General features: G+C 34.1%; 60 protein-coding genes, 2 tRNA genes and 1 pseudogene (2 of these 63 only partly in view). 38 read left to right on the forward strand and 25 right to left on the reverse strand.

Going from position 1 to position 57,671, the window contains the following annotated elements:
• On the forward strand, nucleotides 1–189 hold the final stretch of the coding sequence (locus tag ACQY22_RS04285; protein WP_428325296.1) for a hypothetical protein. The gene continues 477 nt to the left of window position 1, outside the view; only the last 189 of its 666 coding nucleotides appear in the window; the start codon falls outside the window, past its left edge; its stop codon occupies nucleotides 187–189.
• Between the two features lies 1 nt (nucleotide 190).
• Here ACQY22_RS04285 and ACQY22_RS04290 read toward each other — a convergent pair whose 3' ends face one another.
• Both ACQY22_RS04290 and ACQY22_RS04295 read right to left on the reverse strand, forming a co-directional pair.
• Nucleotides 191–874, reverse strand: a complete 684-nt coding sequence (locus ACQY22_RS04290; RefSeq protein WP_428325297.1) for a hypothetical protein — start codon at nucleotides 872–874, stop codon at nucleotides 191–193.
• Nucleotides 871–1,254 carry a hypothetical protein gene (locus ACQY22_RS04295; RefSeq protein WP_428325298.1) on the reverse strand — a complete coding sequence of 128 codons (384 nt, stop codon included), beginning with the start codon at nucleotides 1,252–1,254 and terminating at the stop codon, nucleotides 871–873. The genes ACQY22_RS04290 and ACQY22_RS04295 overlap by 4 nt, the downstream gene beginning before the upstream one ends.
• Before the next feature lie 1,463 nt (nucleotides 1,255–2,717).
• On the opposite strand from ACQY22_RS04295, the gene ACQY22_RS04300 reads away from it, so the two are divergent.
• The gene (locus ACQY22_RS04300) at nucleotides 2,718–2,864 is read left to right on the forward strand and encodes a DUF5679 domain-containing protein (protein WP_428325520.1); all 147 of its coding nucleotides are present in this window, start codon (nucleotides 2,718–2,720) and stop codon (nucleotides 2,862–2,864) included.
• An 11-nt stretch (nucleotides 2,865–2,875) separates the two neighbouring features.
• On the opposite strand, the gene ACQY22_RS04305 is transcribed toward ACQY22_RS04300, so the two are convergent.
• Both ACQY22_RS04305 and ACQY22_RS04310 read right to left on the reverse strand, forming a co-directional pair.
• A complete protein-coding gene (locus tag ACQY22_RS04305) occupies nucleotides 2,876–3,370 on the reverse strand; it encodes a hypothetical protein (protein ID WP_428325299.1) in 495 nt (164 codons plus the stop codon).
• A 70-nt stretch (nucleotides 3,371–3,440) separates the two neighbouring features.
• On the reverse strand, nucleotides 3,441–3,599 hold the full coding sequence (locus ACQY22_RS04310) for a hypothetical protein (protein WP_428325300.1): 159 nt from the start codon (nucleotides 3,597–3,599) through the stop codon (nucleotides 3,441–3,443).
• A gap of 90 nt (nucleotides 3,600–3,689) precedes the next feature.
• Between ACQY22_RS04310 and ACQY22_RS04315 the strand changes: the two genes are divergently transcribed.
• Nucleotides 3,690–3,899, forward strand: a complete 210-nt coding sequence (locus ACQY22_RS04315; RefSeq protein ID WP_428325301.1) for a hypothetical protein — start codon at nucleotides 3,690–3,692, stop codon at nucleotides 3,897–3,899.
• Here ACQY22_RS04315 and cyoE read toward each other — a convergent pair.
• The 4 genes and pseudogenes from cyoE to asd form a co-directional block, all read right to left on the reverse strand.
• Nucleotides 3,894–4,823, reverse strand: coding sequence for a heme o synthase (gene cyoE, locus ACQY22_RS04320; protein WP_428325302.1), 930 nt, complete (start codon nucleotides 4,821–4,823; stop codon nucleotides 3,894–3,896). The two genes, ACQY22_RS04315 and cyoE, sit on opposite strands and share 6 nt — an antisense overlap.
• A gap of 2 nt (nucleotides 4,824–4,825) precedes the next feature.
• Nucleotides 4,826–5,164, reverse strand: coding sequence for an Lrp/AsnC family transcriptional regulator (locus tag ACQY22_RS04325; RefSeq protein ID WP_428325303.1), 339 nt, complete (start codon nucleotides 5,162–5,164; stop codon nucleotides 4,826–4,828).
• Between the two features lie 36 nt (nucleotides 5,165–5,200).
• Nucleotides 5,201–5,269, reverse strand: a pseudogene (locus ACQY22_RS04330) (Lrp/AsnC family transcriptional regulator); the annotation flags it as partial.
• Nucleotides 5,270–5,363: 94 nt separating this feature from the next.
• The gene (gene asd / locus ACQY22_RS04335; RefSeq protein WP_428325304.1) at nucleotides 5,364–6,440 is read right to left on the reverse strand and encodes an aspartate-semialdehyde dehydrogenase; all 1,077 of its coding nucleotides are present in this window, start codon (nucleotides 6,438–6,440) and stop codon (nucleotides 5,364–5,366) included.
• Between the two features lie 83 nt (nucleotides 6,441–6,523).
• Here asd and cobD point away from each other — a divergent pair, with 83 nt between their 5' ends.
• From cobD to ACQY22_RS04360, 5 genes are read left to right on the forward strand one after another with little or no spacing between them, the layout of a single operon-like run.
• Complete coding sequence (gene cobD / locus ACQY22_RS04340) at nucleotides 6,524–7,603, forward strand: threonine-phosphate decarboxylase CobD (protein ID WP_428325305.1); 1,080 nt, start codon at nucleotides 6,524–6,526, stop codon at nucleotides 7,601–7,603.
• Nucleotides 7,600–8,439, forward strand: a complete 840-nt coding sequence (locus ACQY22_RS04345; RefSeq protein WP_428325306.1) for a cobyric acid synthase — start codon at nucleotides 7,600–7,602, stop codon at nucleotides 8,437–8,439. The genes cobD and ACQY22_RS04345 overlap by 4 nt, the downstream gene beginning before the upstream one ends.
• A complete protein-coding gene (locus ACQY22_RS04350; RefSeq protein ID WP_428325307.1) occupies nucleotides 8,436–9,407 on the forward strand; it encodes a cobalamin biosynthesis protein in 972 nt (323 codons plus the stop codon). The genes ACQY22_RS04345 and ACQY22_RS04350 overlap by 4 nt, the downstream gene beginning before the upstream one ends.
• The gene (gene cobS, locus ACQY22_RS04355) at nucleotides 9,400–10,125 is read left to right on the forward strand and encodes an adenosylcobinamide-GDP ribazoletransferase (protein WP_428325308.1); all 726 of its coding nucleotides are present in this window, start codon (nucleotides 9,400–9,402) and stop codon (nucleotides 10,123–10,125) included. Before ACQY22_RS04350 ends, cobS begins: the two co-directional genes overlap by 8 nt.
• Entirely contained in the window at nucleotides 10,122–10,706 is a 585-nt protein-coding gene (locus ACQY22_RS04360) for an NTP transferase domain-containing protein (protein WP_428325309.1), read from the forward strand. Before cobS ends, ACQY22_RS04360 begins: the two co-directional genes overlap by 4 nt.
• Here ACQY22_RS04360 and ACQY22_RS04365 read toward each other — a convergent pair.
• Nucleotides 10,689–10,886 carry a 30S ribosomal protein S27e gene (locus tag ACQY22_RS04365; RefSeq protein ID WP_012215963.1) on the reverse strand — a complete coding sequence of 66 codons (198 nt, stop codon included), beginning with the start codon at nucleotides 10,884–10,886 and terminating at the stop codon, nucleotides 10,689–10,691. The two genes, ACQY22_RS04360 and ACQY22_RS04365, sit on opposite strands and share 18 nt — an antisense overlap.
• On the reverse strand, nucleotides 10,883–11,164 hold the full coding sequence (locus ACQY22_RS04370) for a 50S ribosomal protein L44e (RefSeq protein WP_012215962.1): 282 nt from the start codon (nucleotides 11,162–11,164) through the stop codon (nucleotides 10,883–10,885). The genes ACQY22_RS04365 and ACQY22_RS04370 overlap by 4 nt, the downstream gene beginning before the upstream one ends.
• A gap of 118 nt (nucleotides 11,165–11,282) precedes the next feature.
• Between ACQY22_RS04370 and ACQY22_RS04375 the strand changes: the two genes are divergently transcribed.
• The 3 genes from ACQY22_RS04375 to ACQY22_RS04385 are packed head-to-tail and all read left to right on the forward strand — an operon-like array spanning nucleotide 11,283 to nucleotide 15,572.
• Nucleotides 11,283–12,998: an adenine deaminase gene (locus tag ACQY22_RS04375; protein ID WP_428325521.1), complete on the forward strand. Its 1,716-nt coding sequence runs from the start codon at nucleotides 11,283–11,285 to the stop codon at nucleotides 12,996–12,998.
• A 44-nt stretch (nucleotides 12,999–13,042) separates the two neighbouring features.
• Entirely contained in the window at nucleotides 13,043–14,665 is a 1,623-nt protein-coding gene (gene thsB / locus ACQY22_RS04380; protein ID WP_428325310.1) for a thermosome subunit beta, read from the forward strand.
• A 37-nt stretch (nucleotides 14,666–14,702) separates the two neighbouring features.
• On the forward strand, nucleotides 14,703–15,572 hold the full coding sequence (locus tag ACQY22_RS04385) for an ROK family protein (RefSeq protein WP_428325311.1): 870 nt from the start codon (nucleotides 14,703–14,705) through the stop codon (nucleotides 15,570–15,572).
• Here ACQY22_RS04385 and ACQY22_RS04390 read toward each other — a convergent pair whose 3' ends face one another.
• Genes ACQY22_RS04390 through ACQY22_RS04410 form a run of 5 tightly spaced genes read right to left on the reverse strand, consistent with a single transcriptional unit; the run spans nucleotide 15,573 to nucleotide 19,082 of the window.
• A complete protein-coding gene (locus tag ACQY22_RS04390) occupies nucleotides 15,573–15,833 on the reverse strand; it encodes a DUF2024 family protein (RefSeq protein ID WP_428325312.1) in 261 nt (86 codons plus the stop codon).
• A 12-nt stretch (nucleotides 15,834–15,845) separates the two neighbouring features.
• Nucleotides 15,846–16,202 (reverse strand): hypothetical protein, encoded by a 357-nt coding sequence (locus ACQY22_RS04395; RefSeq protein ID WP_428325313.1) that lies wholly within the window; start codon nucleotides 16,200–16,202, stop codon nucleotides 15,846–15,848.
• Between the two features lie 9 nt (nucleotides 16,203–16,211).
• Nucleotides 16,212–17,735, reverse strand: coding sequence for a glutamine-hydrolyzing GMP synthase (guaA, locus tag ACQY22_RS04400; RefSeq protein WP_428325314.1), 1,524 nt, complete (start codon nucleotides 17,733–17,735; stop codon nucleotides 16,212–16,214).
• 4 nt (nucleotides 17,736–17,739) lie between these two features.
• Nucleotides 17,740–18,312, reverse strand: coding sequence for a hypothetical protein (locus ACQY22_RS04405; RefSeq protein WP_428325315.1), 573 nt, complete (start codon nucleotides 18,310–18,312; stop codon nucleotides 17,740–17,742).
• A gap of 35 nt (nucleotides 18,313–18,347) precedes the next feature.
• Nucleotides 18,348–19,082 carry a 6-hydroxymethylpterin diphosphokinase MptE-like protein gene (locus ACQY22_RS04410; protein ID WP_428325316.1) on the reverse strand — a complete coding sequence of 245 codons (735 nt, stop codon included), beginning with the start codon at nucleotides 19,080–19,082 and terminating at the stop codon, nucleotides 18,348–18,350.
• Nucleotides 19,083–19,167: 85 nt separating this feature from the next.
• Here ACQY22_RS04410 and folP point away from each other — a divergent pair, with 85 nt between their 5' ends.
• From folP to ACQY22_RS04425, 3 genes are read left to right on the forward strand one after another with little or no spacing between them, the layout of a single operon-like run.
• Complete coding sequence (gene folP, locus ACQY22_RS04415) at nucleotides 19,168–19,965, forward strand: dihydropteroate synthase (protein WP_428325522.1); 798 nt, start codon at nucleotides 19,168–19,170, stop codon at nucleotides 19,963–19,965.
• A 45-nt stretch (nucleotides 19,966–20,010) separates the two neighbouring features.
• A complete protein-coding gene (gene guaB / locus ACQY22_RS04420; RefSeq protein WP_428325317.1) occupies nucleotides 20,011–21,441 on the forward strand; it encodes an IMP dehydrogenase in 1,431 nt (476 codons plus the stop codon).
• A gap of 35 nt (nucleotides 21,442–21,476) precedes the next feature.
• On the forward strand, nucleotides 21,477–21,944 hold the full coding sequence (locus tag ACQY22_RS04425) for a hypothetical protein (RefSeq protein ID WP_428325318.1): 468 nt from the start codon (nucleotides 21,477–21,479) through the stop codon (nucleotides 21,942–21,944).
• On the opposite strand, the gene pheA is transcribed toward ACQY22_RS04425, so the two are convergent.
• Both pheA and ACQY22_RS04435 read right to left on the reverse strand, forming a co-directional pair.
• Complete coding sequence (gene pheA, locus ACQY22_RS04430; RefSeq protein ID WP_428325319.1) at nucleotides 21,941–22,756, reverse strand: prephenate dehydratase; 816 nt, start codon at nucleotides 22,754–22,756, stop codon at nucleotides 21,941–21,943. The genes ACQY22_RS04425 and pheA overlap by 4 nt on opposite strands.
• 2 nt (nucleotides 22,757–22,758) lie before the next feature.
• Nucleotides 22,759–23,310 carry an exosome complex RNA-binding protein Csl4 gene (locus tag ACQY22_RS04435; protein ID WP_428325320.1) on the reverse strand — a complete coding sequence of 184 codons (552 nt, stop codon included), beginning with the start codon at nucleotides 23,308–23,310 and terminating at the stop codon, nucleotides 22,759–22,761.
• A gap of 87 nt (nucleotides 23,311–23,397) precedes the next feature.
• On the opposite strand from ACQY22_RS04435, the gene ACQY22_RS04440 reads away from it, so the two are divergent.
• The gene (locus tag ACQY22_RS04440; RefSeq protein WP_428325321.1) at nucleotides 23,398–24,471 is read left to right on the forward strand and encodes a zinc-binding dehydrogenase; all 1,074 of its coding nucleotides are present in this window, start codon (nucleotides 23,398–23,400) and stop codon (nucleotides 24,469–24,471) included.
• A 6-nt stretch (nucleotides 24,472–24,477) separates the two neighbouring features.
• Nucleotides 24,478–25,077 carry a tetratricopeptide repeat protein gene (locus ACQY22_RS04445; protein ID WP_428325322.1) on the forward strand — a complete coding sequence of 200 codons (600 nt, stop codon included), beginning with the start codon at nucleotides 24,478–24,480 and terminating at the stop codon, nucleotides 25,075–25,077.
• Here the strand turns inward: ACQY22_RS04445 and dph2 are convergent.
• A complete protein-coding gene (gene dph2, locus ACQY22_RS04450) occupies nucleotides 25,072–26,067 on the reverse strand; it encodes a diphthamide biosynthesis enzyme Dph2 (RefSeq protein ID WP_428325323.1) in 996 nt (331 codons plus the stop codon). The genes ACQY22_RS04445 and dph2 overlap by 6 nt on opposite strands.
• A gap of 58 nt (nucleotides 26,068–26,125) precedes the next feature.
• Here dph2 and ACQY22_RS04455 point away from each other — a divergent pair, with 58 nt between their 5' ends.
• Nucleotides 26,126–27,478, forward strand: coding sequence for a TiaS agmantine-binding domain-containing protein (locus tag ACQY22_RS04455; protein ID WP_428325523.1), 1,353 nt, complete (start codon nucleotides 26,126–26,128; stop codon nucleotides 27,476–27,478).
• A 1-nt stretch (nucleotide 27,479) separates the two neighbouring features.
• On the opposite strand, the gene ACQY22_RS04460 is transcribed toward ACQY22_RS04455, so the two are convergent.
• Nucleotides 27,480–27,554: transfer RNA gene (locus ACQY22_RS04460), tRNA-Met, on the reverse strand.
• Nucleotides 27,555–27,637: 83 nt separating this feature from the next.
• On the opposite strand from ACQY22_RS04460, the gene ACQY22_RS04465 reads away from it, so the two are divergent.
• The 11 genes from ACQY22_RS04465 to hisI are packed head-to-tail and all read left to right on the forward strand — an operon-like array spanning nucleotide 27,638 to nucleotide 37,320.
• Complete coding sequence (locus ACQY22_RS04465) at nucleotides 27,638–28,729, forward strand: PQQ-dependent sugar dehydrogenase (RefSeq protein ID WP_428325324.1); 1,092 nt, start codon at nucleotides 27,638–27,640, stop codon at nucleotides 28,727–28,729.
• 1 nt (nucleotide 28,730) lies between these two features.
• Complete coding sequence (locus tag ACQY22_RS04470) at nucleotides 28,731–29,987, forward strand: hydroxymethylglutaryl-CoA reductase, degradative (RefSeq protein ID WP_428325325.1); 1,257 nt, start codon at nucleotides 28,731–28,733, stop codon at nucleotides 29,985–29,987.
• 36 nt (nucleotides 29,988–30,023) lie between these two features.
• On the forward strand, nucleotides 30,024–31,001 hold the full coding sequence (hisG, locus tag ACQY22_RS04475) for an ATP phosphoribosyltransferase (RefSeq protein WP_428325326.1): 978 nt from the start codon (nucleotides 30,024–30,026) through the stop codon (nucleotides 30,999–31,001).
• On the forward strand, nucleotides 31,001–32,263 hold the full coding sequence (gene hisD, locus ACQY22_RS04480; RefSeq protein ID WP_428325327.1) for a histidinol dehydrogenase: 1,263 nt from the start codon (nucleotides 31,001–31,003) through the stop codon (nucleotides 32,261–32,263). The genes hisG and hisD overlap by 1 nt, the downstream gene beginning before the upstream one ends.
• Nucleotides 32,260–33,330, forward strand: a complete 1,071-nt coding sequence (hisC, locus tag ACQY22_RS04485; protein ID WP_428325328.1) for a histidinol-phosphate transaminase — start codon at nucleotides 32,260–32,262, stop codon at nucleotides 33,328–33,330. The genes hisD and hisC overlap by 4 nt, the downstream gene beginning before the upstream one ends.
• A gap of 5 nt (nucleotides 33,331–33,335) precedes the next feature.
• Nucleotides 33,336–34,256: an HAD family hydrolase gene (locus ACQY22_RS04490; protein WP_428325329.1), complete on the forward strand. Its 921-nt coding sequence runs from the start codon at nucleotides 33,336–33,338 to the stop codon at nucleotides 34,254–34,256.
• Nucleotides 34,257–34,284: 28 nt separating this feature from the next.
• A complete protein-coding gene (locus ACQY22_RS04495) occupies nucleotides 34,285–34,872 on the forward strand; it encodes an imidazoleglycerol-phosphate dehydratase (protein ID WP_428325330.1) in 588 nt (195 codons plus the stop codon).
• Nucleotides 34,872–35,474 carry an imidazole glycerol phosphate synthase subunit HisH gene (gene hisH / locus ACQY22_RS04500; protein ID WP_428325331.1) on the forward strand — a complete coding sequence of 201 codons (603 nt, stop codon included), beginning with the start codon at nucleotides 34,872–34,874 and terminating at the stop codon, nucleotides 35,472–35,474. Before ACQY22_RS04495 ends, hisH begins: the two co-directional genes overlap by 1 nt.
• Nucleotides 35,471–36,181, forward strand: a complete 711-nt coding sequence (gene hisA / locus ACQY22_RS04505; protein WP_428325332.1) for a 1-(5-phosphoribosyl)-5-[(5-phosphoribosylamino)methylideneamino]imidazole-4-carboxamide isomerase — start codon at nucleotides 35,471–35,473, stop codon at nucleotides 36,179–36,181. The genes hisH and hisA overlap by 4 nt, the downstream gene beginning before the upstream one ends.
• Nucleotides 36,171–36,971 carry an imidazole glycerol phosphate synthase subunit HisF gene (gene hisF / locus ACQY22_RS04510; protein ID WP_428325333.1) on the forward strand — a complete coding sequence of 267 codons (801 nt, stop codon included), beginning with the start codon at nucleotides 36,171–36,173 and terminating at the stop codon, nucleotides 36,969–36,971. Before hisA ends, hisF begins: the two co-directional genes overlap by 11 nt.
• 22 nt (nucleotides 36,972–36,993) lie before the next feature.
• The gene (hisI, locus tag ACQY22_RS04515; protein WP_428325334.1) at nucleotides 36,994–37,320 is read left to right on the forward strand and encodes a phosphoribosyl-AMP cyclohydrolase; all 327 of its coding nucleotides are present in this window, start codon (nucleotides 36,994–36,996) and stop codon (nucleotides 37,318–37,320) included.
• Here the strand turns inward: hisI and ACQY22_RS04520 are convergent.
• Nucleotides 37,317–37,910, reverse strand: a complete 594-nt coding sequence (locus tag ACQY22_RS04520) for a hypothetical protein (protein ID WP_428325335.1) — start codon at nucleotides 37,908–37,910, stop codon at nucleotides 37,317–37,319. The two genes, hisI and ACQY22_RS04520, sit on opposite strands and share 4 nt — an antisense overlap.
• Before the next feature lie 216 nt (nucleotides 37,911–38,126).
• On the opposite strand from ACQY22_RS04520, the gene ACQY22_RS04525 reads away from it, so the two are divergent.
• The 8 genes from ACQY22_RS04525 (at nucleotide 38,127) to ACQY22_RS04560 (ending at nucleotide 53,863) form a co-directional block, all read left to right on the forward strand.
• Nucleotides 38,127–39,341, forward strand: a complete 1,215-nt coding sequence (locus ACQY22_RS04525; protein WP_428325336.1) for a threonine synthase — start codon at nucleotides 38,127–38,129, stop codon at nucleotides 39,339–39,341.
• Complete coding sequence (locus ACQY22_RS04530; RefSeq protein ID WP_428325337.1) at nucleotides 39,341–40,672, forward strand: ThiF family adenylyltransferase; 1,332 nt, start codon at nucleotides 39,341–39,343, stop codon at nucleotides 40,670–40,672. Before ACQY22_RS04525 ends, ACQY22_RS04530 begins: the two co-directional genes overlap by 1 nt.
• A gap of 216 nt (nucleotides 40,673–40,888) precedes the next feature.
• Nucleotides 40,889–46,156 (forward strand): hypothetical protein, encoded by a 5,268-nt coding sequence (locus tag ACQY22_RS04535; protein WP_428325338.1) that lies wholly within the window; start codon nucleotides 40,889–40,891, stop codon nucleotides 46,154–46,156.
• A gap of 107 nt (nucleotides 46,157–46,263) precedes the next feature.
• Nucleotides 46,264–47,268: a methyl-accepting chemotaxis protein gene (locus ACQY22_RS04540; RefSeq protein ID WP_428325339.1), complete on the forward strand. Its 1,005-nt coding sequence runs from the start codon at nucleotides 46,264–46,266 to the stop codon at nucleotides 47,266–47,268.
• A gap of 31 nt (nucleotides 47,269–47,299) precedes the next feature.
• On the forward strand, nucleotides 47,300–51,109 hold the full coding sequence (locus ACQY22_RS04545; RefSeq protein WP_428325340.1) for a S8 family serine peptidase: 3,810 nt from the start codon (nucleotides 47,300–47,302) through the stop codon (nucleotides 51,107–51,109).
• Nucleotides 51,110–51,152: 43 nt separating this feature from the next.
• Nucleotides 51,153–51,758, forward strand: coding sequence for a ubiquinol-cytochrome c reductase iron-sulfur subunit (locus tag ACQY22_RS04550; protein ID WP_428325341.1), 606 nt, complete (start codon nucleotides 51,153–51,155; stop codon nucleotides 51,756–51,758).
• Nucleotides 51,742–53,346, forward strand: coding sequence for a cytochrome b (locus ACQY22_RS04555; RefSeq protein ID WP_428325342.1), 1,605 nt, complete (start codon nucleotides 51,742–51,744; stop codon nucleotides 53,344–53,346). Before ACQY22_RS04550 ends, ACQY22_RS04555 begins: the two co-directional genes overlap by 17 nt.
• A gap of 52 nt (nucleotides 53,347–53,398) precedes the next feature.
• Nucleotides 53,399–53,863 carry a cupredoxin domain-containing protein gene (locus ACQY22_RS04560; protein ID WP_428325343.1) on the forward strand — a complete coding sequence of 155 codons (465 nt, stop codon included), beginning with the start codon at nucleotides 53,399–53,401 and terminating at the stop codon, nucleotides 53,861–53,863.
• Here ACQY22_RS04560 and ACQY22_RS04565 read toward each other — a convergent pair.
• From ACQY22_RS04565 to ACQY22_RS04580, 4 genes are all read right to left on the reverse strand, one after another.
• Entirely contained in the window at nucleotides 53,860–54,210 is a 351-nt protein-coding gene (locus ACQY22_RS04565; protein ID WP_428325344.1) for a hypothetical protein, read from the reverse strand. The genes ACQY22_RS04560 and ACQY22_RS04565 overlap by 4 nt on opposite strands.
• A gap of 41 nt (nucleotides 54,211–54,251) precedes the next feature.
• Nucleotides 54,252–54,326: transfer RNA gene (locus ACQY22_RS04570), tRNA-Arg, on the reverse strand.
• A gap of 33 nt (nucleotides 54,327–54,359) precedes the next feature.
• Nucleotides 54,360–55,202: a DNA-3-methyladenine glycosylase family protein gene (locus tag ACQY22_RS04575; RefSeq protein WP_428325345.1), complete on the reverse strand. Its 843-nt coding sequence runs from the start codon at nucleotides 55,200–55,202 to the stop codon at nucleotides 54,360–54,362.
• A 2-nt stretch (nucleotides 55,203–55,204) separates the two neighbouring features.
• The gene (locus tag ACQY22_RS04580) at nucleotides 55,205–56,470 is read right to left on the reverse strand and encodes an MBL fold metallo-hydrolase (RefSeq protein WP_428325346.1); all 1,266 of its coding nucleotides are present in this window, start codon (nucleotides 56,468–56,470) and stop codon (nucleotides 55,205–55,207) included.
• 113 nt (nucleotides 56,471–56,583) lie between these two features.
• On the opposite strand from ACQY22_RS04580, the gene ACQY22_RS04585 reads away from it, so the two are divergent.
• Nucleotides 56,584–56,796, forward strand: coding sequence for a hypothetical protein (locus ACQY22_RS04585; RefSeq protein ID WP_012215921.1), 213 nt, complete (start codon nucleotides 56,584–56,586; stop codon nucleotides 56,794–56,796).
• Between the two features lie 139 nt (nucleotides 56,797–56,935).
• Complete coding sequence (locus tag ACQY22_RS04590; RefSeq protein ID WP_014963910.1) at nucleotides 56,936–57,238, forward strand: ATP-binding protein; 303 nt, start codon at nucleotides 56,936–56,938, stop codon at nucleotides 57,236–57,238.
• 40 nt (nucleotides 57,239–57,278) lie between these two features.
• Here ACQY22_RS04590 and tgtA read toward each other — a convergent pair whose 3' ends face one another.
• Nucleotides 57,279–57,671 carry the 3' portion of a tRNA guanosine(15) transglycosylase TgtA gene (gene tgtA / locus ACQY22_RS04595; protein WP_428325347.1) on the reverse strand. 1,119 nt of this gene lie beyond the right edge of the window, so only the last 393 of its 1,512 coding nucleotides appear in the window; its start codon lies beyond the right edge, outside the window; it ends in the stop codon at nucleotides 57,279–57,281.

Genomic DNA, 57,671 nt, shown 5'->3' on the forward strand with positions numbered 1-57,671 from the left:
GAAATGGATGATGTGTATTACAATTTCAATTATGTTGAGTTAGATTCTGAACCAACAAAAAATTTCTTAAAATATCAGGGTAATCACGGGAAAAATCCAGAATTCTCTGATACTATCGATCATGGCTTCTCATATTTTCCAATAATTAAAATTAAAAATGAGCACCCTTTGTTTGGATTTTCAGATTAGCTTAATCCCAAGATGTTAATTCTTTAATTTTTTTCCTTGATTCTTCAACTAATCTTATCAAAACAGGAATGTAAATTTCTGCAGCATATGCAACTTCAATTTCAGAAATATCTTCAATATCAATAAACGCTGATGTTGTTATCTGATTTTCATTCACACTAGGTTCATTATTTTTTGTTCTTTTGTAGTTGATTATTTCTAAAAATACTGGTAACTGTCTATTAATCTCAATTTGTAACTCTTCTTTTGAGCGTAATTTTTCATCACTTAAGCCAACCATGATTTGTTGATTAATGTCGTTTTCATATCTGTCTTGAGCTCTGATCATAATTTTTATTTCAGGTAATGTGTCTTCTTTGTTTTTTAATTCACATATTTTTTTAATTACTTTTGGGAATCTGCTTTTGTGTTCCTGATTAATTTTATCTATGTACCATTCTGAAAATTTAATCGCTTTCTCATCATTCTTTTCTTTTGCTTTTTTAAGAAATTTTTCATATGATATTTTCTCTGTTATGAATAATCCAAAATCTCTGTTTGCTTCATCAATAATATCTTCCATTACCATATTTACAGAATCTATGAATTTAGAAAAAAAATGATTTACGTAGAAAGGATCAGGATCGTATTGTTTTATCTGTTTTAGATAAATTCTACAATCATCAATAATTTTTTCAATATTCATTGATCATTGCCAGATTCAGAGTTTGTAAATTTTGATTGTGATTTCAAACTAATTGCTAATTCCTTGAAAATTTCATTTACACTCACATCTACTAGATTTATTGTAGCATTTTCCTTGACTATTTGTTTTTCAAATTTTTCTTTTATTGCAAATGATACTGATGACCAGTGCAAAATTCCTTTCAATTGTTCTTCAACAGTAGCATTAGTTGTTGGGAAATTTGCTGGTGAGAAAACAATACCATTTGTCCATTGCATTGTAGGAATTGCTCCTCCTGAAGATCTAGTACTAAATGCTATTTGCTTTACCCAATCATCAAATTTGTACTCGATTACTTCGTGAATTACTAGTTTTTTCCATGGTTCTACAGAAATTTCCATTTGAATAGTATTTTCTAAAAACCAATTATAATCTTATTTTTTAAGCGTAATACTTAGATCCTTAGATTTAGACTCGCTTATTTACTAGAAACTAAGCACTATTTTTTATAATGGATAAATGGGCTGACTATTTGATTTCTGAAGTCAGTTATGATTCCAAGCATTTGATTTCTATTGCTATTAGACATCAGGATACCGACAAGGGAATTACTAAAGGAATCCCTGTTGACCGCCTAACTATTTCGTCTGACATTAAGAACGGAATTTCTTATATCACAATTTACAGTGGAAAAAACTCCTGGAAAAAAGGACATAGAATCCGTACTTTTTCAATTGGAGGTGAACCATTTTTACGAATTGATGGAAATAAAGTGGAATTAGATTCTCTGGGAGATTTACCTGTTGTAACAAGCGTTGATCTAGATGAACTTGATTTAGCTCCAGAACCTGTTACAGAAGAACCATCTCCAGAACCAGCTCCTCCAAGTCCTAGAGGTTCACTACCAAAAGAATCTGCAGAAGAACTTCCACAAGAACTTGATTTATCTCCAGAACCTGTTACAGAAGAACCAGCTCCAGAACCAGCTCCTCCAAGTCCTAGAGGTTCACTACCAAAAGAATCTGCAGAAGAACTTCCACAAGAACTTGATTTAGCTCCAGAACCTGTTACAGAAGAACCAGCTCCAGAACCAGAAGAAGCTACTCCTGAACAATTAGCAAGATTAGAACAATTAGAGAAACAAATCCAAGAGTTAGAATCTAAACCAGAACCAGCTCCTCCAAGTCCTAGAGGTTCACTACCAAAAGAATCTGCAGAAGAACTTCCACAAGAACTTGATTTATCTCCAGAACCTGTTACAGAAGAACCAGCTCCAGAACCAGAAGAAGCTACTCCTGAACAATTAGCAAGATTAGAACAATTAGAGAAACAAATCCAAGAGTTAGAATCTAAACCAGAACCAGCTCCTCCAAGTCCTAGAGGTTCACTACCAAAAGAATCTGCAGAAGAACTTCCACAAGAACTTGATTTATCTCCAGAACCTGTTACAGAAGAACCAGCTCCAGAACCAGAAGAAGCTACTCCTGAACAATTTGAACAATTAGATGAACTTCAAAAACAAATTGATGAATTAGAAACTAAATTATCTGAAAAACCTGTTCCCGAAATAAAATCTGAGCCTGAAGTTGAGTCTGTAGTTGAGGAAAATACTGAATTTAATGATTTAGAAGAACAAATTGATGAATTAGAAGATGAGTTAACTTCAAAATTGAATCCTTCTGATGAAGCCACAGAAGAACAAATTTCAAGAGTAAAAGAACTAGAAAAAGAAATTGAAAAATTAGAAGCTGCTGATATTGAACATGAAATTATTCAAACATTACAAAAACAAAATAAAAAATTAGATGAGATCGAGAAAAAACTTGAGCAATCTTCTGAGACTTCTCCAAAACCATCTTCTTCTATAGAAGCTTACTGTGTTAAATGTAAAACAAAAAGAAAAATCAAAAATCCTGAAGAAACAATTATGAAAAATGGACGTCCTGCAGTAAAGGGTACATGTTCAATATGTAATTGTAAAGTCTTTCGTATAGGAAAAATGAAAAAATAGCTATTTTAAAACTACATTTGACCTGATTGCCACGCTTGATTGAATCTCTTTATGGCTTCTTGATATGCCATGATTGAATCATCCCCTGATGTTTTGAGGAATTTCTCCCACTGTTCGTTGAATTTCTTAATTGATTCAATGTTGGTTTCTTTGAAAATATTTTCAATCATCTTTGTTTGTTGTTTGATGTATTCAGGACCGATTTCTTCCCAAGTACTTTCCCAACTTGAACTGACTTTTTTTAATAATTCTGCATCTGATTCTACGGCTTTTTGACATGCATCATGATATGTCATTAAAGTTTCATTTGTAGCCTTTTGCCACTGTGCCAAAGATTCCTTCCATCCGTTTAATGCAGAATTGTAGTCTCTCCAAGCTTTCTCAAATTCTGGTTTTTTTGTAGATGATTTTGTGCTTGATTTTGGCTTTGTTGCTTTAGATTTTGGTTTTGAAGTTGTTTTTTTGACTGGTTTCTTCTTTGCTGTGGTTTTTTTCTTTGCAACCATATGGTAGTTTGAAAATAGTAGATGTTAAGTCTTTCAATAATTCTGAAATTTGAAAATATCTAAATTAATCTCATTTGAATTTTGATGCTTTTGTAAAATTAATTGTGTGTTTCTTGTCTTTGTTTTGAAATAATTCAAAATGTTCTTTGCACAGATTCCTTGTTTCTCTAAAACTGATCTGAACTGTTTGAATTGCTTTTGATTTGCATTCTGAAATACTACATTGCATATGTGAAATATTGGTAATTTCCTAATAAAACTTTGAAATTATACTATTACCTGCTACAGATTTTTATCACTGCGTATCCTTTTTCTGATTATGAATGACGATGAGAAAGGAAAACGCTTTCTGGAATTAATTGATGAACAAAATAATGTTCAATGGGGGATTGTTGCAAAACTAACTTCTTTGATTTCATCAAATTGGGATTCTGCTAGTGTGCAAAAAGAACTAGAAGAATTAGTTGAAAAGCACACTTCAATTACAAAAGAACTTAACAGTTTAGATGAAAATAGCAGTATCTTATAGTGCAGAGTCTACCATTAATGCAATAAATAATACTGCCAAATAGGGGCTTGAAAATTTAAACAATGTCCATGATGCTTTTTCCATAGGTTTTACTATTACCCAAATTGATAGTGCAACCATCAAAATACCTGATGCAATTGCAGTCCACAAATACACTCCTCCTACCATCTCTTCTCCTGCTTGCGTTGTTATGAAAAATGGTGCTATTGAAAATAATACCATTACAACAGTTGATCCTGCAATTGCTCTAGCAGATGTTTTTTCTGATTGAACTGCTGTTAACATTGGAACATTTACCTTGTTGTAATCGTCCTTGAAATGCAGTGTTAATGCCCAAATATGCATTGGAATCCAAATGAATACCAATCCTGCCATTGCAAGTCCCATTGTCCATAAATCTGACATTGTAACTGCAACCCATCCAATCATTGGTGGTGAACCTCCACATAATCCTCCTAAAATTATGTTAGTTCTTGAATTTCGTTTTAGTGCATAAGAGTATATCAAAATATTGTTTAGTAATCCAAATGCTATGAATGCAGTAGCCCACAGACCTTGTTCTATTGTGGTTGTAAATGAAATTCCAAATGCTAGTACTAATGAAATTCCAGCTAATGCTAATCCAAAATTACGAGCTTTTACTGCTGGATAGATTCTTTTTGATGGAAGTGGTCTACCTTTTGTTCTCTCCATTATTGCATCGATATCTCTATCATGATAATTTGTCAAAGTGTTAGCTGCAGCAGAACCTGCGGCAACTGAAAATAACATGAGTGCCCATGTAGAAGGTGCAATATCAATTCCGTAAATATTAGATGCCGTTAAAGCGGCTCCAAATGCGGTAAATACCAACAAATACCAAATTTTGGGCTTTGTTAATTCATAATATACTGCAACTCTAGATTCTGTCTTTTGTTTTTGCAATACTAGTCACTATCCTTTGATGGCATATATGGCATTGCTTTGGCACGTGATTTCATCTCAATAAATGATTCTGAAGACTGAATGCCTTCAATCCTTCCAATTCTCTCTGAGACCATTTTGTGCATCTGATCTAATGATTTTGAATACATTGTAACAAGAATATCAAATCTACCAGTAACTTCTGCTACTTCTCTTACTCCATCAATTTTGAATAATTCTGAAATTATGTGATCGCGTTTTTTTGTATCCATGTTAATTCCAGTTAGTGCTTTAACATTGTATCCTAACTCTGCGTCATTTACGACAATCGTAAATCGTTCAATTAGTTTTCTTTTTACCAATCTCTTAATTCTTGAATAGACTACTGATGAATTCACATTGATTTTTTTTGATAAACGTGGAACTGAAATTGATGCATCATTTGATAATTCTGATAAAATCTGCAGATCAAGGTCATCTACTTTTGCCGTCTAAAACACCTGAGTCGTTCTAGATTTCTGGTTCTTATAAAGTTATTATTGAAAAAATTGCAAAAAAAATCTAGATCTTACCTTTTTTGTATAACATTTCAGCTAAGAGTACTGCGCCTTTTGCTGAACCCATTTTCTTGTTATGTGAAAATAGCATGTATTTGAGACCTTTATCAAACAATTCTTCTTTTTCAACTCTACCGATTGTTGTAGTCATTCCGTCGCCAACTTCTCTTTCCATTCTTGGTTGAGGTCTTGTTGGATCTTCATGGAATGCATAGTATTCTTTAGGAGCTGATGGTAATCCTTGAACCGAGATATCTTTGTTGTAACCATTGTAGAGTTCTTTTGCTTTAGATGGATCAATATCTTCCGAAGTTTCAACAAAAACTGATTCAGTATGTCCATCAATTACTGGAACTCTGGTACAAGTACAACTAACTCTAATATCTGCATCCTGAATTTTTCCATCTACAAGTTTTCCAAGAATCTTTCTTGTTTCTAGCCTAACTTTGCCTTCCTCTTTTGGAATATAAGGTAAAATATTATCTGTAATCCCCATGGCAGACACTCCTGATTTTCCACCTCCTGAAATTGCTTGCATTGAAGTCATCATGACCTTTTTTGCACCATATTTTTCAAGTAATGGTTTTAATGTAATTGCTAAACCTGTGGTTGTACAGTTAGGTAATGGTGTTACAAATCCTTTCCAATTACGGTTTTTCTTTTGTGTCTCAATTAATTCAGCTTGTTCATCATTTATACCTGGAATGAGAATTGGAACATCCTCTTCGTATCTATATGCAGAACTAGTTGAAACTACTGGCAGTTCTGCTGCCATTTTGGTTTCAATGTCTCTTGCAGCTTGAGATTCAACTGCTGAAAATACTAAGTCTAATTGTGACGTGTCAAGTTCGTCTATGCTTTTTACCGTCATTTCTTTGATGTAATCTGGGATCTCGCCTCCGACATCCCACATGATAATTCCTCCCTCATTTCTGATGGCATCAAGATAATTCTTACCTGCAGAGCGTTCTGAAGCTGCGATTTGGGTTACTTCAAACCATGGGTGATTATGCAAAGATTGTACAAATTCCTGTCCTACGGAACCTGTAACTCCTATGATTGCAACTCTTTTCTTCTCCATGAATTAATTATTGATCGGTTTCAATTAATAATCGTTATTCAAATTACCAAAAGATACTATATCGCCTATTCCTATTTTGTTATGTGAAAATAAGGACCAAAACAAGCATCACTAAACACTATCCTGTCTCTCATGGAGGCAGATTTTCTGGAGGAAATCATCAACTTGATGTCTTAGATTTTAGCTCAAACACTAGTCCCGCGGGAATGCCACCTTCTGTAAAATCCACTATGAAACAAAGACTAGATGGAATGGAACACTATCCTGACACTGATTCACTCAGTTTACTCTCTAGCCTCAAAAAATACACTGGATTATCTGATTCTCACATAGTTGTTGGCAATGGCGCAATTGAAATTCTCTATAATTTCTGTACAGCATTTTTGTCTAAAAAACGCGTTTTAATTCCAACTCCAACTTTTAGTGAATACGAATCTGCATCAAGACTCGCTGATTGTAAATTCACTTTTTTTAAAACAATGAATCTTTCTAAAAATATAGACTCTTTTATTTCAGAGATTCCCAAAAATGGATGTGTTTTTGTATGCAATCCAAACAATCCCACTGGAACTATTATCTCAAAAAAACAATTGACAAAAATAATATCTGCCGCAAAAAATAAATCTAGTTTTGTATTTGTTGATGAATGTTTTATTGAATTAGTTCCCGAATCAAATCAATCTGTAATAAATTTAGTAAAAAAATATGATAACCTTTTTGTTTTGAGATCATTAACAAAATCATTTGGATTAGCAGGAATCAGAATTGGATATGGTATAGGTTCAAAAACAACTATTGATATTTTGAAAAAAATAAAAATTCCTTGGAGTGTTAATGCATTGGCACAAGAAGCAGGAATAATGGCCATTAAAAACAAATCTCATCTTACAAAATCAAAATCAATTATTAAAAAGGAATCAAATTTTCTAAAAAAGAAAATTGCTAACATCCCTGGTTTTGAATGTCATGATTCTTCAACAAATTTTATTTTAATAAAAACAAAAGATGATTCAACAAAACTCCAAAAAAAATTATTAAAACACAAAATATTGATTCGTGATTGCAAAAATTTTCGTGGATTAGATAATCACTATATTCGAATTGCTATAAAATCCCATAAAGATAATCTAAAACTCGTAACTGCAATGGAGGCTATTACATGAAACCTTTGATGATACAGGGTACTTCTTCTGGTGCTGGAAAATCAACATTGGTTGCAGCATTGTGCAGAATCTTTGAACAAAAGGGATACCTTGTTGCTCCATTCAAATCTCAAAACATGTCTAATTTTGGCTATGCCACGCCTGATTTTGAGATTTCTCGTGCCCAGGCAATTCAAGCAATTGCTGCAAAATGCCCAATTGAATCTGATTTGAATCCAATTATGCTCAAGCCTTTGGGAAATTACTATAGTGCAGTTTACCTCAATGGGAAATATTACAAGAAAATGCATGCAAAAGATTACTATACAAAATTTGTAAAATCTAAAGGATTCAAAGCAGCTACTACTTCATTATCAAAACTCCAAAAAAATTATGATCTAGTTATTTTAGAAGGTGCAGGATCTCCAGCTGAAATTAATTTGCAAAAATATGATATCGCAAATATGCAAATTGCTCAAAAAGCTAATGCGTCTGTACTTTTGATTTCAGATATTGACAAAGGTGGTTCATTTGCAAGTTTAGTTGGAACTATGGATTTGATTGAAAATAAATATAAAAAATTAGTAAAAGGATTTGTATTAAATAAATTCAGAGGTGACATTGATGTGCTAAAACCAGGGTTTAGAAAGATAAAACACCTTACTAAAATTCCTGTTATAGGAACTATTCCTATGATAAAAGTTAACTTACCAGAGGAAGACTCGTTAAATGTCAAAGCAAAACAAATTGCTTGGACAAAAAATAATGTATCAAAAATTGATAAAGACTTAGATAAACTAGCAAAAATTGTAAAAAATAGTTTAGATATCAAAACTATTGAAAGGATGATAAAATGATTTTAGAATCTTTGATAATTGTGGGATTTGCATTGGTTCTTGATTTAATATTTGGGGATCCTAAGAATAGATATCATCCAACTGCTTGGATTGGTAGATTAATTGCAAAACTAACTCCACTTGGACAAAACCAAAATCAAAAATTAGAAAGACTTGGTGGAATATTTGTAGTTATAATTCCTATTGGAATAGTTGTTACATTGCTCTTAACTTTGGATTTTGGAATTTCATTACTTTCAACTGATTGGATAACTTTGGTAGTTTCAGTTGTGATAGGTGCTTTGTTACTAAAGACCACTATTGCAATCAAGGGATTGGAACGCTATGCAATGATAGTTGTAGAATCACTTGAATTGAATAATTTGGATTCTGCCAGAGAAAATTTATCCATGATTGTTAAGCGAAATACTTCCAATTTAGATAAAAATCACGTGATTTCAGGCGTGCTTGAAAGTATAAGTGAAAACACTGTAGATGGAATAACTGGACCTCTCTTTTACTATGCTATTTTTGGATTACCTGGAGCATTTGTGTATAGGATAATTAATACTGCTGACTCTATGATAGGATACAAAACTAATATTTTCAAAAATTTGGGATGGTTTGCAGCTACATGTGATACTCTGTTGAATTACATTCCATCTAGACTTACTGGACTTGTAATGATCATCTCATCTGCTATTTTACAAAACAACTGGAAAGAGTCTTACAAGATTATGATTCGTGATGGCAAAAAAACTGAGAGTCCAAATGCAGGATATCCTATGGCTGCATTAGCAGGGGCACTTGGCACAAAATTTGAAAAAGTAAATCATTACGAATTGGGTAATGGTGATCTGACTCTTACAAAAGAACATGTACATTCTGCAATATCTATTATGAAATTGACTTCAGTTCTATTCTTTGGAATTGTAATTGTTCCAATTGTTACCGTTTTAACATTAATTGGATGGTGGATTCATGCTTAAGGAAATAGGTTCTGTCTTTTCTTTCTTGACAATATTTCCATCATCAAATGCAACTTTGGAAAATATTGCAAAATACATGTATGTTTTCCCTATTGTTGGAATTGCAATTGGACTTTTAGTTGGTTCATTTGGATTTGGTTTATCTTTCTTTTTAGATCCACTACTTGTTAGTTTGTTAGTTGTTGCATCTATTGCAATTGTTACCGGCATTCATCATGCTGATGGTTTAGCTGATTTTGCAGATGGACTTATGGTGAAAGGAACAAAAGAAAAGAAAATCCAAGCAATGAAAGATCTTTCTACTGGTTCAGCTGGAATTGTTGGACTTGTTTTGTATTTGGTTGGTCTGATTATCACAATATCTCTTACTACTGGATTTGATTTGTTTAAAGCAATTCTGATTAGCGAAATTTTAGCTAAATTCTCAATGGTGCTTTTGGCTAGTTTAGGAAATTCAGCTGCATCTGGCTCAAACTCTCCTTTCGTACATCTGATGAAAGACAAGAGAAAACTGGCAGCCGCGTTTATCATCATGCTTATTCCTGTAGCCTTGATTGGTGAGACTACTGGATTGATAATGCTTGGAGTTACTGTTGCATTGACATTATTCTTACTTGGCATATCTACTCGTAGTTTTGGTGGAATTACTGGAGATGTAATTGGTGCTACAAATGAACTCACTCGTCTAGCTTCATTGATGGTGTTTGTATCAATATGATTGGCATTGTTATGGCCGGTGGTAAAGGAACTCGCATGAATTTAGATGATGAGAAACTACTCTTACAATACAAAAAACCAATTATCTTACATGTAGTTGATTCATTAAAAAACTCCCACTGTTTTTCTAAAATTATTGCAGTAACTAGTCCTAATTCCCCTAAAACAAAAAAACTACTAGAAGAAAATAATATTGAAACTTTTGATACTTCTGGAATAGGTTATGTTGAGGATCTAAACTCGGTCCTGCAAAAATTCAATGATTTAGTTTTAGTCACCTCTGGTGATCTCCCATTACTAGATGAAGAAATCATTCAAACAATTGTAAAACAAAATAATTCTCAAAAAATTTGGACAAGTATTCTTGTTACTAACAAATTACTATCTTCTATTGGAACGAAATCTGAATATTCTATAATTCATGATAATCAAAAATGTCATTTCACAGGAATTTCATTAATTGACTCTCAAAAAATTGATTCACTTGAGAATTTAGAAGAAAATTATATCATACTTGATGACAAAAGAATTGCACTTAATCTAAATACTAAACAGGATTATGATTTACTCAGCGCTGCCTGAGACTTTACCATTAATTTTTGCTTTAGAACCTGTTGCTTCTGCAATTGCATTTCCGCATGAATTACAAGCAACTTGTGTTGATGCATGTGAATAAACAATTTGTAATTCTCCACATTCATTACAGTTAACTTTTTGAAATTTACTTGATGGTTTTGGAATTTCGACGTGATCCTTCTTCATGCTGCCACCAACTCAAATTTCTTAATTCTAACACCTAGTTTATTGTACTTCTTTTTACATACAGTACATGTCATAATTGGAGTAACTTTCTTTGTAACTTTGGCTGGTTTTGCTAATTTAGGGAACTTTTGTCCACCATACCCATGTTTACGTTCAGCATGTCTACGTTCACCTCTTGCAGAACCACGTCTCTTTCCAGCCTTGTAAATGGAGACCTTTTGTTCAGTATGTGTCTTACATTTTGCACAATACTTTCGGATCACCTTTGGTATGTTCATATGAACAAAACCTTCTCAACCGTAATTTAAGCATTGAATCTATAATAGGCGCAAAATCTAATCAAAAATCGTGACTTCGAGCCTAGCAAATTCGATCTCTGCACTAAATTCTGTGGCTATGGGTGACAATAAAGCAGATCTGATTTTAAAAAATTGTAATTTACTGTCTGTCTATACTAGAGAAATCATTCCAAAAACTCAGATTGCAATAGTTGGTGAGAGAATTGCATATGTTGGTCCAGATGCAACACATGCACAAGGCTCCAAAACAAAAATCATTGATGTAAAAAACAAGTATGTAGGTCCTGGTTTTGCAGATCCACATCTGCATATTGATCAATTTGTACTTCCATCTGAATTTGCAAAACAAGCACTTCTTTGTGGTGTAACTTCTCTTTTCTCTGATCCTATTGATGTTGTTAGTGTAGGAGGATACAAAGGCTTTCAAGAATTTTTAAAATTGGGCGAAGACCTCCCTGTAAGAATTTTTCAAGTTGTACCTGGGGGATTGCCTGTTGATGCAAAGTTTAGTAATAGTAACACTCTCACTTTATCACAAGAAAAATCTGCAATAAAACATCCTCATGTACTTGGTTTAGGTGAGGTTTTTTCATGGACAAAAGTTACTCTCCGTGAACCAAAAACAATGAAATCTCTTTCAGCAATGTTGGAATGTGATTGTATTATCAATGGACATACTGCTGGTGCAAGTGACAAAAAACTTAATGCCTATGTTTCTTCAGGAGTCCTTTCTTGTCATGAACCAATCAACTTTGATCAAGTCTTAGAGAGATTACGTCTAGGAATGTGGATAATGATTAGAGAAGGTTCTATTAGACGTGATTTGAAAGAAATTATTCCAAGAGTCTTGTCTCATGGAACATATCTAAATCGATTAATGTTTTGTTCAGATGGTCTTGATCCAAAAGATATTGCAAAATTTGGTCATATTGATCATTGTATACGTGAATCTGTCAAACTTGGCTTAGAACCAATTGATGCAGTATCTATGGCATCTAAAAACAATTTTGATTATTATAACATGGGAAAAGATCTTGGTGGAATTGCACCTGGTAAACTAGCTGACATTCTAATTTTCAATGATTTGAAATCCTTTAGACCTAAAACCGTGTTTGTAGGAGGAAAACTTGCTGTCTCTGATGGAAAAATTGTTTTTCCAATAAAGAAAAAAGCAATATCTCCTTGGATCAAAAATACTGTAAAACTAAAAAAATTCTCAAAAAATGATTTTCAAATAAAATCTAAAAAGAAAGATGTTGTTGCAAATACAATTTTCATGCAGACTGAAATTATTACAAAAATAGGATCTGCTCAACTCGAATCAAAAAACAATCTAGTTTCTGCATCTTTAGATTCTGACATATGGAAAGTTGCAGCATTTGATAGAACTCATGGTACAAGCAAACATTCTATCGGATTTCTTGAAAATTTTGGTGCTGATATTGGGGCATTTGCATCTACTTGGAGTTTTCATGAAAATGATCTAATCGTTATTGGTTCAAATGATTCTGATATGGCAGTTGCCTCAAATCATTTAATAAAAAACCAAGGCGGACTAGCTGTAGTAAAATCCGGAAAAATTCTTGCTTCACTACCATTACAATTTGCAGGTATTGTTTCAACAGATTCCTTTGAAAAAGTTTCATCTAACTTTGAAAAAATCAACAACTCTATTGTTGATTCTGGATGCAAGTTTTCTAGACCTCACCTAATTCCTTTGTTCTTGCCATTTTTGGCCTTACCATCTGTTCGAATTCTTTCAGGTGGTATAGTTGATGTGAAAAAACGAAGTCACATCCCACCGATCAACTAAGTAATGTTAAAAAGGGGGATTCAGGGGATTGAAGCTGAATCTAAATGGCATCAATTCAACAAGGACCAAATGGACCTGTTTTAGTACTCAAAGAGAGTGCATTACAACAAAAGGGTAAGGACGCTCAACAAAACAATATTGCTGCAGCAAAATTAGTTACAGAACTAGTCAAAAGCAGCCTTGGACCACGTGGTCTAGACAAAATGTTAGTTGATTCTTTAGGTGATGTTACTATTACAAATGATGGTGCAACAATTCTTAAAGAAATTGATGTTCAGCACCCTGCAGCCAAAATGATGGTTGAAATTTCAAAAACTGTTGATAATGAAGTTGGAGACGGTACAACTTCTTCTGTAGTTTTTGGAGGAACACTTTTAGCTAAAGCAGAAGAACTTCTCAAAAAAGATGTTCATTCTTCAACAATTATTGATGGTTATCAAGCTGCTGCCGAAAAAACTCTTGAAATTTACTCTGAATTATCAAAGAAAATCAAACCTGATGATAAAGAATCACTCATTAAAATTGCCACAACAAGCATGCAATCTAAATTAATTTCAGAAGACAGTGACACATTATCAAAAATTGTTGTTGATGCTATTCTTAGTATAGTTACAAAGAAAGGTGAAGATTACTTTGTTGACCTTGAAAACATTAAGGTTGAAAAGAAATCAGGCGGTTCTATTCAAGATACTCAAATTGTTAAAGGAATTGTTTTAGATAAAGAAATTGTTCATAGTGGGATGCCTACAAAAATTGACAAAGCAAACATTGCTTTACTAAATTCCGCACTTGAAATTGAAAAAACTGAGATGAGTTCTGAAATTAGAATTTCTGATCCTACTCAAATGCAGATGTTCTTAGAAGAAGAAAATAGAATGCTCAAAACAATGGTTGACAAATTACATGATATTGGAGTTAATGTCCTAATTTGTCAAAAAGGAATTGATGATATTGCACAACATTATCTTGCAAAAAATGGAATTCTTGCAGTACGTCGTGTAAAAGAAAGTGATATGATTAAACTAGGAAAAGCAACTGGTGGTCGTGTAATTAGTAATATTGATGATCTATCTGAAAAAGATCTAGGTTCTGCTAATTTAGTTCATCAAAAGAAAGTTGAATCTGACAAATGGGTATTCATTGAAGGATGTAAACACCCACAATCAGTTACAATGTTAATTCGTGGTGGTTCTCAAAGAGTAATTGATGAGGTTGACCGCTCTATTCATGATTCACTTATGGTTGTAAAAGATGTGATTGAAAAGCCTGAAATTGTTGCAGGTGGCGGTGCCCCTGAATCATTTGCAGCATCTCAACTCAAAGATTGGGCTGACAATTTTGATGGACGAGAACAACTTGCAATTAAAAAATATGCTGAAGCATTAGAGGTAATTCCATTAACCATTGCTGAAAATGCAGGAATGGATCCAATTGATACCATGGCAAACTTGAGAGCAAAACAAAACCAAGGTCGTAAATGGACCGGTATTGATGCCAAAAACACAAAGATTGCAGATATGCTTTCTATTGATGTTGTTGAACCAATTGCTGTCAAAGAACAGATTATCAAATCTGCAACAGAAGCTGCATGTATGATTCTTAGAATCGATGATGTTATTGCAGTATCTGGTGGTCCAGGTGGCGGTGGCATGCCTCCAATGGGATAATTGATTAAAACTTAAGCCTTCTACCTTTGAATAGTTATTGTTGAACAAACTAGGTGTTGATTTAGGTGGAACAAAAATTGAAGCAATTCTGTTAGATGATTCTCTAAATGTTTTAGAACGAAAAAGAGTTTCCACACCCAAGGACAATTATTCTGAAATAGTTAACACTATCTCAAATTTAGTTTTAGAAATATCTAGTAATATTTCAGATTTTTCTTTAGGAATATGTACTCCAGGTGCAATTTCAAAAAAAACTGGATTGATAAAAAATAGTAACACTCAGTGTTTGATTGGAAAACCACTAAAAGAAGATCTTGAAAAAAAATTACAAAGAAATATTGCAATGGAAAATGATGCAAATTGTTTTGTTATGGCAGAATCAAAGATGGGTGCTGCACAAAATTTTGATCTTGTTTTTGGTGTAATAATGGGAACTGGTGTTGGTGGAGGAATTATTGTTAATGGAAAACTGCATTCAGGAAGAACCAACATTGCTGGTGAATGGGGGCATCACACGTTACATCGTAATGGACATTCATGTTATTGTGGAAAAACTGGATGTGTAGAGACCTATATCAGTGGTCCTGCATTAGAGCAAAAATGGGAATTACTTTCAGGAGAATCAAAATCTGTGCCTGAAATTCTTTCAAATATTGATAGTGGTATCGGAAAAACATGGAAAAGTAAATTTTTAGAAAATTTTGGTTTTGGTCTTGCCAATGTGATAGACATCTTGGATCCTGATGCAATTGTTCTTGGAGGTGGTTTATCAAATATTGATTTCTTGTATACTGAAGGAAAAAAATCAGTTTATGAAAAAGTATTTTCAGATTTAGTTGATACACCTATTTTGAAAAATGAATTAGGCGATTCAGCAGGTGTCTATGGTGCTGCTTTACTAAATTAGTTATTCGGGACAGCCTTCCATCTTTGAAATGAAATAACCATTAGTCATTATTTCAATTTCAATATCTTCTGGAACAGATTGTGTGTGACAAAACTTACATTCTTCAGTTGTAACTTTGGAATCTTCTTCTCCAATTGTATTGAGCCATTCTTTTGCATAAGAAATTGCCTTTTCAACATTATTGTTATCTGTAACCACATCAAAATGCATTGTTTGCCCATCTTTTGCCTTTACATATGTATCAAAAACATGAAAATCCATATTCATCACAAATTATTCCGAGTATTTATTTTTGATTTCGATCACTTTGTCGATTACTTCATTTACATTGGCATCTAATTCTGTACTAAACAAAATCAACCCTGCACCTCCAACTGGAACTGTCACTCTGTAGATTTTCTCATATTTTGCTAGTGCAAATTCTGGCTTTCCAATTTTATCTGATGTTTTTTTACGTGTTGACCAACGATAAACTGCTTGAGATAATGACAATTCTGTTTCTTCTCTTGATAGAAAACTTTCTACTCCTGGACGCATTTTGTCGTGTAACTCTCCATAATCATATACCCCAACATATCTAATTTTTTTATCACATTCTAAAACTTCATCACAAATTTTCTCATATTCCATTTTCTTCACCTATTGAGGCTCAATTGTGGCAGGAGGCTTGCTTGAAATCGTATATGTCACCCAAGTTACATCTTCAATCTCATTTGTTATTCTGTTACTCATCTTTTCTAACAACCCGTGTGGTAATCTTGTCCAATCTGCAGTCATTGCATCAATTGAATCAACAACTCTGATCATTACAATGTTTCCGTATTTTCTCTCATCTCCAACTACACCTACTGCTCTATCGTCTCCTACTGCTGCATAAGCTTGCCAGACTTTTCCATACAGACCAGCTTCGACTAGTTCGTCTTCTACAATTTTACTTGCAACTTTTGAAATTTCAAGCTTTGTTGGTGTAACTTCTCCGATGATTCTTACAGCCAATCCCGGTCCCGGGAAAGGATGTCTCATGAAAAGTTTTTCTGGAACTTCAAGAATTTTTGCAATCATTCTAACTTCATCTTTGTATAGTTCTCTTAGTGGTTCTAAAATCTCTAAATTGAGCCAATCAGGTAGTCCTCCTACATTGTGATGTGATTTTATTACATCAGCTGGTCCTTTTGAAACTCCACTTTCAATTACGTCTGGATAGAGAGTTCCTTGAGCTAACCACTTGAATGGACCATTTTTTTCAGCAAATTCTGTAAATACATTAACAAATTCTTCACCAACAATCATTCTTTTTCTCTCAGGATCTTCAACTCCTTTGAGCTTATCAAGGAAATTATCTACTGCATTAATTGATGTGAAATTTACATTGAAATTATCTTTGAACATCGTTTCAATCTCAGTCTCTTCGTTTAATCTTAACAATCCGTTATTGACAAAAACACACTTGAGTCTATCTCCTATAGCTTTGTGAATTAACAATGCAGCCACAGTGGAATCTATGCCTCCACTAACTCCACAGAGTACATTTCCTTCAATTTTTGAGATTTTTTCTACTGCTGAATCAATAAAACCCTCCATGGTCCAGTCTTGTTTTGCTCCACAAACTTTCAACACAAAATTTTTGAGAATTCCTGTTCCTTGTTCTGTGTGGACAACTTCTGGGTGAAATTGAATTCCGTAAACTGATTTTTCATCTGATGCTATTGCAGCTGCTTTTGCACTTTCTGTGTGTCCTATAACTTGGAATCCAGGAGGAATTTCTTCTGCTTCATCTCCATGACTCATCCATGCTCTTACTGATTCACCAACACCATTTAGCAAATCTTTGTCATTGTCAATTGTTAGTAACGAAGAACCATATTCTTTGTTTGCCCTTTTTACTTTACCTCCGTATTTATTTACAATTAATTGATGACCGTAACAAATTCCAAGTAATGGTAAATTCATATCAAAAATTTTACTTTCTGGAACTGGTGCATCAGAACTATAAACACTAGATGGACCACCAGAAAAAATTATTCCTTTTGGATTATATTTTTGTAACTCTTCATAACTAATATCAAAAGGAACTAATTCTGCATATACTGAAAATTCTCTTATTCTTCTACAAATTAAATGACTATACTGTGACCCAAAATCTAAGACTACAATCTTGTCCATGTAATCACTTGTTAATATTCTCCAGCATTCTTGATAATGACCATCCTGCTGTATTGATCAATTCATTTACTCTTTCTTTTTGTCTGTAATTTTTGATAATGATTTCTCTAATGTCTGAACCATTTTTGTTAATGATGTAATCAATTATTGATTCTCTTTGAATCTTTCCATTTTCCGCATCAGTTGAATCCTTCTTTTTCATTTCTCCGATGATTCTATCTAGGAAAAATGATTTGAAAGGAGGAGTGTCTGCACTAATCTCTACATTATCATCTAACACAATTGATACTTGTTCAGGCGTAACAAATGCATTGGCAATAACTTTTCCATCTTTTCCTTGCGTAATTGGGATTGAATTTTGTACTTCTTTGACTGATTCTTTGATTTTTTGTGGCTCAATTTTTTCTGTGGGTGGTAACTGTGATGCTTTGGTAAAACTAGATTCTTTTAGGAACATATCTAAAATTGTAATATTTTTTTCTAAAGTCTCTATTGCTTCTTGATGTTTGTCAACTTGCTCGATCAAACTTTCCTTCAAAGTAACAATTCCCTTCATTTGTTCCTCTGAAAATTTCATAATTTGATAAATGGGGAATGGGTATTAAATGCATTCTAGGTAATTATAATATCCAGGCTTTTGTATGGTATTTTTTCAAATCCTTTGATCCTAGTTGAAGTAGTAAATAATTCTGATTTTGTCTTTGTAGATAACCACTCTAAGAGTGATTTTCCTTTTTTTAATTTTATTAATTTTATTTTTCTTTCAGATTTTTTTGTATCTGAAAATTTTCCTATCCTATTACCAAAATCCATCCCAAACAGAATAATTTTTTTTGCCTCAAAATAACTTGCTAGAAAAACTCCTCTATCTCCATCTGTAAATCCGCCAAAATTTTGTATTTTGTTAAATGGTTTTGTTTGTGTAGTGCCAATACAATTTTTGAATTTTTTTGCTAATTCTAATTTTGAAATATTGTCTCCATGTGCATGTACTACAAAGATTGAACTTTTTGCAATTTTTTTAAATGACTTTTCATCTCCATCTAAATCTGTTACAACAATATCTGGAACAATTCCATTTTCTAATAGTGGTTTTAATGAACTGTCTGCTGCAATTTTGACCACTTTTTTTAATTTTTTTAATTTTGGAATTGCATATGATAATGATGGCCCAGAACCTATAACTAACACAGTATTTCCTTGAACTAGATCCTGAATTCTTTTGTTGGTTTTTGATTTTTTGAGAAATGAGTCTAATAATGTGGCTGATTCCTTGTCTTTTTTCTCATCATATTTGAACTCCTTTAGAATATCTGCATACTTTGCTTTCCAACCTGAAATCATCATATGACTCAAATTGTATTAGTTTTTGATAAATCATGTGACTAGACTTGCAAAAGTGGATGTTGGAGGTAAAAATCCTGTTCGTATCATGGGTATTTTGAATACTAGTCCTGAATCTTTTTACAAAAAATCTATTCACACTACAAAAACTCAGATAAAGAATTCTATTAAAGAGATGGAAAATGATGGTGCTGATTTTATTGATGTAGGTGGAATGTCTACTGCACCCTATCTTTCTACTATGGTTTCAGAAAAAATTGAATCAAAGAGAATACTTGATGCAGTAAAAATTATTCAAGATGTATCTAATATTCCAATTTCTATTGATACTTGTAGAGCAAAACCTGCTAAAGATGCATTAGAGCATGGCGTAGAAATTATCAATGATATTTCTGGTTTAAAGTATGATGAAAAAATGAAAGATGTCATTTCAGATTTTTCTCCATCATTAATCTTGTGTGCTTTTAGTTCAAAAACTGTAATGGGCAATTCAGTGTCTGTTACAAAAAAACTACTTCAAGAAAGTTTGAAAATTGCAAAAAAATCTAATATATCTTCTGAAAAAATTGCATTAGACCCCTCAATTGGATTTTTTAGAAAAGAAGGAAATGGACCATTTTTCACTAAAATTAAATCTGATTGGGTTAAAAGAGATCTAACTGTAATTCAAAATTTGAATTCAATCAAGGGAAACTATCCTATTTTGATCTCAGTTTCAAACAAATCTTTTCTTGGAGAAATTTTACAAAACGATCCATCTGATCGCTTGTTTGGTTCTATTGCTGCCGAAGCAATATCTGTGAATAATGGTGCAGACATTATACGTACTCATAACGTGAATGCTACAAAAGATGCAGTAACTATTGCATCCAATCTGAAAAAATAACACAAAGGCTTATAATCAATATTCAACTTTCTTAACAAGGTTTCATTGGAATTCAAAGAAGGATTAACTTTTGATGACGTTCTTCTTGTACCCAAATATTCAGATATTACAAGTAGAAGTCAGACCGATCTGACCACAAAATTATCTCGAAATATCACAATTAACATTCCATTTGTGAGTGCAAACATGGATACTGTTACAGAGTCATCTATGGCTGTAGCCATGGCTCGTGCTGGAGGAATTGGAATTGTTCATAGATTTTTGACTATTCAGGAACAGGCAAATGAAGTGCTAAAGGTAAAGCGTTCAGGTAGCGTTATGATCGAGAATCCATATTCTATTTCCTCAGACAAATCCATCCAAGATGCATTAGATTATGCAGAAGACAAAGAAATTTCTGGCTTGTTAATTGTTGATTCAAACTCCAAATTAGTAGGAATTGTCACTGAAAGAGATTTACTTTTTGCTGGTTCAAATGGAACAATCGCTGATGTAATGACAAAAGATGTTGTTACTGCAAAACCAGGTGTGTCATTGGATGAAGCAAAAGATATTTTACATAAACACCGAATTGAAAAACTCCCAATCGTTGATGACTCTGGTGTTATACAAGGATTGATTACTAGTAAGGATATTACAAATAATACTGATTATCCAAATGCCTCTAAAGATAAGAAAGGCAGACCCTTAGTTGGAGCTGCAGTTGGTGTCAAAGGTGACTTTTTGGAAAGAAGTGAATCTTTGTTAGATGCAGGTGCTGATGTTCTTGTTGTTGATATTGCACATGGTCATAGTGAGAATGCAATTAGTACAGTTCGTAACATCAAGAAAGCATTTCCTAACTGTGAATTAATTGCTGGAAATATTGCAACTGCTCAAGGAGCTGAAGATTTGATAAAAGCAGGTGTTGATGCAGTAAAAGTTGGTGTAGGTTCTGGTTCAATTTGTATTACTAGAGTAATTACTGGTTCAGGTGTTCCACAATTAACTGCTGTAATGGATTGTGCAAAAATTGGTAATGATCATGGAATTCCAATTATCTCTGATGGTGGTACTAGAACATCTGGTGATGCAACAAAAGCTCTAGCTGCCGGTGCATCTTCTGTAATGGTTGGAAGTATGCTTGGTGGAACTGATGAATCCCCTGGTACAGTTTTGACTAAAAATGGTAAACGTTTCAAAGTATATCGTGGAATGGCTTCTCTTGCAGCCTCAATTGGTAGAAAATCAAAAGAAACAGGCTCGATTTCACTTGAAGATGACCTAAATGACTATGTTGCAGAAGGAGTTGAGGCAATGGTACCTTACAAAGGAACAGTTACTGATATTCTAAAACAACTTGCAGGCGGTGTTCGTTCTGGCTTGAGTTATTGTGGTGCTCACACAATTCCCCAAATGCAACAAAATGCAGAATTTATCAAAATGTCAAGAGCTGGCTTTGCAGAAAGTCAGCCTCATGATGTTTCATTAATGTAGATAATTTTTTAAACAGTATTGGGATTGATTGAATCATGTTATCAAAACGAACTATAATTGGATTAGTAGTTGGTAGCATAATTATTGGAATAGGTATCTATTCGCTTATTTCAGATATTGGTTTACAAACAGTTGAAGTTGATGAAACATTTGCACTTGGTGAATCTACTTCTTATCAAATTCGAGCTAATAGTGGTGGACATCAACTCATGACTATTACTGGTGATAAATTTGATCTTAAATTATCTAGTCCTGGTGATGGATTGCAAATTCCTATGAAATCCTATTCTGAAGAAGTTACTCTGGAATGGACTCATCTTGAAGATGGTATTACAATGATAAACATACAAAATACTGGTTCAACTGATTTGCATATTGTAGCTACACTCAACATTACTGTTGATCCAATTCTATTTACGTATCACTTAGTGGTGATTACTGCTGGAATGGTGATTATTGGATTTAGTATGGGTTTTACACTAAGAAAACCAAAAGGCTTTTAGCTAAGTTTTGCTGAAGGGTAAGAACCCAAAACTTTCAAAAATAACGTATCTTGTTTGATCTTTTCTAACATTTCAGAAATCTTGGACTCTTTTTGATGTCCCTCAAAATCTACATAGAAGTTGTATTCCCATGTATTGGCTCTTGTTGGTCTTGATTCTATCTTTGTTAGATTTACATTATTCTTATGAAAATTCTCAATTATTCTATATAGCGAACCGGGTTCGTGTTTTATTGAGAAAATTATCGATGTCTTGTCATTTCCTGTAATGTCTGATTCTTTTTTTGATAATACCAAAAATCGTGTGTAATTGTTCAAGTTATTTGCAATATTTTCTGCAATAACAGGAACATCATAAATCAATGATGCTGTTTTGCTTGCAATACAGGCACAATTTTTCTTGTTTAGTTCTTTGATTATTTTTACACTACCTGCAGTATCGTATGCTGGAATCGTTTTCATTTTGTGTTCTTCAATGAACTTTCTACATTGACCAAGAGCTTGTGGATGTGAATACACGGTGTCAACTTCATTTATTTCTCCAATTCCAATTAAACAATGTTCAATTCTGTGATAAATTTCTCCTGTTGCATTTAGTGATGTAGAATACAACAAATCGTAACTTTCTCCAACACTACCTTCTAATGAATTCTCTACAGGTAAAACTGAATATTCTGTTTTTTCTTTGGATGTGTTTTCCAAAACTTCGGCAAACGTTGCAAATGGAACTGTTTCAACATCCTCATCAAATAATGCTCTTGCTGCAGCTTCACTATATGCCCCTCGTTCACCTTGGAACGATACATTAATCATTTTTATTCTCTCAGTTTTACGAAATCGCTTTTACCAAAGTCTGCAGATAGTTTTCTTTCATCAATCCATGAACATTCTGTACATTTTATGGCATCACGCATAGGTACTACTTTTCCTCCACATTTGCGACATTTTGTAAAGAGTATCCCTAAATTCGATTCATCAACTGTAGCATGAATCGTACCATTAAGATGATTTAAAATTTTTAATTTTGCTATATCGTTTACTAGTGCAACATTTCTTTTTCTGATATTTCTTGTTGAACAAACACATTCTACTTTAGATGTAGTTGGATTTCCATTAATGTAATCAATTGAAACTGCAATCATGGATGACATTACTGCTGCTACTGTTCCAATTACGACATCTCCTACTTTTGGTATGGATAGATTCTTTGGATGTGTAATATTTGCAGTTCTAGTGGTTTTGTCGATGTCTTTTTGTCCAATAGTTGCTGCTCTTACCATATCTCCATCATCAAAAGCATTGTATCCAGCCTCATATTCTTCAATAGATGCTATTTTTTCACCTGGAAATGTTGCATTTTCCGACATGCTCAAATTCTTGTTTTTGTGATTATAATTGTTTATGGCCTAATTGATATCGATAAATCATATATTTACACACATATGAAAAAAATCATGAAGGCTCTGGTTTATGATGAATATACTACTGATGATGATTTTTCTAAAATTTTAAAAATTAAAGATCTACCGATTCCTGAACCTAAATCAAACGAGGTAGTTTTCAAAGTAAAGGCGGCCGCTTTAAATTATGATGATATTTGGGGAATGAGAGGCAAACCTCTGGCAATCCCTTTACCACATATTTCTGGAACTGATGCAGCAGGTGAAGTAACTGCAGTAGGTGAAGATGTAAAAAATTTCAAAGTAGGTGACAGAGTTGTTTCACACGGAAATATGTCTTGCAGAGTATGTAAGAGATGTACATCTGGACGAGAATATGATTGCAAAAAACGAACCATTTGGGGATTTGAAACAGGCCCTCTTTGGGGTGGATACTGTGAATATACACATCTTCCAGAAGTTAACGTTGTAAAAATTCCTGAAGGAGTATCGTATGAAGAAGCAGCAGCCGCATCTATGACAATGTTAACTTCTTGGCATATGTTAGTTGGTAGAGCAAAAATTCAACCAGGACAATTAGTTTTGATTATGGGTGGTGGTTCTGGTGTTGGAAATTATGGAATTCAAATTGCAAAACTTTTTGGTTGCACTGTAATTGCAACTGCTAGTCCCGACAAATTAGATCAACTACTTGAACTTGGAGCAGATTATGCAATTGATCATAGAAAAGATGATTGGCATAAAGAAGTAAGAGCAATTGCAAAAAAACTTCCAAAGCCATATGGCGATGTTCCTGGCGTAGATGTAATTTTTGAACATATTGGAGGTTCTCATTGGAACAAGGAACTCACTCTTCTAAATTATGGAGGGACTGTAATTACTACTGGAGCTACCACTGGATATATGGCAAAAACTGACCTTAGACATATTTTCTTTAAAGGATTAAACATTTTAGGCTCAACTCAAGGAACAAGAGCTGAACTTGAACAGGGATTTTATTGGATGTCTAAAGGAAAAATAAAATCTATAATTGATTCTGAATATACACTTGAACAAGCTGTTGAAGCTCACACAAAGATGCTAAAAGGTAAAGGACTTTTTGGAAAAATCATAATGAAGCCAAGCTGATTATTCATGGATGATCCCAAAACAAATTCCATTTTAGATGAAGGAAATAGATTATTTTTAAAGGGAAAGTACCATGAAGCAATTTCTTATTATAATAAAATTCTAGATGAAAACCCAAAACACCTTAGCTCCCTTAACAACAAAGGATATGCACTAAGTAAACTAAAAGATTATGAAAGTGCTATGAGTTACTATGATTTAGCACTTGAAAACTATCCTGATGACCTTTCTGTGTTGGTAAACAAAATTTCTTCTTTTAGAAAACAAGGAAATCTTTCTGAAGGGCTGTCTATATGTGATAAAATTTTAAAGTCTAACCCAAAATACAATATTGCATTATACCACAAGGAAAGAATTCTATTTTCTATGAATAGATACAATGATTCCATTTCTTGTTGTGATATAATTTTGAATGATTATCCTGAAAATGGCGATGTTTTATTTGATAAATCTTGTAGTTTAGCAATGCTTTCAAAAACAGACGATTCATTGTTGCTACTTGAAAAATCAATTTCTCAAGGAACCCAATACAAAATCAAAGCAAAAAAATCAAAATCTTTTAAAAAATTATCTGATAATCCTAAATTTCAAAAACTAGTATCATAACCAATGTGGGATTTCTAAATATCCTTCAATACTTTCATTTCTAAGAATTTTTAGTAATGCATTAGCTTGTGGTGATGATAATACAGGCTTGTCAAACTGATTATCTGTAGAAATTCTAGGACATGCAACTTGAATAAAAGCATCAATTCCTTTTAGATTTCTTAGTCTGTCATTTGTAATGTCTGTTAATGCAAATAACTGAACCTCTTTTCCTTCAGCCTCTAACTCTTCTTTGATTTTTAATGCAAAAACCTTTGATAACTGACCTTCCTTCAATCCAACAATCACTCCAAAAGTTTTTGCTTCAGCTGCTTTGTATATGGCAAGAGTTGCTTTCCTTTTTAATTTCTGTGCAAAGTCTGTAACTTCTCTTACTTCGTTAAAGTAAGGATCTAAAACATATGTTGGCAAATTTGTGGATAATGCAATTCCAGATGCGTGAAAATTACTTTGTCCCAAGAAAACATATGCATCAACTTCTTTTTTTAGATCTGTTGCAGGATAAAATTCACAGCCAAACACCTGTCCATCGTTTAATTGCCCTTTACCTTTTCCAATCTTTACCGTGATTCTATTTTCTGTTAGAATTTTTTCAACTTTGTCTACTTGATGCAAATGTTGACTATCTGTTACTAGAGAAATTATTTTTCCTTTCAGTATTTCTGCACATTTTTTTGCCACACTGTCAAACTCTACATCGTCATAGGCATCAATTAGGATCAAATTTTTCTCATATGTCTCAGTGTTTATTGTATGGCCTATGTTGAATTGGATTTCTGCGCCAAGAACTTTGGATCCATTTGAGTTCAAATCACATGTTCCCCAAGTTGTATCAGCTAGAACATATGCTGGAATGCCAAATTTTTTTGTAATATTTTTTGCAGTATCTTGTACTTGTGGCAAAATTCCATCTGGCCCATTTAATGAAACTGATGCAGGATTTTTTTCTTCTATTTCTTGAAAAATCCGCTTTTCATCTATAACAATCAATTTAGCTTGAAATGTTATTTTATTAATTTAAATCAACTGTATCTTGCAACAACTAAAAATGTCTGAATTAGTTACCAAAAACGTGGTAAAAAAAACTGTTCTAAATATTGGTTTTGATGATACTGATTCTCCAAAAGGAATGTGTACTACTTTTTTGGCTTACAAAGTGGTAGATTTACTCAAAAAACAAAAAACTGAATTTCTTGATTTTCCAAGATTAATTAGATTTAATCCTAATATTCCCTGGAAAACACGAGGAAATGGAGCAGTTTCTATCAAAATTAAAACTAATAATACATCAAAAATAAAAAATCAAATCAAAAATCTTGTTTCAAAATATTCTGATACAAAAAATGGAGCTAATCCTGGTTTAGTTTTTTTTGAAAGTGATTCAATTCCTAATGAATTTACAAAATTTAGTGATTTAGCTTTATGGCAATTAATCAATAGAAACAATGCAAAAAAATTTGCTAAAAAACACAATCTAGAGTATTTTTACAAAGGAAATGGACAAGGTCTTGTTGGTGCAATTGGTGCAATAGGATATCACTTTCATGATCATACATTAGAGCTATTGAGCTATCGTAAAAAACAAAAATTTGGAAAAGAAAGGAAACTTTTAACAAAAAGTGTAAAGGAAATGCAAGAAAAAACGTATCCTGACACTTTCAATAGTTTTGATACAAAAAAAGGACGGGTTTTAATTACTCCTCATGGTCCAGATCCTGTATTTTTTGGTGTTCGTGGTGAAAATGTAGATGCATTAGTTTCCGCATCAAAGATTCTAAAAAGTGAGGAAAAACTGGATGGTTATATGATCTTCAAATCTAATCAAGGAACTGGTGACCACTTGAAAAATGAACTTACCTTTGAAACAATGAAACCATATGCTTCTGGAAAATTAACTGGAGTTGTTTCAAATTCTCCCAAAGTTGCAAAAGGCGGACATGTATTTTTCAAAATTCTCTCAAATGATAATGAGTTTTGGTGTGCAGTTTACAAACCAACTGGCATGTCTGTTGTTGCCTCAAACTTGATCAAAGGGGATAAAATATCTGTGGGCGGTGGAGTTAGAAAGGCTTCAAAAAACTTTCCCCGCATAATTAATCTTGAATTTATTCAAATCATTTCTCTTGAAAAACAAATCATGCCATCAAACCCAATTTGTAAAAATTGTAATAAAAAAATGAAATCTAAAGGTAAGGGACAAGGATTTGAATGCATTCGTTGTGGAAAAAAATCTTCAAGAAAAACAAATGAAATAATTCCTAGAAAACTAAACAAACAATTGTATTTACCAAAAGTTTCTGCTCATAGACATCTTACACGTCCTCAACAAAGACAGGGTATTCAAAACAAATCCACCAATTTCAAAAATTCTCTATCTTGGTTTTGTGTTTATCAAAATTAAGTAGCGGGGAGTAGATTTGAACTACTGAACTGCGGGTTATGAGCCCGCCGGGATGACCTGGCTTCCCCACCCCGCTGATTCAGAAATTAACACGAGCCGTATATACGCTTTATTGAATTCTTGAAAGTAATTAATATGAATTGGATAACTTGATTTTTTATGGATAAAAAAATCTCAATTGCAGTTGTTGTTATTGCAGTTGCTTTTTCTGTATACACTTTAACACTTCCATCGGATCCTATTCCATTACCAGAACCTAACTTTAATTCTAAAAACGACTCAGTAGATATTTTGGCAGTAAATCTAGACAAACCACGTTCAATTGCAGTATCTGATAATCGAATTTTTGTAACAGAAAAAGACGGTTCTATTATAGTTGTAGAAAATGATATTCAATTAGATTCCCCACTTGCTACTTTTCGCTCTGCTGATGTTTTTGATGGTGGATTGTTAGGAATTGCTTTACATCCAGATTTTGCAGAGAATCATTACATCTACGTATTTTTGACCTATGAAGAAAATGAAGTGTTGTGGAATAAAATAATGCGAATTACTGAATCTGAAAACAAATTACAGGATGCAGAAACTATCTTTGATAAAATTCCTGGTTCTTCTTTTACAAATGGTGGTTTTATCAAATTTGGACCTGACAAAAAATTGTATGTCGGTACTGGTGCTACATCTGATTCATCTCATTTACCACAAGATCTTGAATCATTATCAGGTAAAATTTTAAGAATAAATGATGATGGTTCAATCCCTGAAGATAATCCTTTTTCAGATTCTCCTGTATACACTTTAGGACATAGAAATCCTCAAGGAATGACCTGGGATAATAATAGTAACTTGTATGTAGCAGAATTTGGACCTGAAAAAAATGATGAAATCAATATAATTTTGGCAGGTAAAAATTATGGTTGGCCAGAACAAGAATGCTCTGGCAATGAAAGTTTTGAAAATGCTGTTTTCTGTTATGATCCAAGTATAGAGCCTGGAGGAATTTTATTTTATACTGGTGACAAATTTGATTTTGAATTTCCTTTCATAATGGCTTCAATGAGGGCATCAAATGTATATCAGGTTGATTTTGATGAGGGGTTGAGTTCTCAAAAATCTATTCTTAGTGGAATTGGACGTGTTCGTGATGTGGTTCAGGGATCTGATGGTTATCTGTATGTGATTACTTCTAACACTGATGGAAAAGGTTTTCCGGCTGCTAATGATGATAAACTATTGAGGATATTGAAATAAAATGCCTGACTCATCAATTTCAAAATTTTTTGAAAAAACAAGAACAGAAAGATTAGATGTTATCAAAAACTTTGCAACTCTTTCTGAAGACGATATAACATCATTAGAATTACCAGATGGTGGAATCACATTTGAAAAAGCAGACAAAATGGTGGAAAATGCATTTGGAACATTTTCACTTCCATTAGGAGTTGCAACCAACTTCAAAATCAACAATAAAGATTATCTTGTTCCTATGGTGATTGAAGAACCTTCTGTAATTGCGGCAGCATCAAAAGCAGCCAAACTTGCAAGACCTAAAGGTGGATTTACAGTAATAGCTGATGAATCCTATAGTATTGGACAAATTCAAGTTTTAGGCACAGATATTGATGATGCAATTTCTAAAATTAAAGAAAACAGTGAAGAAATTCTTAAACTTGCAAATTCAAAAAGTAATACTCTTTCTAAGATGGGAAAAGGTGCAAAAGAAATTACTTGCAAAAAACTTGATACTGATTTTGAACCGATGTTGATAGTTGAATTATTAATTGATGTTGGGGATGCAATGGGCGCAAATGTTACAAATACAATGTGTGAAGGTGTAGCACCATTGATTGAAAAATTAACTGGTGGAAAAACACTTCTTCGAATTTTATCAAATTATTCCACAAGACGAATGGTAAAAGCAACTGCTGTATTTGATAAAGAATCAGTTGGAGGTAATGAAGTTGTAGATAACATGATTCATGCATATCAATTTGCAAAACATGATGTGTATCGAGCAGTGACTCACAACAAAGGAATTATGAATGGAATTATTGCAGTAGCTAATGCTACAGGACAAGACAGTCGTGCAATTGAAGCTGCAGCAAATGCCTATGCTTCACATTCTGGACAATACCGATCATTATCTGAATGGACCAAAGATTCTGATGGAAATCTTGTTGGAACTCTGGAGATTCCACTATCTGTTGGTATTGTAGGTGGAATAATCAATGTTCATCCAGTTGCAAAAATTTGTACAAAAATTTTAGGTGCAGAATCTGCAAAAGAGATGGCATGTATAATCACTGCAACAGGATTGGCTCAGAACTTTAGCGCAATGAGAGCACTTGCAACTGATGGAATTCAGAAAGGACACATGAGGCTACATGCAAGAAATCTAGCATCTGCAGCAGGTGCCTCTACTGAACAAATTGATAAGATAGTTTCTCAGATGGTTGAAGAAAACAACATTTCAGTAAATAGAGCAAAAGAATTGCTTGAACAAAATTAATGACGTTATTATATAGACAGATTGAAAGGAGATACCATGTCCGAAATCAGATTTGCAATTCCAAAGGGAAGCCTGGAGGATGCCACATTCAAACTCTTAGAGAGATCTTGGACTAAGGTAAATCGTAAGAGTAGAACCTACCGTGTATACCTTGATGATCCAAAAATTATTGTAAAAATGCTAAGACCTCAAGAAATTCCAACTTTAGTAAATGAAGGATTGTATGATGTTGGAATTACTGGCAAAGATTGGGTCGGTGAAACAAAATCTGACGTAGAACCAATTTTGGACTTGGAATATGGAAAAATTAGACTTGTAATTGCATTCCCAGATAATTATCGATACAAGAATCTAGATGCAATGATTGCAGATTATGCTAAAAAGAAAAAGACATTGAGACTCTCTTCTGAATATCTTACAACTGCATCTCGTTTTATCAAGAGTTGTAAATCTTACAAAAAATATTTTGGAAACAAAGATCCACAAATTGTTACTCCTTGGTTACGTATTGGAACAAACAAATCAGTTCAGATTCATCTATCATTTGGTGCTACAGAAGCAAAACCCCCAGAAGATGTAGACGCAATAATGGATGTAACTGAAACTGGAACTACACTCAAACAAAATAAACTAAAAATTGTAGATGAGGTTCTTACTTCCACTGCACACTTGATAGTGAACAAAAAATCACTCAAAGACAAAGCAAAACGAGAAAAGATTTTTGATATTGTTACTTTGATGCGAGGAGCAGTACATGGCAAAAAATATCTACACATTTACCTAAATGTGGAAGAGAAAAATTTGCCAAAACTGCTAAAACAGATACCATCCTTGAAAAAACCTACAATTAGTCCTCTAAGTGAAGCTGGTTGGTACGGGGTTAATACTATCATCAAAAAATCAGATTTCCACAAAATAATTCCAAAACTGCGAAAAATTGCACAAGGATTAGTAGTGCATGAACCACGACAAATACTGGACCTTGAGGAGATCAAACGTGACGAAGAAAATTGATGAAAATCATTTCGATAAATAATGCAGAACAATTTCTAAAGAAAATAGGCACCAAAAACTCTTCTAAGAACCAAAAAGTTGTAGAACCTATTCTCAAAGATGTAAAGAAGAATGGTGATGTTGCAGTCAAAAAATATGAAAAAAAGTTTGGCGCAAATATTTCATCATTAAGAGTTTCTAAACGTGAAATTGCTAGTGCATACTCTAAAGTTTCAAAAGAAGATATCTTTGCAATAAAACTTGCAAAATCAAGACTGTCAAAAGCAGAATCTGCAGTACGACGTCAATTCAAAGATATCACCATCAAATCTAATGGAACAAAACTCTCAAAGTCATTTGTACCAATTGATAGTGTAGGATGTTATGTACCTGGTGGTGCAGCAAGATATCCTAGTTCAGCTATAATGTCAGTAATACCTGCAAAGATTGCAGGTGTAAAAAGAATTGTTGTGGTATCTCCGCCTAACTCTTCAGGAAATATTGATCCATTAACAATTGTAGCCGCTGATCTTTGTGGCGCAACTGAAATCTACAAAACAGGTGGTGTGCAATCAATTGCTGCATTAACATATGGTACTCGTTCTATCAAAAAAGTAAACAAGATAGTTGGACCCGGTGGTGCCTTTGTTACTTTGGCAAAATATCTTGTTAGCAACATTGTATCTATTGATATGATGGCAGGACCTACTGAATTGGGAATTGTAATTGATTCTGCAACAGACATTGATGTAGCAGCATTAGATCTTATTTCACAAGCAGAACACTCTTCAGACACATTTTGTTACGCATTAACTCCATCAAATTCAATTGCAAAAAAAATCCAATCTAGTGTAAACTCTAAACTTAAAGATATTCAACGTGCAAAAATTGTCAAATCCAGTCTTGAATCAAATGGATTCATTGGTGTTTGCAACCCATCTGACATTATTGATATCGCAAATGATTTGGCACCTGAACACTTGGAGATTATCAGCAAAAATCCTAAAAAATGGAATAAAATCAAGAATCCTGGCTTGATTTTATGTGGAAAAAACAGCCCCTCTTCAGCTAGTGACTATTTGTTAGGCTCAAATCACATTTTACCCACAAATGGATTTGGAAAAACTCGAGGTTCTTTGTCTGTGCTAGACTTTGTCAAGCTCTTAACAAAGATAGAAACAACCAAAAAAGATTTACAGAAAATATCAAAATCTATGAAGAATCTAACTTTAGCAGAAGGGTTACCAAATCACTATGAAGCAGTAAGAGGTAGGTTGAAATGAAGAATTCATGGTATGAAAAAAAACTAGAAGAATTTGCAAAATTAGGTGGTTACAAAAAACCTGAAAAATTTGATGATGCTTTAAAACTGGATTCAAATGAGAATTTTGTAATAAATAAAAAATTCCAGCAAGATGTTATCTCTTATGCAAAATCAAATTCTGATGTTAGAGAATACCCATTAGGAGGAGTTGAAAAACTAGTATCCAAACTATCAAAATATCTTAAAGTTCCTGAAAATATGATTGGTGTTGGAAATGGTTCTGACCAAATATTGGATCTGTTTTTGGCAAACATGGCTTCAAAGAAAACTAGAATTCTAACATCTGATCCAACCTTTGGATTCTTTGAAGAACGATGCAAATTATATGCTATTCCTTGTACCAAAATTCCCTTTTCATCTGACATGAAACTTGATATTGAAAAATTCAATACAAACTTGAAAAAATGTCAGATTTTATACTTGGACTCTCCAAACAATCCAACTGGATTTCAATTCTCAAAAACTCAACTAGAATCTTTAATCAAAAAATTTGATGGTCTAGTGATAATTGATGAAGCATATGGTGAATTTGGTGACTCTTCAACTGTTTCATTAACAAAAAAATATGATAATCTAATTGTTGTCAAAACCTTTTCTAAAGCATTTGGACTTGCAGGTTTGCGTTTGGGATATTTTGTTGCAAACAAGAAAATTGTTGAAGTTTTCAATCAAGTATTACAATATCCATATCCTCTAAACACCATTGCAATTGAGGCTGGAATTGTTTCTTTGGGCAAAGTTGACCAGATGAAAGATGCATCTGAAATCATCAAATCTGAGCGTAAAAAAATTATTGAGAATTTACGCAAGTATGATGCTTTTACTGTTTTTGACTCCAAAGCTAATTTTGTATTATTTGATGCTAAAGGTGCAGACAAACGTGTGTTTTTTGCACTAGTAGAACAAGGAATTTCTATACGTAAACTTGGCAAGATTGGCTCTCATTCAGGATGTCTAAGAGTTACTGTTGGCACCAAGGAAATGAACTCTAAATTCCTTTTAGCAATACGTGATCTTTTAGGATAACAAAATTGAATAATCAACAATTTGATTCAATAATATTTGATTGTGATGGAGTTCTAGTTGATATAACACAATCTTATGATAAAACAATTGATAAAACATGCAGATATGTACTAAAAGAATTTGCAGAAATTGATTCCATTACTATTGATCACAAAATAATTGATGGATTCAAAGCATCAGGAGGATTCAATGATGAAGTTGATTTGGCATATGCTGCAATATTATCATTATATGCAGCTAACAAATTAAACAAAGATCCTTCAGAGTTTATCTATAAAGTAATTTCAAATGCAGATAAAACAGGAATACGTTCTGTACAATCATATCTTGAATCTATTTGTAACATTTCAGAATTTTTATCTAAACTTGGTTCATTAAATGATAGACACAACAATACTGTTTACTCTATATTTGATCAATTTTTCTTTGGGCCTGAATTGTATGAAAAATTATTTGAAAAACAATCAAAGTTTTCTGAAGAAGGAATGATTTCAAATGACAAAGTAATCCTATCTGTATCTTTATTAGAAACATTACAAAAAAAATTTGGAAAAAAACTTGCAGTTGTTACTGGTAGAGGAATTGAATCCATTCGTTATTCACTAAAAGATATGTTGAATTACTTTGATACAAAGAACTCTGCCTTTTTGGAAGATGAACCACGGGAATTAGCAAAACCAAATCCTGCAACATTAATTCGTGCCATACAATCTATGGAATCAAAAAATTGTCTGTATGTAGGAGACTCTATGGAGGATTACATGATGGCAAAGGATACAGCACGGGCAGGTCATTCTACAACATTTTGTGCAATTGTCGGAACAAGTACAAATCCTGAAACTAGGCGTAAACTATTTGCAGATTCAGGCGTAGAGATGATTCTTGAATCAATAAATGATATTCCGAAGGTATTAAATTTAGTTTGATAAAGTAACAGTGTTCTCAGGTGATAAAATGAAAAAACGCTCTAGTAAGATTAAACGTGAAACGAAAGAAACTGATGTTTTGGTAACTGTCAACATTGATGGTGTTGGAAAAACTAGTGTATCAACTGATGTAAACTTTATTGATCACTTGATTACTGCATTTGGAAAACATGCAATGTTAGATTTAACTGTAAAATCAAAATCAAAAGACAATATCGTACACCACTTAATTGAGGATACAGCAATCACAATTGGGAATGCAATAGATGAAGCATTAGGAAACAGAACTGGTGTTACTAGATTTAGTTATGCATCTGTTCCAATGGATGAATCTCTAGCTGAAGCTTCTGTAGATCTGGTGAAAAGACCATTTTACAAGTTGACTTTGTCTATAAAGAGAACAAAGATTGAAGATGTTTCAAAAGAAGATCTTGAACACTTTTTCCAATCTCTATTACAGAATCTAAACAGCTGTATTCACCTTACTGTAAAGTATGGCGATAATGATCACCACAAAGTAGAGGCTGCAATGAAATCTCTAGCAGTAGCATTTAGAATTGCATGTTCCAAAGATTCAAAACAAAAAGGAATTCCAAGTACAAAAGGCGCAATGTAATGACAAAGATTGCAATATTTGATTATGGGGCTGGAAATATTTTCAGTCTCAAAAATGCACTAGAAAAACAAAATGCAGTAGTTAAAGTACAAACTCAAGTTGACAAGTTAGTAGGCTATGATGGAATTTTCTTACCTGGAGTTGGAAATTTTGATCCTGCAATACAAAGTATCAACCGCGATTCTGTAAACTTTCTTGATGTTGTGGGTAACACTCCTGTATTTGGAATATGTTTGGGCATGGAGATGTTTTTTGATAAAAGTCAAGAAGGAAAAGAAGAGGGTCTTGGAATAATTGATGGTGATGTTGTAGTTTTACCTAATACACTAAAGGTTCCACACATGGGATGGAATGCACTTGAGATAAAACAAGAAAATAAAATTCTTGAGGGTGTAGAAAATGGTTCATGGGTATACTTTGTCCATTCGTACAGAGCAAACCCTACAACACAGGATGTTATAGTTGCAGAATCTGATTATGACGTTAAAGTTCCAGCTATAGTTCAGAAGAATAATTATTTTGGAACTCAATTTCATCCAGAAAAATCTGGTGATGTTGGAGCATTAATGTTAAAGAATTTTTTGCGAGAGTGCACACAATGAAAATAATTCCTGCAATTGACTTGATGGATGGACAAGTAGTTCGACTATACAAAGGAAATCCTAAACAAAAAACTGTATACAGCGATGATCCCTTATCTGTTGCTAAAAAATGGCAAAAAGCAGGTGCTGACATGTTGCATATTGTTGATTTAGATGCTACTATTGGAACTGGCAGTAATTTGGACTTGATTGAAAAAATTTCTAAAGAACTATCTATTCCTGTTGAGATAGCTGGTGGTTTACGTACTGAAGAAATTATTGCTAGGGTAATTTCTTTCTCAAATAGAGTTGTAATTGGTACTATGGCATTCAAAGATAAAGAAATGTTACAACGAATCGCCAAAAAATATGATTTTTCAAAAATTGTAATTTCAGTTGATCACATAGATGGATTCATTGTTACACATGGTTGGCAAGAGAGTACGAAAACCTCTTTGTTAGATGCAATAAACGAGTTTGTGAGCATGGGATTTACTGAATTTTTACTCACTAATGTAAGTAAGGATGGAACTCTGGAAGGACCTGACTTGGAATATTTAGAAAAAGCATGTGCTATACAAAATGCAAATGTTATTGCGAGTGGTGGAATTTCAAATATTAATGATGTGTCTGATGTACAAACAAAAAATGCATTTGCAGTAATTTTGGGAAAAGCATTGTACGAAAACAAAATTTCAATTGAGGAGGCAAAACAATTTGTTAACTAAACGAATCATTCCATGTTTAGATGTAGATAATGGTAGAGTTGTAAAGGGACTAAACTTTGAATCAATTAAAGATGCAGGAGATCCTGTAGAACTTGCTGCCAAGTATAGTAAAGATGGAGCAGATGAATTGGTATTTTTAGATATTACTGCATCTCAAGAAAAAAGAAAAACAATCAAAGAATTAGTATCTAATATTGCCAAAGTAATTGATATTCCGTTTACTGTTGGTGGTGGAGTAAATAGTATGGATGATGCAAGAAATATTTTGCTTAGTGGTGCAGACAAGGTTGGTGTAAACACTGGTGCTGTAAAAAATCCAACATTATTAACTGAACTAATGACAATTTTTGGAAAGCAATGTGTAGTAATAGCTATAGATGCAAAACGAAATTATTCTGAAGACTCTACTAAAACAATGTTTGAAGAAAATGGAAAAAAATTCTGGTTTGAAGTTTTCATTTATGGTGGAAAACAAGCAACCGGACTTGATGTAATTCAATGGGCTAAAAAGGCAACAGAACTTGGAGCTGGAGAAGTATTACTAACTAGTATTGATAAAGATGGAACTAAAGATGGATATGATATTTTACTTACCAAAAAAATAGTTGATACTGTTTCTGTACCTGTTATTGCTTCAGGTGGATGTGGTAAACCTAATGATATGTCTGAAATTTTTGAAAAATCTGATGTTGATGCAGCATTGGCAGCCTCAATTTTTCATTATGAAAACCAGTCTGTTAATCATGTTAAAGAAATTCTTAGAGACCAAAACATCTCTGTACGATTATAAAGAAATTTTGCAATGAATAGTTATGAATAAAACCATTGATGATATTGATTTTGAAAAAAGTGGTGGTCTTGTACCTGTAATTGTTCAAGATGCAAATACCAAAGAAGTTCTTACTCTTGCTTATTCTAACAAAGAATCTCTAGAACTGGCCAAAAAAACTAAAAAGTCTTGGTTTTACAGTCGTTCAAGAAACAAACTCTGGATGAAAGGAGAGGAATCAGGTAATACTCAAGAGATTAAAGAAATTCTTGTTGATTGTGATTCTGATGCAATAATTTACTTGGTAGAACCATCAGGGCCTGCATGTCACACTGGTGAAAGAGTTTGTTTTCATCACAAATTGGATTAACAAACAGACTCAAATCTTGATTCTTCACCTGGTAAAAATATTTTGTCTGATACTGTAAATTTAATATTTTCATAATCTGTTCCTCTAAAAACTGCAACCCATTCACCTGCAATGTCATCTATAGAACATATTCCTTGTATTTTTGATAAATCTGGTGTAAAGTATTGATTAAAAGATGACTTTGAACCATCAAATGGAATTGTTAGATATACTGATCTGTGTGTATCATTTAATGGTCTTAGAAATGCAATTTGACCTTTTTCTGTAGGTTCTAAATTGTTCATTCTAACGAAAATGTTTTCCCCTAATGCATATTCACTTCTATCTATTTGAAATGGACCTGATGTTAGCCACTCTCTTTCTCTTGTTGCATCATAACTTGTTTCCGTATCCTTTGATTCCTCAACCTTATTTTCTATCTCATCTAATTTTTCATCAATTTCTATTGTGAATTCATCATTTGTTCCTAGTTCTTTGTTTATGATGTCTTCAATCTCTGTAACCTCTGATTCATTAAAACTAGTAGCAGAAATTCCAATTATTACAACTACTGCAACGATGATTGGAATTATTATCAAACTAGTTTTCATATTGTATTTTTTTTAAAAAACGCTAAAAACCTTCCTTATTTTTAATAATTATAAAAAAATTAAATTTCTAGATATTATTTCTGATTTATTTTGATTAACTTAGAAGTCTTTCAAGATTTTTACTACCTTTCACTATATTTTTTGTTGTATCAAATTAAGTGTCACTTAATTTGATATTAGGATTTTTTATCTATAGTTTGGGATGACAAATTGATCTTGACAAGAACTTCGTTGCAATGTAGGGAATGTAAAAAAGAGTATGATACTGCTTTCAAGTATATCTGTGATGATTGTTTTGGACCATTGGATGTAAAGTATGATTTTCCAACAGTCACAAAAGATACATTTTCTAACCGTGAACATACTTACTGGCGATATTTTGAGTTACTTCCAATAGAAGACAAATCAAACATTGTATCAATTGATGCAGGGTTGACTCCTCTGACAAAAGCTGAAAATCTTGGTAAGGAACTTGGTCTTAATAATCTCTATATCAAAAATGATTCTGTAAATCCAACGTTTTCATTTAAAGACAGACCTGCCGGAGTTGCAATCTCAAAAGCAAAAGAATTTGGATTATCTGCAGTTGGTTGTGCATCAACAGGTAATTTGGCATCTGCAACTGCTGCTCATGCTGCAAAAGGTGGATTTCCATGTCATGTATTTGCACCAAGTAATATAGAGATGGCAAAGATTACTCAAGCATTATCTTATGGTGCAAACTATGTTGCAGTTGATGGAACATATGATGATGCAAATAGAATTGCAGCACAGATTGGTGATTCTAAAGGAATTGGAATTGTAAACATTAACATGCGTTCACATTATGTTGAAGGTTCAAAGACATTAGCTTATGAAGTTGCAGAGCAATTAGATTGGAGTGTTCCTGATCAACTTATAGTCCCAGTTGGAAGTGGTGCAATGCTAAATGCTATTTGTAAAGGATTTGAGGAACTACAACAAATTTCATTACTTGATGATGTGTCTGACATGCATATGATTGCAGCACAACCTCATGGATGTGCTCCTGTTGTTGATGCATTTAAGAAAAATTCTAAAGAAGTAATTCCTGTTGAAAATCCTGATACTGTTGCAAAGAGTTTGGCAATTGGTGATCCCGGTGATGGTAGATATGTACTAAAAAGATTACAACAATACAATGGATTTGCTGAAGAATGTAATAACAAAGAAATTCTTGATGCAATACTTTTGCTAGCAAAGACTGAAGGAATATTTACTGAACCTGCAGGTGGAGTATCTGTTTCAGTATTACAGAAGATGGTAGAACAAGGAAAGATTGACAAAAATGATAAAGTTGTATGTTATGTTACTGGAAACGGACTAAAAGCAACTGAATCAATTATGGAAGTATTGGAAAAACCAAATGTGCTAAAAGCAGATATCTCAGAAGTTTCGGCGGTAGTAAACTGATGGCAAATATCACATTTACAATTCCTTCTGTGTTAAATCAAGGTGGAGGAGAAAAAAAAATAGAGATTTCAGCTGATTCATTACAAGATGTATTTACAAAAATCTCTGAACAAATGGGTGATGACTTTAAGAGACGAGTGTTAGAGGGTGATGGAACACCTCGTTCTTTGATTAACATCTACATTAATGGTAAAAATGCCAAGTTTTCTTCTGGAATGGAGACTACTCTCAAAGACGGAGATGAAGTTTACATTCTACCTGCCGTTGCAGGGGGCTCTGAAGAACTGTCTCCAAAAGAACTTGATAAATTCTCTCGACAGGTTATGCTTGAAGAAATTGGGTATGGAGGACAATTAAAATTAAAAAATGCAAAAGTTTGTGTTGTTGGAACTGGTGGTTTAGGACATCCAATAATTTCTAGATTGGCCACAATGGGAGTTGGAAATTTACGAATTATTGATAGAGATGTAATTGAATTATCAAACTTGCATAGGCAAATAATGTTTGATGAAGATGATGTTGGTCAAGTTAAAGTAGAAGTAGCTGCAAAAAAACTACAAAAATTAAATCCTGAATGTAAAATTGAAGCTCTAGCTGTTTCAATAAATGACTATACTGCATTAGAAGTTGTTGAAGGATGTGATGTTGTAATTGATGCACTTGATAGTGTTAATGCTAGATATGCATTAAACAAAGCATGTGTAAAATATAACATTCCATTTGTTACAGGTGCTGCAGTTGGAACATCTGGACAGGCATTTACTGTATTGCCAAAAAAGAGTGCATGCTATTTTTGCATGTTTCCTGAATTAAACGAAGACACAATGCCAACCTGTAGTATTGAAGGTGTTCATCCTCCTATACTTTCTATTATTGGTGCAATTGAAGTTGCAGAAGCTGTAAAAATAATTCTTGGAAAAAAACCAAATCTATCTGAAAGAATTTTACATGTTGATTTAGAAAATCTTGATTTCAATAGTACTAGAACATTTAGAGCTGAAGAATGTCCAATTTGTGGAACAGGAAAACTTGAAGTTACACAAAAAGAAGAATTAATTTTAGAAGAGTTATGTGGAAGAAATAGGGGAAAGCGAACTTATTCCATTACTCCCACTGAAACTTTTGATCTTGATGTTGTTGCTGTAACTAGTGTTGCAAAACAAAAAGGATTCCTTGTTGATAATCAAGGAGACCTTGGTCTTTCCATGAGGACTAATGACTTGTCTGTAAGCTTTATGAAAAAAGGTTCTGCAGTAGTTGTAGGCCCAAAAGATGAAAATGATGCGATTTCTCTTTACAAGAGTCTTTTAGGCAAAGAGATCAATGTATAATTTATGCTGTAAAAATTATACAAATTATATACAAAACATGAAAAATATCACGATCAAATTAATAAATCAGGAATAATATGTAATTATTCTATAAAATGTATATAGGAAATATATCAAATTAGAATAATTAATAAAAAAATTTCAAGATTTTGAGTAATTGTGGACAATTCGTCCATTACGGTTAAATACTAACTTTGAAGAAAAAACTACAATAACATGAATAACGAAATAGGACGTAAAATAACTAGTCTTACATTAATGACAATTATGGTTGCCGGTGGACTGACCTTTGCAATTCCAGGTGTAATGCCTGAAGCAATGGCCGCCAACGCCAACCTCTTTGTTTCCGCAGAAAACTCACAGTTTGATAATTACATGTCAGGACCTCAAGTAATTGAGGTCGTCGTAATTGATAGCGACATTAACGATACAGATGAGGCAAAAGGTGAACCAGACGTAACTGTTAACGGTAAGGTCCTGAGAATGGTCCAAGCAGTTGACGGTAACTGGTATGGTTACTTTGCCGACAGAGACCAAGCCCAAATCGCAGACTCTACTGCTGGCACTGCTGGTAGTGGTCTCGACTTTGGTGTCTTCTGTGCTGCATCAACTGGTACTGCTGTCTTAGGTGTATCAACTACTGAAACCGACGGTTTTGCATTGTCTAACGCAACTGCAACTGCTGGTGAAGATGTAGTTGGTAGCTCCACAGGCGGTGCACTCACAACTACAAATGCTAATTGTGATGGTGCATTAGGTGGTACAGGTGTATCAACAATGAACGTCTTGAGAGAATCAAAAGATCCTAACGATGGTTCTGCAACCAATGTCAATGCAGGTCAAATTGGCCTTACAACTGACACTGGTTCAGGACAATTAAACAACGTAATCGTTTGGCCTTTCATTCAACTTTATCAATTCAACCCAACAGGTAATGTTGTCGTACAGTACAACAAAGGTGGTGGTGTTCAATCAACAACACTTACTTTTGATACTGTTGATCAATTTGCCGAGTTGAGTTTAGATAGAGCTGTATATCCAAGATTATCTCAAGTTCACGCTACAGTTACTGACTTATGGTTAAACATTGACCCAACTGATGAAGACTCTTGGACATTTGGTACCAATGCAACAAACTCAACAAATCGTGATACATACTATCAAGTATTTGATGAGAATGGTGCATCTGGCGGAAGTGCCCTTACCTTAAAGGACACATTATCTGATTTGATGTGTGAGGATAACTGTATCCTTACACTCGATGTCAACGTACAGGGTGCAACTAATAATGTTGTAACTATACAAGACAACGGTGATACTGTTCTTATTGATTCTGGTAGAACTGCAGATACCAATAGTAATACTATTGTTGTATCTGGAGAATCTACTAGACTCGGTACAGGTTCACTTCCAGTAACCCTTACTGAACAAGGTCCAAACAGTGGTGTATTTGGTACATATGATGAATCAGATGTATCAAACGTCATAATCGCTAGCAATGCAGCAAGGGGAACCTCTGCATCTATTGATTACAATGAAACACCTCAAACTATTCTTGTAGGATTCGACTTTGCAAGTATTGACATCCAACCAGTAGATGATGAATGGAGCTCTGGTGAAGAGATTCCAGTAGTCATCACTGATGGTGATCAAAACAAAAACAGCAGAGCCGATGAAGACTTAGATGTTAACAACCCAGATGTAACTTTGATTCCAGCACTCACAACTGGTGATCCATTCACCCTTGGTGAGAAAGGCGATAGTACCTATAACACATTAGTTACTAACGCATCAACTATTGATCGTGGTACATCTGCTAACCCAGCTGCAGGCGCTGGTATTCCACAGTATCTGGTAACTACATCCAATGTTCCAGGTAACTCTGCTGGTAACCAGACCTCATCTACTGCTGTAGACACATTTAGTGAGAGAGCAATCCTCGACTTTACAAATGCAAACTCTACTGCACAAGTTAACTTAGTCATTATTGATTTGAATACAACTATGGAAGAACTACAAAACACCATCCAAATTGAATCAGCTCCAGGCGTTGCCTTTAACTACTTCAATTATGATGTTAGATCCTTCGATTCAGGAAGCCAGGCAACTGGTACCGGTGCCAGCAATGTAAGTATATTCTTACTGAACAATACTGCTAGAATCATCTCCGCTGGAGATGAATATAGCAATCTTGATCATGGCACAATTGTAGGAACTACTCTTGTAGTAAACTCCACAGACTTCCAAGATTACGTTGAGCTTACTGAATCCAATATAGATGACAACTTACTTGACCCAAGTAATGGTGCCGCAACCGATCCTGATGATCAACAACTTGCATTAGCATTTGAGTTTGATTATGATGGTGACGCTGCTACTCCTGGATCTAACGGATTTACAAGCCTTGACGCAAAGGAAGTAATCGTAGCTGACTTCTTCTCATTTGGTTTCAATGATGATGGTGTGCAATCTGGTGAAAGATTTGCAAACCAAATAATCAGAATTGAAGCTGAAGAAACAGGTGACAACACAAGTACCTTCGAAGGTTCACTTGAATATGTCATGGTTAACCAAATTAACATACAGGATGTCAATACCTTCTCAGGTATTACACCAATCGCAGATGATCCATCATTCATTGTAATTGAGGATCTTACTGACGAAGACGCACCAAGAATCTCATATAACGATTTAGGTGAAGACGGTGTAGTAACTCCTGTATCTGACCAAGAAGAAGCTCCAAGCCACTCTGGTGTTGTATCATTCAATCAAGATTCATACAAGATCGCTGACACTGTAGTAATTACATTAGAAGACTTAGATCTAAACGTAGACTCTGATCTTATCGATATCTTTACTGTCGTAGGTGAAGTCGGTGGTGACACCGATGACATGGTTGGTTCATCCACAACTCAAGACTTGAGTTTCGGTGAACTCGGCAGATTATTAGATGTCACATTTGATGATGTTCAATGGAAGACCCCAGCTGACGGCACATGTACCGTAGACGGTGAAGATGCCGGCGCTGACCTTGAAGACACACTTACTGATACTGGACTTGGTGCAACTGGATTTACTCTAGTTGAAACTGGAACAGCAACAGGTGTTTTCACAGGTGACTTCCAAATTCCATCATTCTGGTGTAGAGCAGAGGCAACAACAACTACTGATCCTAACCAATACGAAACAACCACTGGTCTTGACATTGAAGTTAACTATGTTGACTTTAGAGATGCCTCTGGTGAAATCGTAGAAGTTGGTGACTCAGCAGGTGTACGTGCTAATACTGGTTCCGTCAGTCTTGACAGAACAGTATATCCAGTACCATTTGGTGTTGCAGCCGATTTCCCATCCTCTAATACTTCAGAAAGTCCAAACGGACGTTCTGTATTCCCAATTCATGCCACTGGTATGAGTACAACAGGTGGATTAGAGTCTGATGAGGAATTACCTAACGGAGATCTTAGTATTCACGTAAGAGTTAACGATCCAGACTTTGACGTAAACCCAGCAGGTGAAGATTCAATTAATCAACCAGCAGGCACAAACGGTGACGGTCCAGTCAAAATCTCTGTTATCAGAGGTTCTGACACAGTCGTCCTCGGTTATGCTGGTTCAGCCGCACAAGAAGGACTTATCGATGTAGGAGGAAATAACTCTACAGCCGGTTCTGTCCGTAACTTCGGTCCAATAACTGAAATCGCACCTGACGCAGGTATTTACGAACTGGATGTAACTGTTAGATACACCGACGGTCCAGCATCCTCACAATGTCCAAACAGTTCAGTTTATACTGCATTGTTAGACAATAGAGGAACCGGTACATCAGCAAGATTCGACACTGGTGCAGCATATTCTGGTGAAGATTACTGTATCCTACAAGGAGATATTCTCCAAGTAGAATACACTGATCCAGCAGATGCTTCTGGTGACGAAAACACTGTAACCGACTCTGCTACTTTCGACCTTAGAAACGGTGTATTGCAATCCGACAAATCCGTATACATTATCGGTTCAGACATGATCTTAACACTCATTGAGCCAGACTTTGATCTTGACAATGACACTGCTGAGACTTATGACTTGGACTTAATCGAATGGGACTCTGATGCAGCAACCATTACCATGGGTGAAAACGCAGGTAGTGCAGCTAACATCGCAGCATTCGACCCAGAACCAACTGACTTTAGAGAAACAGGTGACTCTACTGGTATCTTCCAGATTGTTATCGAAATTCCTGAACAGTTGAACAATGACAAGTTAGAAAGAGGAGAAGAAATTATCCTCGAGTATACTGACTGGGGTCCATCCGGATCTGATTATGTAGGAGATGAAGATGAAGATGTCAACTTGACAGTCTACACTTCAAACTTCGGAGCAACTGTAGAACTTGACCAAAAAGTATACTCATGGACTGACAAAGTCTACATTACCATTGTCGCACCAGATCACAACTTTGACAGTGACCTAGTTGACGAAATCGGAAACTCTAGTGATGACCCACTAAAGGTCTCAACCAGAGGTGCTGATCTTGACAACTACAAACTCGTCGAGACTGGTACTGACACAGGTATCTTCACAGGTGAAGTAATCCTTACTGGATTCTCTACCCATGATGCTGATGGTGATGGTGACACAAGCGATGCTTCCGGAACCACTAGTGGTACCGGTCCAACAGGTGGCTTCTTAGCTACTGATGATGATGACGGACTTACTGTCTCCTTTGAATTCTCAGAGGATGAAACAATTGTAGGTTCTGCCCTTATCAGATGGAACATCGGTGAGGTCCAATGGCTTGAAGCAAGTTACCCAGCTAGCGGAACAGGTGTTGTAAGAGTAATTGATCCAGACATGAACTTAGATCCAGAAGCAGTCGACAACTTCGATGTCGATGTGTGGTCTGACTCCGATGCCGGAGGTATTGACCTTACTGTAACTGAAACTAACGAGGCAACCGGAATCTTTGAGGGAACTGTGTTCTTCACAACCCTTGATGAATCATCTGGTCACAGACTCAGAGTTTCAGAAGGTGACACTGTCACAGCAGAATATGAGGACAATACACTACCTGATCCATACACAACTGCAGATGAACTTGATATTACTGCCACTTCACTAATTGGCACTGTAGTACCACCTCTCGAGAGAGCACCAGCTGCTAACTTGAGAACCGTTGATGCATTCGGTAACAGCTTAGATTCTGTTTCCGTTGACCAACAGGTACAAATCAGCGCTGACTTAGCAAATGGTCAGGATAGAGAGCAATCATTCGCATACTTGGTACAGATTCAGGATGCAAACGGTGTTACAGTCTCACTAGCATGGATTACAGGTTCACTATCTAGCGGTCAATCATTCAGCCCAGCTTTATCATGGATTCCAACTGAAGCAGGAACATACACTGCTACTGCATTCGTTTGGGAGTCTGTTGATAATCCTACGGCATTATCACCACCAGTTAGTACAACTGTCAACGTAAGCTAAAACTAGTTCACATTACCCTTTTTTTCTTTTTTTGAATCCTTCTTAACGTAAGTTATAGACAATTTTTCCAGAAGTAATATCTAGGAGAATAACTGCAATTAGTTAAAATGAAATCTAAAATTTTCTTTTTGATTTTTTCTATGTTGTTAATAATACAAGTTCCATATTCTAATGCACAGTTTGATGCCACAGATGAAGAATTGATTGGGCTTAGTTTGTTTACAAATAGTAAAGTCTATGCACCATCTCATAATCTTCAAATATATGGAATTGGTTTGCCTGAAGAAAATTTAATTTTAAGATTATTTGCTCCTGATGAAACTATTGCAAAGTTTGATCAGTTAACAACTAATGCTGATGGTTCTTTTAATTACTCTTTATTGACATGGCCTCAACCTTCATCTAATTTTCCTTATGGCACATATACTGTTGAAGTAATTAGTACTGCACAAAATGGGATTTCAAAAACAATTGATGTAAAATTCTCATCTACTACTGATCTAATTGATGTTCCTGTTGAAAGACATGTTAATACACTAGTTTTTGCACCTGAAACTGCTGCGATAAATCAGCCGATTCGTGTATTTGTGCAAACAACAAGTGATGGATTATTGATCGGAAATGAAGCAGGTATTAAAGAATTATTGGGAAACACACATGTACATTTACCTTCAGGCATGACTGTAACATTAACTAGTTCATTCAAAGCTCTACATCAAGGACTGTACTATGTAGATTATACTCCAATTGAAGAAGGAACTCATGTTTTTCATGTAATAGCATTTAGTCAGGGAACAACATCTCATGGTTCTGCTGCAACAAATGTCTTAAGCCAAGATTTGGGTGGAATATCTGAACAAATAATCAGATTAAATACAATTCTGGATGATACATCCAAAGAACTAGATGTTTTAAAATCTGAAATTGAAGGATTTGATAATACATTAGAAACTGCAAGTGAAAAAATTGATAAAAGTACAGGAACAATTTCAACTTCTGTTGAATTCATTAGTGAGGCATCTTCTCAACTAAACTCTTTACTCTTTCCAATTATTGCATCCATTGGAATTATAGTTGCCTTACAGATTGCAATTTTGGCAAGAAGAAGATAGTTATAATAATGTAATACACAAAAACTCTTTGATGCCCAAAGCGGCTATTTTCTTTTCAATCCTCCTTTTATCTTCTGTAATGGTAAATTCTTATGCATATACTGGAGATGATGTGCAATTCCACGAAAAATCAGAAAAAATAGAATTTACATCTCAAATCATTGATGTTGATTCTAATTTTTTTGTTGAAAATAACCTCAAACGTTATTTGATTTTTGGAACAAACTCTCAAAATTCTGATTATCTGAAAAACAATTCAATTTATGGAATACAATCTGATAATGGATTTTTTTATGTTTCACTTTTATCTGAAAAATCAGCTTCATTGTTGGCAAGCCAGGGTATTCACATAATCGAGGATTCTAAATTAGATTTTCATTTATTAAACAATGAAATTATTGATGCTTCAAGAATTGGTGATATCACTGGTTCAAAAAATGCACAACTCAATTACAATGCATCAGGAAATGGAACTGTAATTGCAATTATCGATACCGGAGTTGATTTTTCAAACCCTGATATCCAACACTCTCTTGCTAGAAATGAGATTAATCATCCCATCATGCTTGATCCTGATGGACAAGGAATCGTTCTAACAAACTCAACTTTTTTTGCATACATTGATGAAAATGAAATCATACGAAATTACAGTAAACCCATTCCAGAACATATGACTTCTTCTGCATATGTTACAAAAGAAGGAGTATTTCTTGATCTTTCTCAAGGAGGAAAAGGAAGTGATATTCAAATTTACAATTCATTTTTTCCACAAATTGGCTCCTTCCCAATTTTTAAAGGAACCTTAGATAAAGATATGAAAATAGGCCAAGATAATAGAAACTACATAAAATCAAAAAGTGGAATATACCATCTTGGTGTAATTTATCAAGGAGGATTAAGCGGACCTCTCGCAAAAGTTCAAGTTGTACCTGTCCTTGTTGTTGATTCTTTTATTGCTGGAGTGTATGACACAATTATTCCTGATCTGAGTACTTCTTGGGAAGATTATACTCGATTTAGCTTGCCTTCCGGACAACAACCAAACTATGATTTTGATTTTACTGATGAAAAACCAATTGTTTTAGGAAGTGGTAATGAATTTCTTGTTTATGATTCAAACGATGACGGGAAAATTGATTATAGCGCTGGAACAATTGGTGCACAAGTTTTAGATGTTTATGGTGTTATTGGAAATAATTCTACTGAGATAGATGATACATTAAATGCAATTAACGGTACTCTCTTACCTGCATTAGATCCTAATGGTGAATTTTTTGGTATAATGACTGACTTTATGGGACATGGAACTTCTAGCGCTGCATCAATTACTTCTCGTGGACAAGAAACATATGATATTTACAATGATACCAAAAAATATTCTATAACTGGTGTTGCACCAAATGCAAAAATTTTACCTGTAAAAGCATTGTGGTTTGGTGATACTGTTTATGCATGGTTGTGGTCTGCAGGATTTGAAAATAACAATAATGCTTGGGAGTTTACTGGAAAACCTAGAGTAGACATTATCTCTAACAGCTGGGGAATCTCAAATTTTCCATCTTTTAAATCTGCACCTGGAATGGATGTTTTGTCATTAATTCAAAGTATTCTTGCAACTCCTCATTCCATTGATGATGATTATCCTGGAGTTGTAATGGTATCCAGTGCTGGAAACTCTGGTCATGGATATGGTACAATTGGACTACCTAATGCATCTCCCTTTGGAATCACAGTTGGAGCTACTACCAATAATGTTTTTGTTGGATATGGTCCATTCAAAGATCAACCAAGATTTGGTAATGATATTGATCACTACAATCACGTTGTTGATTTTTCAAGTAGAGGTCCTACATCAATTGGTGATCCAAAACCTGATGTCATGAGTATTGGTGCTAATGGATTCGTTCCATCTAATATGATCAAAACTACAAAAGACTCAAAGGATGAATCCTTTTCATTATTTGGAGGAACTAGTATGGCTGCACCACTAGTTTCCGGAAGTGCTGCAATTTTGATTGAAGAAATGACAAAACAATCTCAAAACTATGATCCATTTGTGATAAAAAATATCTTAATGTCTACTGCAGTGGATTTGAATAATGACCCCTTCACACAAGGTTCAGGTTTAACAAATGTTAATTCTGCTTTGGATTATGTTCATGGAAAAAATGGTGTATTTGTGATAACGAACGAAAATTCTTATGAAAATCTCAAAAAAATTCTTGAACCTACAATTGAGAATTTTAATTACACTGCAATAGGCTTTGAACAATTCAAACTTCCTTCACACTCTCTTCCTATGACTAGTTGGTTTGCAGGACAATTAATTGCAGGAGATCGAGCTATTGCCACTTTTACTATTACTAATCCTACAGATGATGAAATATCTGTTGATGTAAAATCAAAAACACTGTCTCTTATCAAACATACTCAATTTAATGGGACAACAATTCCTAGACAACAAGATTCAATTTTGAATAAAACTGGTGCATTTATTCCAAATTATGTAAAATTATCTGACGTAAAACCTCATGAAGAATTAAAAGACTTTTTTGATGAAGAATATCCAATTCCTGATGATTCATCTTTAATGATTTTAAATGTGAATTTCCCTTTTAATCAATTCATGAATAGTACATCTGATGTTTATGCTGATGACATGAAAATTTCTTCATTGTACTTGTATGATTGGGTTGATAACAACAATGATACAAAAATTTCTAGTGATGAAATATCTCTAGTTAATAGAGGTGGCTCTTGGGGGACTGTGCAAGAAATTCGAGTTTCAGAACCAAATGAAAAGTTTGATGGCGTTCCATTAGTTGGTGTTTATCCAGTTCCTACACGATACTCTTACTGGTTGGGAAACACAAATCAAAATTCAACTTCAATTGATTATACTATATCTGCAAATTATTATCAAAATGATAAATGGTCTATGCTATGGTCTGAATCTGAAACAATAACTGTTCCTCCTAATGATATTTCCACAGTAGATGTAACTTTAGTTACTCCAACTGATTTAGAAACCGGTGTTTATCAAGGATTTTTGAATTTTCAAAGTGACACACATGAAGTAAATGCACCGGTATCATTTACCATTAAAGAACCTATAACACAAAATGATTCTATGATTATAATTCATGGAAAACAAAGTGATGACATCCTTTATGGGAATGGATATACCAAAGGAGCATTTGATATGACAAATCGTTACATGGCAGGTGATTGGCGACAATATTACTTTGATGTACAAAATGAATTTGTAAATTCTGCAGCTATCGAAATTTCTTGGACTAGTGATGATACAAATCTAGCTGTATTTGTTATGGATCCATTAGGAAAAATTATTCAAACTAATGTTCCATCTGGAGTGTTTGGACATTTTCTTGGATGGCCATCACTTGATTGGTTAGGAAATTCTCTCTTTAGTCAAGGTGGTGGATTTTACCCCGTAAAAAACAAGGATGATACATCAACTGTATTGTATGTACCAATTAATCAAACTGGAACTTACACGTTGTTGACACACTCTACATTGTTTGGCGGAAATTCTTCAACTGAACCTATTACATTAGCTGCAAAATTTACAAACATTTCTACTGAAATGATGTCTCAAAATTCAGAAATTATGATTGATGATAAAACATCTTCAGACTTGGAGAAAACCACTAAAAACGAAACAATTTCTGTCAAAAAAGAAACTATTGTAGAAGAAATCACTACTCCATCTGATGACTCTGATTCTTTGCTTTTAACCGGCATTGGAATAGGAATAGCTATTGGAATTGCGATCGGAATTGTTTCTATAATTATAATTAGACAAAAACCAACAAAGTAACTGAACAAGGTTTATAAGCAATTTGGCGAGTACGTCAGCTTGAATGTCAGAGGTGGGGACGAAAAAGTCTGCCGGATTATCCCGAAGAGACTTTCTAAAGTTAATGGGTGCCGCAGGAACTGGTTTAGCTTTTGCTCCATTTGTCCCATTTGGTAATTTCATGCCAAACCCAAATCAGGCTTCACTTGAGAAAGTACCTGTTATTTTGCCTGATGGCACTCAAGCTAATGTTAACAATTATCCAATAAATCACGCTGAAGTCATTACATATCCTGCAACAGGTGATGCTGCACTTGATGCTGAAGCATTTCGTAAATGGCAATTCATTAGACTACCTGAAGAATTAGGTGGAGCAAAAAATGATGTTTCTGCATTTAGAGCTTACAGTATGATTTGTCTTCATCTTTGGTGTTTGTGGAAATATTGGCCTGATGAGGGAAGAAAAAGAGGTGAATGTCCTTGTCATGGAAGTATGTATGATCCGATGACTGGAACTGCTTTTGTTGGTCCTGCATCTGTACAAGCTGCACCATCAGATACTTTACCTAAACTAACTTTGGAAATTGATTCAGATGGATTAGTATACATCTTACCACCAAAGTTTAACGCACAAGAAAATGGAGTAATTGGATATGGCCGTTTCGCTTGAGCCAAGAAGAAACGGTGTAGTTGAATTTCTTTATTGGTTATGGGAAGGTGTAGATAGAACTATCTTTACTGCAATCAAGTTTTCATTTCCTGCAAGATTTGTAAGTCCATTTGGATTTTTGGGAATGTTAACATTCATTGTGTTTATTATTCTAGGAATTTCTGGAGCTCTGCTCATGTTTTATTATCAACCGATATTGGATAGAGCATGGGACAGTGTTCAATTCATTAATGATGAAGTCCCATTTGGATTCCACATTAGAAACATACATTATCATGGTTCTAATGCAATGGTTCTCTTAGCTGTTCTTCACATGTATTACCAATACTTTAGTGGAAGATACAAAATTAGAAATGAAGTCTTATGGATGACTGGTGTCATTTTAGGCGTTGTTACTATCTTAGAAGCATTTACTGGATATGATGTTATATTCTCTGAAAGAGCAGAACTTGCAATTAGTATTGCAGCGTCGTTGACTACGTCGATTCCTATAGCGGGTCCTGTTATACGTGACGCGGCGCTGGGTAGTGGGTTCTCTGACTTTGTGTTAAGATTCTATGCTCAACATGTGTTCTTGTTACCAATAGTTATGCTTGGATTAATGGCAGTTCACTTCCCAAGATTCTTGGTCTTTGATGTACCAATGGTCATGGCAATTGGTGGTGCTATTTTGATTACTGGTGGTGTATTCCCAATTGATTTAGGATTCAAGTTTGAGCCTACCGTACCGCCTGGTGTGACTGTCCCTGAATGGTATTTGACTGGAATTTACGCTTTCATGAGAACGCAATATGACAAGTTTGTAACAGGATTGTTGTGGCCTTTGATATTCATTATATCATTCGTATTGGTTCCATTCATTGATAGATACAAGAAATTCTCTTGGAGAGAAAGACCAATCATTACTGCATTTGGTATTACTAGTCTCGCACAAATTATGGTAACGACTTATTGGGGATTCTATATTTCTCCCGATATCTCAATTCCATTAGTTGAGCGTTTGGTAATTGATCCTGTATTCTTCTACAGTGTGATGATATTGTTAGTTCCAATGAGCTTTGGATTCACCTACATGATGATCAAACTTGCAAATGAAGCAGAAAGAAAATCAAAACTAGCAAAGAGTACTGGTCCAAAGAAAGTTGCAACTCTAAACTTGTCTGAAAAATGGATTAATTGGTTACTTGTTGCATTGTTAGCATTCCAAGTATTCCTCAACATTGCAGCATACAATGCAGCTATAACTGGAATGAATAACATCTCGTTGTTCTTCATAGGACTTATTCTGATGGTGTTTGCTGGATTCTTCCATATCTACAGATATGGAATGAGTGAACAAAAGAATGCTCCACCACCTCCACCATCCCCTGTATCTGATGAAAAACCAAAACTAGCTGAACCTGAAGAATCTTCTCAACTTGAAGGCTCTGGAGAATCTACAAAACTCCGAGAAGGTGAAACTACCGCAGAAAAACCTGAAGAGAAACCTATTGCTCCAGAAGTTTCTGCACCAAAAACCCAAGCTGACTTGGGAGTTGGTACAGACAATAATCCAAATCTTGGTACTGGTGATCTTAACAAACCATGATCTCAAAAATTTCAAACAAGCTTTATAAGAACTTGAGAGGCGAAAAAAAATTATGAGTAGTCCCACATCTAGTCATGCTTATGGTATTGGACTAATTGCATTACTTGTTGGATTGTCTGCTTCTGTAGTCTTTTACACTTCATTTTATCTTCCTGAATCTTTAGCAAAACCATCTGTATCTGATCATATTTTGCATCCTGAAGAAGAATTCTTCTTAATTGAGATTGTTCCAGGTGCAGTTATAGATGGAAATGAAAATTATGTTCCAAACAAACCAACGGTTTTGCTGACGTTTACAAATAATGTTAAGTGGATAAACAACGATGATACTGCTCATACTGTAACTCCTGATCATAGATATGCAGATGGATATAGCGGTGACTTTGGTTCTTCTGGAGTAATAAAACCTGGAGATTCCTATGAGTTCTTATTTACAGAACCAACTGTACTTCATTATTTCTGTCAACCCCATCCTTGGATGAAAGGTGAAATCTCAGTTGAGAAGAGTAGATTCTAAACTGAATACTTTGCAAAAATTATCTGACTTTCAATTTCTTTATGTTGTTCAATAATTGATGCCCTGAATTTTACTTCGTATTCTTGAGTTGGCTCAAATTTTATTACTGCTGTAAACTCTGCTTTATTCTCTGACATTACATCTTTGTTGATAAACAACCTTGCAACATTATTTGAAATGGTTTTCCCATTGTATGATTTGTAAGTGATATGTTCATTTGAATCCAAAATCTGTGTATTGATAACTACTCCATCATATCTTCCTGGATATGATACAGAAATTGTTCCTATAATTTCAGAATTTGGATGAATTTCAGTTGAATTTAATTTAAATTCTATGTCTTTCACAAAAAACACATCTCTTGGTCTGAATAAATAATTTTGTTAAGCGGGCCCAAAGGGCTTCGATCCCTTGACCATTGGATTAGAAGTCCAACACTCTATCCATGCTGAGCTATGGGCCCAAAAACCTAGCAATTAATTACCATTTTAAGGGTTTACAGCCACTTTTTTTGGTAATTTTCTCTTTCCATCTTAAAGAGAAATTGTTGTGCATATCCTGCATATGGTCCAAAATGATCTACAATCTTTTCATGTAGAATATCATATTGTTTTTCTGTAATTGTTTTGGTATTTATTTGAAATTTTTTTGAATAATACTTTTCTAAAATTCTAACCATCCACCTATCTAATGGAAATGCTTCTAATTTATCAAGAGAAAATAATAGAACGCAATCTGCGACTTTGTTTCCTATTCCTGGTATGATTCGAATTTTCTTTTTTGCATCAAAATAACTACTTGTTTTCAAATCTTCAAATGTAATTTTTTCAGAAGATATAATTTTTGAGGCATCTTTTATGAATTTTGCACGATATCCAACACCACAATTTTTAATTTCATTAATAGATGCTTTAGAAAGAGTTTTTGCATTGGGAAATAGAAAAAATTCTTGATTTTTGTATTCTATTCTTTCTCCAAATTTTTGTGATATGTTTTCAAGATTATTTTTAATTTTTTGAATATTGGAATTTGATGATACAATAAATGAAATCAAACATTGAAATGGATCTTGTTTTATGATTCTTAATCCTGGATATTTTTTTACAGCAATTTTTACTGTTTTATCTTTTGAAATTGATTTAATTATCTCATCTAAATTGTCTTTATTTCTAAAAAAATCTTTTTTGTAATTTTTTAAAGATTTTATTTTTCCATTTTTGTCTACTTGGAGAATATCTCGTCCGTTAACTCCGTACCAAAATTCTTGATTTTTTTTCCAAAGAAAGACTTGACCACTATTTATTGAATTTTCAACATCTATTGATTGGCTAATTTGCATTTTTAGACAGTAATCTCTTCATTGACTGCAGGAGAACTTGCTTCTAATCCAAATTTTTCATGAATCTCCTGTGCAAATAAATCACATGATTCTGAATCCCCATGTACTGTCAATACCTTGGGATTTCCTTTAATTTTCTTTATCATGTCAAATAATTCGTTTCTATCCGCATGGCCTGAAAATTCAAACTGCTTTACTTGAGCAGTTACATTGAGGTCTTTTCCTCTAGTTGATACTGTTCCTGTTTCTAGCAATTTTTTACCTGGTGTGCCTTCACCTTGGTAAGAAACAAGAGCTATTCCGTTTCTGTCATCAAATGCTAAATGCTGTAAATAGAAAACTGCATTTCCTCCAACTAACATACCTGCAGGTGAAATAACAACACATGGTTCATCCATTGCACGTTTTCTTTCAGAATGTTCTTTAATTGCAGTTGCTCCTTTGATTGCATCAGAAAATACTTTTGGATCTCGTAAATATTCTGGATGCTTAAACATAATTTCATTTACTTTTAGTGCCATTCCATCCATAATGATTCTGTGTTTGAAATTCACACTCTTCAAAATACATGCAATCTCTTGAGAACGTTCAACTGAAAATGATGGAATGAACAAAATACCTTTTCTGTCCATCACTTCATTTGCAAATTCTATTAGTTCTGTTTCTGACTCCTTTCTTGGTTTTTGTTCTGTCTTTGCGTAGGTACTTTCAGTAATCAGCATGTCAATTTCTCCAATATCCAAATCCATTTCTCGAAGCATTCTTGAACCATTTGTTTTGATATCGCCTGTATAGAATAGTCGCTTATTCTCAGATTCTACTAGAACTGTACTGCCACCAATCACATGTCCTGATTCTCTTAACTCAAATGTTGCATTACCTTTGGTGATTCTTTGTTTGAATCCAATCTCTTTTGCATTTTTCATCATGTTGTTTAATTCTGGTATGTCAAATGGATGTGAATTTTTTTCAATTTTTAACATATCTTCAATTAATAATTTTGATAAATCAAATGTTGGTGGGGTTGCGTAAACATCTGTATTTCCACTCACAAAAAGAGATGGAACATTTCCAGAATGATCTAGATGAGCATGAGTGATAATTATTCCATCCACATCCTTGGGCTTTACATGAAGTGGGTATTGTGGAGGTGTACCTCTTCTACCAAATAATACCCCGTAATCAAGCAAGAGATTTGTCCCATTACAATTCACCAAAAAGCCTGATCTGCCTACCTCGTTGGCAGCTCCTAAAACTTTAACATTCAAGAATTAAGATGATTTTTCATCTACGTTAAAACCTTCTTGAGGTAGAGTCGATCATTATGCTAGACATGGAATCTTCAAAAGCTTTAATTAGTGCAAGCTAAGATCCGATCCTCATGGGAAGAAGCTTCCAAGAATGGTTAGGACAACAAGATCAAGCCGTCGTCGCTAAAACACGTGCTGGTGACGAAGCAAACAAACCGCTCCTAAACCAAATTAACTGGATTTGGGTTAACAATCTGATGAATCAGAAAGCAGACCTTAATCCATCTTCTGCAGAACTACTTGACTGGGTTACTTCTGGTCAAATAGACGCAATGAGAAAATAAACGTGATACTCACGTTATCTTTTTGTTTTTTAATTTTTTAATCTAGATTCTGCGCATAATATTTGTCGATCAAATTTCATAACAGGGTTATGGATATCAATCATGGTTTAAATAGTAATCAAGCATTCTTAGTTTTGTAATGCCAATAGCAATACTTCCAGACATCGATGAACAAAGATGTATCGGATGTGCACTATGTGTAGAAATCTGTACAACTCTTGGTCCTGATGTCCTTAGAGTAAAACCTGTTGAAGGCTGGAAGAGAGGTAAAGCATTTGTATTTTATCCAGAGAGATGTATTTCTGATGGTGCATGCATCGGTGTATGCCCAACAAAATCAATCTTTTGGATGAGACCAATGAATTACACTGCTGGACAACCAGTACCTCTTCACAAAAACGGTGTCTTCATCAACGGTTGGGCAGAAGACGCAGCACTATAAGGCTGAATCTTTTAGCACATTCTTTTTTCTTATTTTTAATTTACAAAAAAGATTTTTTCTTGATATTTTTTGGCAAAGTTTTTACAAAATATTTTAAAAATTCATCATCTTTGTCGTATCGAATTTCTGAAAATTGATTGTTATCAAAAAACATCTTCCAAGTTTTTTTAAATTCCGTATATTCTTTAGGATCAAAATTCATTCTTGATGTTTCATGGTGTGCAGCAGGGAAAATATCTGAAATCTCAATTGGAATTAATCCTAATTGAGGATTGTATTGACAAATTTGAGTTCCCTCAAAATCTTTGAGTTTTTTTGATAGATTCACAAATTGATGTGATAAGTAACCTGGTTTAGTTGATGATTCTTTTATGATTAGGAGTTTCTTTTTCTTTGATTTGAATTTCCTTACTATTTCATGAAATGATTGTAC

It is taken from the genome of Candidatus Nitrosopumilus sp., assembly GCF_965263415.1.
Taxonomy (GTDB): Archaea; Thermoproteota; Nitrososphaeria; order Nitrososphaerales; family Nitrosopumilaceae; genus Nitrosopumilus.

Coding starts and splice junctions, on each gene's coding strand:
- ACQY22_RS04465 (WP_428325324.1), top strand. CDS start 27,638: ATGGATAAAAAAATCTCAATTGCAGTTGTTGTTATTGCAGTTGCTTTT.
- ACQY22_RS04345 (WP_428325306.1), top strand. CDS start 7,600: ATGAAACCTTTGATGATACAGGGTACTTCTTCTGGTGCTGGAAAATCA.
- ACQY22_RS04350 (WP_428325307.1), top strand. CDS start 8,436: ATGATTTTAGAATCTTTGATAATTGTGGGATTTGCATTGGTTCTTGAT.
- ACQY22_RS04315 (WP_428325301.1), top strand. CDS start 3,690: ATGAATGACGATGAGAAAGGAAAACGCTTTCTGGAATTAATTGATGAA.
- ACQY22_RS04585 (WP_012215921.1), top strand. CDS start 56,584: ATGGGAAGAAGCTTCCAAGAATGGTTAGGACAACAAGATCAAGCCGTC.
- ACQY22_RS04290 (WP_428325297.1), bottom strand. CDS start 874: ATGAATATTGAAAAAATTATTGATGATTGTAGAATTTATCTAAAACAG.
- thsB (WP_428325310.1), top strand. CDS start 13,043: ATGGCATCAATTCAACAAGGACCAAATGGACCTGTTTTAGTACTCAAA.
- ACQY22_RS04535 (WP_428325338.1), top strand. CDS start 40,889: ATGAATAACGAAATAGGACGTAAAATAACTAGTCTTACATTAATGACA.
- ACQY22_RS04555 (WP_428325342.1), top strand. CDS start 51,742: ATGGCCGTTTCGCTTGAGCCAAGAAGAAACGGTGTAGTTGAATTTCTT.
- ACQY22_RS04520 (WP_428325335.1), bottom strand. CDS start 37,910: ATGAAAACTAGTTTGATAATAATTCCAATCATCGTTGCAGTAGTTGTA.
- hisG (WP_428325326.1), top strand. CDS start 30,024: ATGTCCGAAATCAGATTTGCAATTCCAAAGGGAAGCCTGGAGGATGCC.
- ACQY22_RS04560 (WP_428325343.1), top strand. CDS start 53,399: ATGAGTAGTCCCACATCTAGTCATGCTTATGGTATTGGACTAATTGCA.
- ACQY22_RS04540 (WP_428325339.1), top strand. CDS start 46,264: ATGAAATCTAAAATTTTCTTTTTGATTTTTTCTATGTTGTTAATAATA.
- ACQY22_RS04425 (WP_428325318.1), top strand. CDS start 21,477: ATGTTATCAAAACGAACTATAATTGGATTAGTAGTTGGTAGCATAATT.
- ACQY22_RS04405 (WP_428325315.1), bottom strand. CDS start 18,312: ATGAAATTTTCAGAGGAACAAATGAAGGGAATTGTTACTTTGAAGGAA.
- ACQY22_RS04360 (WP_428325309.1), top strand. CDS start 10,122: ATGATTGGCATTGTTATGGCCGGTGGTAAAGGAACTCGCATGAATTTA.
- hisD (WP_428325327.1), top strand. CDS start 31,001: ATGAAAATCATTTCGATAAATAATGCAGAACAATTTCTAAAGAAAATA.
- ACQY22_RS04305 (WP_428325299.1), bottom strand. CDS start 3,370: ATGGTTGCAAAGAAAAAAACCACAGCAAAGAAGAAACCAGTCAAAAAA.
- hisI (WP_428325334.1), top strand. CDS start 36,994: ATGAATAAAACCATTGATGATATTGATTTTGAAAAAAGTGGTGGTCTT.
- hisH (WP_428325331.1), top strand. CDS start 34,872: ATGACAAAGATTGCAATATTTGATTATGGGGCTGGAAATATTTTCAGT.
- guaA (WP_428325314.1), bottom strand. CDS start 17,735: ATGGACAAGATTGTAGTCTTAGATTTTGGGTCACAGTATAGTCATTTA.
- ACQY22_RS04445 (WP_428325322.1), top strand. CDS start 24,478: ATGGATGATCCCAAAACAAATTCCATTTTAGATGAAGGAAATAGATTA.
- ACQY22_RS04545 (WP_428325340.1), top strand. CDS start 47,300: ATGCCCAAAGCGGCTATTTTCTTTTCAATCCTCCTTTTATCTTCTGTA.
- hisA (WP_428325332.1), top strand. CDS start 35,471: ATGAAAATAATTCCTGCAATTGACTTGATGGATGGACAAGTAGTTCGA.
- ACQY22_RS04375 (WP_428325521.1), top strand. CDS start 11,283: ATGGGTGACAATAAAGCAGATCTGATTTTAAAAAATTGTAATTTACTG.
- ACQY22_RS04530 (WP_428325337.1), top strand. CDS start 39,341: ATGGCAAATATCACATTTACAATTCCTTCTGTGTTAAATCAAGGTGGA.
- pheA (WP_428325319.1), bottom strand. CDS start 22,756: ATGATTAATGTATCGTTCCAAGGTGAACGAGGGGCATATAGTGAAGCT.
- ACQY22_RS04440 (WP_428325321.1), top strand. CDS start 23,398: ATGAAGGCTCTGGTTTATGATGAATATACTACTGATGATGATTTTTCT.
- ACQY22_RS04435 (WP_428325320.1), bottom strand. CDS start 23,310: ATGTCGGAAAATGCAACATTTCCAGGTGAAAAAATAGCATCTATTGAA.
- ACQY22_RS04470 (WP_428325325.1), top strand. CDS start 28,731: ATGCCTGACTCATCAATTTCAAAATTTTTTGAAAAAACAAGAACAGAA.
- ACQY22_RS04590 (WP_014963910.1), top strand. CDS start 56,936: ATGCCAATAGCAATACTTCCAGACATCGATGAACAAAGATGTATCGGA.
- ACQY22_RS04395 (WP_428325313.1), bottom strand. CDS start 16,202: ATGGAATATGAGAAAATTTGTGATGAAGTTTTAGAATGTGATAAAAAA.
- ACQY22_RS04455 (WP_428325523.1), top strand. CDS start 26,126: ATGTCTGAATTAGTTACCAAAAACGTGGTAAAAAAAACTGTTCTAAAT.
- ACQY22_RS04390 (WP_428325312.1), bottom strand. CDS start 15,833: ATGGATTTTCATGTTTTTGATACATATGTAAAGGCAAAAGATGGGCAA.
- cobS (WP_428325308.1), top strand. CDS start 9,400: ATGCTTAAGGAAATAGGTTCTGTCTTTTCTTTCTTGACAATATTTCCA.
- ACQY22_RS04495 (WP_428325330.1), top strand. CDS start 34,285: ATGAAAAAACGCTCTAGTAAGATTAAACGTGAAACGAAAGAAACTGAT.
- ACQY22_RS04575 (WP_428325345.1), bottom strand. CDS start 55,202: ATGCAAATTAGCCAATCAATAGATGTTGAAAATTCAATAAATAGTGGT.
- ACQY22_RS04370 (WP_012215962.1), bottom strand. CDS start 11,164: ATGAACATACCAAAGGTGATCCGAAAGTATTGTGCAAAATGTAAGACA.
- ACQY22_RS04365 (WP_012215963.1), bottom strand. CDS start 10,886: ATGAAGAAGGATCACGTCGAAATTCCAAAACCATCAAGTAAATTTCAA.
- hisC (WP_428325328.1), top strand. CDS start 32,260: ATGAAGAATTCATGGTATGAAAAAAAACTAGAAGAATTTGCAAAATTA.
- ACQY22_RS04550 (WP_428325341.1), top strand. CDS start 51,153: ATGTCAGAGGTGGGGACGAAAAAGTCTGCCGGATTATCCCGAAGAGAC.
- ACQY22_RS04410 (WP_428325316.1), bottom strand. CDS start 19,082: ATGATGATTTCAGGTTGGAAAGCAAAGTATGCAGATATTCTAAAGGAG.
- ACQY22_RS04295 (WP_428325298.1), bottom strand. CDS start 1,254: ATGGAAATTTCTGTAGAACCATGGAAAAAACTAGTAATTCACGAAGTA.
- ACQY22_RS04310 (WP_428325300.1), bottom strand. CDS start 3,599: ATGCAATGTAGTATTTCAGAATGCAAATCAAAAGCAATTCAAACAGTT.
- folP (WP_428325522.1), top strand. CDS start 19,168: ATGGGTATTTTGAATACTAGTCCTGAATCTTTTTACAAAAAATCTATT.
- asd (WP_428325304.1), bottom strand. CDS start 6,440: ATGGAGAAGAAAAGAGTTGCAATCATAGGAGTTACAGGTTCCGTAGGA.